The sequence below is a fragment of the Streptomyces sp. NPDC048361 genome (assembly GCF_040651795.1).
Classification (GTDB): Bacteria; Actinomycetota; Actinomycetes; order Streptomycetales; family Streptomycetaceae; genus Streptomyces.
Genome location: NZ_JBEZKW010000047.1, coordinates 1 through 56,716, shown reverse-complemented (window position 1 = coordinate 56,716; position 56,716 = coordinate 1). Strand labels below are relative to the sequence as shown.

48 protein-coding genes are annotated in these 56,716 nt (G+C 71.2%); 27 read left to right on the top strand and 21 right to left on the bottom strand.

The window, feature by feature from the left end:
• The first annotated feature begins 177 nt into the window (after positions 1-177).
• Both AB0D31_RS24965 and AB0D31_RS24960 read left to right on the top strand, forming a co-directional pair.
• Positions 178-756, top strand: coding sequence for a TetR/AcrR family transcriptional regulator (locus tag AB0D31_RS24965; protein WP_362727134.1), 579 nt, complete (start codon positions 178-180; stop codon positions 754-756).
• 131 nt (positions 757-887) lie between these two features.
• A complete protein-coding gene (locus AB0D31_RS24960) occupies positions 888-3,110 on the top strand; it encodes an MMPL family transporter (protein WP_362727126.1) in 2,223 nt (740 codons plus the stop codon).
• A 149-nt stretch (positions 3,111-3,259) separates the two neighbouring features.
• Here AB0D31_RS24960 and AB0D31_RS24955 read toward each other — a convergent pair whose 3' ends face one another.
• Positions 3,260-3,652 carry an SsgA family sporulation/cell division regulator gene (locus AB0D31_RS24955; protein WP_362727124.1) on the bottom strand — a complete coding sequence of 131 codons (393 nt, stop codon included), beginning with the start codon at positions 3,650-3,652 and terminating at the stop codon, positions 3,260-3,262.
• Positions 3,653-3,870: 218 nt separating this feature from the next.
• Between AB0D31_RS24955 and AB0D31_RS24950 the strand changes: the two genes are divergently transcribed.
• From AB0D31_RS24950 to AB0D31_RS24930, 5 genes are all read left to right on the top strand, one after another.
• Positions 3,871-4,953: an energy-coupling factor ABC transporter permease gene (locus tag AB0D31_RS24950; RefSeq protein WP_362727123.1), complete on the top strand. Its 1,083-nt coding sequence runs from the start codon at positions 3,871-3,873 to the stop codon at positions 4,951-4,953.
• 1 nt (position 4,954) lies between these two features.
• A complete protein-coding gene (gene cbiQ / locus AB0D31_RS24945; protein WP_362727120.1) occupies positions 4,955-5,716 on the top strand; it encodes a cobalt ECF transporter T component CbiQ in 762 nt (253 codons plus the stop codon).
• A gap of 33 nt (positions 5,717-5,749) precedes the next feature.
• Entirely contained in the window at positions 5,750-6,529 is a 780-nt protein-coding gene (locus tag AB0D31_RS24940) for an ABC transporter ATP-binding protein (RefSeq protein ID WP_362727117.1), read from the top strand.
• A gap of 222 nt (positions 6,530-6,751) precedes the next feature.
• Positions 6,752-7,918 (top strand): serine hydrolase domain-containing protein, encoded by a 1,167-nt coding sequence (locus AB0D31_RS24935; RefSeq protein WP_362727132.1) that lies wholly within the window; start codon positions 6,752-6,754, stop codon positions 7,916-7,918.
• On the top strand, positions 7,915-8,727 hold the full coding sequence (locus AB0D31_RS24930) for an SDR family NAD(P)-dependent oxidoreductase (protein WP_362727114.1): 813 nt from the start codon (positions 7,915-7,917) through the stop codon (positions 8,725-8,727). Before AB0D31_RS24935 ends, AB0D31_RS24930 begins: the two co-directional genes overlap by 4 nt.
• Before the next feature lie 45 nt (positions 8,728-8,772).
• On the opposite strand, the gene AB0D31_RS24925 is transcribed toward AB0D31_RS24930, so the two are convergent.
• Both AB0D31_RS24925 and AB0D31_RS24920 read right to left on the bottom strand, forming a co-directional pair.
• Entirely contained in the window at positions 8,773-9,987 is a 1,215-nt protein-coding gene (locus tag AB0D31_RS24925; RefSeq protein WP_362727111.1) for an FAD-dependent monooxygenase, read from the bottom strand.
• 242 nt (positions 9,988-10,229) lie between these two features.
• The gene (locus tag AB0D31_RS24920) at positions 10,230-11,873 is read right to left on the bottom strand and encodes a penicillin-binding transpeptidase domain-containing protein (RefSeq protein WP_362727108.1); all 1,644 of its coding nucleotides are present in this window, start codon (positions 11,871-11,873) and stop codon (positions 10,230-10,232) included.
• A 297-nt stretch (positions 11,874-12,170) separates the two neighbouring features.
• Between AB0D31_RS24920 and AB0D31_RS24915 the strand changes: the two genes are divergently transcribed.
• Entirely contained in the window at positions 12,171-12,461 is a 291-nt protein-coding gene (locus AB0D31_RS24915; RefSeq protein ID WP_362727106.1) for a hypothetical protein, read from the top strand.
• Positions 12,462-12,616: 155 nt separating this feature from the next.
• Here AB0D31_RS24915 and AB0D31_RS24910 read toward each other — a convergent pair whose 3' ends face one another.
• Positions 12,617-14,440, bottom strand: coding sequence for a phospholipid carrier-dependent glycosyltransferase (locus tag AB0D31_RS24910; protein WP_362727103.1), 1,824 nt, complete (start codon positions 14,438-14,440; stop codon positions 12,617-12,619).
• Positions 14,441-14,516: 76 nt separating this feature from the next.
• On the opposite strand from AB0D31_RS24910, the gene rsmI reads away from it, so the two are divergent.
• The 6 genes from rsmI (at position 14,517) to AB0D31_RS24880 (ending at position 21,874) form a co-directional block, all read left to right on the top strand.
• Positions 14,517-15,404, top strand: a complete 888-nt coding sequence (rsmI, locus tag AB0D31_RS24905; RefSeq protein WP_362727101.1) for a 16S rRNA (cytidine(1402)-2'-O)-methyltransferase — start codon at positions 14,517-14,519, stop codon at positions 15,402-15,404.
• A 192-nt stretch (positions 15,405-15,596) separates the two neighbouring features.
• On the top strand, positions 15,597-16,022 hold the full coding sequence (locus AB0D31_RS24900; RefSeq protein ID WP_362727098.1) for a hypothetical protein: 426 nt from the start codon (positions 15,597-15,599) through the stop codon (positions 16,020-16,022).
• 95 nt (positions 16,023-16,117) lie between these two features.
• Positions 16,118-16,990: a TatD family hydrolase gene (locus tag AB0D31_RS24895; protein WP_362727097.1), complete on the top strand. Its 873-nt coding sequence runs from the start codon at positions 16,118-16,120 to the stop codon at positions 16,988-16,990.
• Positions 16,991-17,136: 146 nt separating this feature from the next.
• The gene (locus AB0D31_RS24890; RefSeq protein WP_362727094.1) at positions 17,137-18,516 is read left to right on the top strand and encodes a ubiquitin-like domain-containing protein; all 1,380 of its coding nucleotides are present in this window, start codon (positions 17,137-17,139) and stop codon (positions 18,514-18,516) included.
• On the top strand, positions 18,513-19,376 hold the full coding sequence (rsmA, locus tag AB0D31_RS24885) for a 16S rRNA (adenine(1518)-N(6)/adenine(1519)-N(6))-dimethyltransferase RsmA (protein WP_362727091.1): 864 nt from the start codon (positions 18,513-18,515) through the stop codon (positions 19,374-19,376). The genes AB0D31_RS24890 and rsmA overlap by 4 nt, the downstream gene beginning before the upstream one ends.
• A gap of 200 nt (positions 19,377-19,576) precedes the next feature.
• A complete protein-coding gene (locus AB0D31_RS24880; protein ID WP_362727088.1) occupies positions 19,577-21,874 on the top strand; it encodes a DUF4157 domain-containing protein in 2,298 nt (765 codons plus the stop codon).
• Between the two features lie 197 nt (positions 21,875-22,071).
• Here AB0D31_RS24880 and AB0D31_RS24875 read toward each other — a convergent pair whose 3' ends face one another.
• Positions 22,072-22,440, bottom strand: a complete 369-nt coding sequence (locus AB0D31_RS24875) for a hypothetical protein (protein ID WP_362727085.1) — start codon at positions 22,438-22,440, stop codon at positions 22,072-22,074.
• Between the two features lie 355 nt (positions 22,441-22,795).
• Between AB0D31_RS24875 and AB0D31_RS24870 the strand changes: the two genes are divergently transcribed.
• Positions 22,796-23,704, top strand: a complete 909-nt coding sequence (locus tag AB0D31_RS24870; protein WP_362727083.1) for a 4-(cytidine 5'-diphospho)-2-C-methyl-D-erythritol kinase — start codon at positions 22,796-22,798, stop codon at positions 23,702-23,704.
• A gap of 2 nt (positions 23,705-23,706) precedes the next feature.
• On the opposite strand, the gene AB0D31_RS24865 is transcribed toward AB0D31_RS24870, so the two are convergent.
• The 6 genes from AB0D31_RS24865 to AB0D31_RS24840 all read right to left on the bottom strand — a co-directional run bounded on the left by AB0D31_RS24865 (position 23,707) and on the right by AB0D31_RS24840 (position 30,273).
• Complete coding sequence (locus AB0D31_RS24865) at positions 23,707-24,312, bottom strand: Uma2 family endonuclease (protein WP_362727081.1); 606 nt, start codon at positions 24,310-24,312, stop codon at positions 23,707-23,709.
• Positions 24,313-24,442: 130 nt separating this feature from the next.
• Positions 24,443-26,785: a protein kinase gene (locus AB0D31_RS24860; protein ID WP_362727078.1), complete on the bottom strand. Its 2,343-nt coding sequence runs from the start codon at positions 26,783-26,785 to the stop codon at positions 24,443-24,445.
• A 2-nt stretch (positions 26,786-26,787) separates the two neighbouring features.
• Entirely contained in the window at positions 26,788-27,810 is a 1,023-nt protein-coding gene (locus AB0D31_RS24855; protein WP_362727075.1) for a PQQ-binding-like beta-propeller repeat protein, read from the bottom strand.
• Positions 27,753-29,051 carry a serine/threonine-protein kinase gene (locus AB0D31_RS24850; RefSeq protein ID WP_362727073.1) on the bottom strand — a complete coding sequence of 433 codons (1,299 nt, stop codon included), beginning with the start codon at positions 29,049-29,051 and terminating at the stop codon, positions 27,753-27,755. The genes AB0D31_RS24855 and AB0D31_RS24850 overlap by 58 nt, the downstream gene beginning before the upstream one ends.
• Positions 29,052-29,113: 62 nt before the next feature.
• Positions 29,114-29,413: a DUF397 domain-containing protein gene (locus AB0D31_RS24845; protein WP_362727071.1), complete on the bottom strand. Its 300-nt coding sequence runs from the start codon at positions 29,411-29,413 to the stop codon at positions 29,114-29,116.
• Entirely contained in the window at positions 29,410-30,273 is an 864-nt protein-coding gene (locus tag AB0D31_RS24840) for a helix-turn-helix transcriptional regulator (protein ID WP_362727068.1), read from the bottom strand. The genes AB0D31_RS24845 and AB0D31_RS24840 overlap by 4 nt, the downstream gene beginning before the upstream one ends.
• 322 nt (positions 30,274-30,595) lie before the next feature.
• Between AB0D31_RS24840 and AB0D31_RS24835 the strand changes: the two genes are divergently transcribed.
• On the top strand, positions 30,596-31,846 hold the full coding sequence (locus AB0D31_RS24835) for a DUF4157 domain-containing protein (RefSeq protein ID WP_362727130.1): 1,251 nt from the start codon (positions 30,596-30,598) through the stop codon (positions 31,844-31,846).
• A 128-nt stretch (positions 31,847-31,974) separates the two neighbouring features.
• Here the strand turns inward: AB0D31_RS24835 and AB0D31_RS24830 are convergent, their stop codons facing one another.
• The gene (locus AB0D31_RS24830) at positions 31,975-32,337 is read right to left on the bottom strand and encodes a hypothetical protein (RefSeq protein WP_362727066.1); all 363 of its coding nucleotides are present in this window, start codon (positions 32,335-32,337) and stop codon (positions 31,975-31,977) included.
• A gap of 190 nt (positions 32,338-32,527) precedes the next feature.
• On the opposite strand from AB0D31_RS24830, the gene AB0D31_RS24825 reads away from it, so the two are divergent.
• The 4 genes from AB0D31_RS24825 (at position 32,528) to AB0D31_RS24810 (ending at position 39,274) form a co-directional block, all read left to right on the top strand.
• On the top strand, positions 32,528-34,333 hold the full coding sequence (locus tag AB0D31_RS24825) for an ABC-F family ATP-binding cassette domain-containing protein (protein ID WP_362727063.1): 1,806 nt from the start codon (positions 32,528-32,530) through the stop codon (positions 34,331-34,333).
• A gap of 346 nt (positions 34,334-34,679) precedes the next feature.
• Positions 34,680-36,443 carry a PQQ-binding-like beta-propeller repeat protein gene (locus AB0D31_RS24820; RefSeq protein ID WP_362727060.1) on the top strand — a complete coding sequence of 588 codons (1,764 nt, stop codon included), beginning with the start codon at positions 34,680-34,682 and terminating at the stop codon, positions 36,441-36,443.
• 52 nt (positions 36,444-36,495) lie between these two features.
• A complete protein-coding gene (locus AB0D31_RS24815) occupies positions 36,496-38,406 on the top strand; it encodes a PQQ-binding-like beta-propeller repeat protein (RefSeq protein WP_362727057.1) in 1,911 nt (636 codons plus the stop codon).
• A 202-nt stretch (positions 38,407-38,608) separates the two neighbouring features.
• Positions 38,609-39,274 (top strand): response regulator transcription factor, encoded by a 666-nt coding sequence (locus tag AB0D31_RS24810; protein ID WP_362727054.1) that lies wholly within the window; start codon positions 38,609-38,611, stop codon positions 39,272-39,274.
• 67 nt (positions 39,275-39,341) lie between these two features.
• Here AB0D31_RS24810 and AB0D31_RS24805 read toward each other — a convergent pair whose 3' ends face one another.
• Together AB0D31_RS24805 and AB0D31_RS24800 are read right to left on the bottom strand one after the other, a co-directional pair.
• Positions 39,342-39,617 carry a hypothetical protein gene (locus AB0D31_RS24805; protein ID WP_362727052.1) on the bottom strand — a complete coding sequence of 92 codons (276 nt, stop codon included), beginning with the start codon at positions 39,615-39,617 and terminating at the stop codon, positions 39,342-39,344.
• Between the two features lie 37 nt (positions 39,618-39,654).
• Positions 39,655-41,325 carry a sodium:solute symporter family protein gene (locus AB0D31_RS24800; protein WP_362727049.1) on the bottom strand — a complete coding sequence of 557 codons (1,671 nt, stop codon included), beginning with the start codon at positions 41,323-41,325 and terminating at the stop codon, positions 39,655-39,657.
• Between the two features lie 233 nt (positions 41,326-41,558).
• Here AB0D31_RS24800 and galT point away from each other — a divergent pair, with 233 nt between their 5' ends.
• From galT to galK, 3 genes are read left to right on the top strand one after another with little or no spacing between them, the layout of a single operon-like run.
• A complete protein-coding gene (gene galT / locus AB0D31_RS24795; protein WP_362727047.1) occupies positions 41,559-42,611 on the top strand; it encodes a galactose-1-phosphate uridylyltransferase in 1,053 nt (350 codons plus the stop codon).
• Positions 42,608-43,579 carry a UDP-glucose 4-epimerase GalE gene (gene galE / locus AB0D31_RS24790; protein WP_362727044.1) on the top strand — a complete coding sequence of 324 codons (972 nt, stop codon included), beginning with the start codon at positions 42,608-42,610 and terminating at the stop codon, positions 43,577-43,579. The genes galT and galE overlap by 4 nt, the downstream gene beginning before the upstream one ends.
• Entirely contained in the window at positions 43,572-44,717 is a 1,146-nt protein-coding gene (gene galK, locus AB0D31_RS24785; protein ID WP_362727042.1) for a galactokinase, read from the top strand. Before galE ends, galK begins: the two co-directional genes overlap by 8 nt.
• 242 nt (positions 44,718-44,959) lie before the next feature.
• On the opposite strand, the gene AB0D31_RS24780 is transcribed toward galK, so the two are convergent.
• Positions 44,960-45,403 carry a GNAT family N-acetyltransferase gene (locus AB0D31_RS24780; RefSeq protein WP_362727039.1) on the bottom strand — a complete coding sequence of 148 codons (444 nt, stop codon included), beginning with the start codon at positions 45,401-45,403 and terminating at the stop codon, positions 44,960-44,962.
• A 263-nt stretch (positions 45,404-45,666) separates the two neighbouring features.
• On the opposite strand from AB0D31_RS24780, the gene AB0D31_RS24775 reads away from it, so the two are divergent.
• Positions 45,667-46,434, top strand: a complete 768-nt coding sequence (locus AB0D31_RS24775; protein WP_362727036.1) for a response regulator transcription factor — start codon at positions 45,667-45,669, stop codon at positions 46,432-46,434.
• Here the strand turns inward: AB0D31_RS24775 and tamR are convergent.
• Positions 46,393-46,890 (bottom strand): MarR family transcriptional regulator TamR, encoded by a 498-nt coding sequence (gene tamR / locus AB0D31_RS24770; RefSeq protein ID WP_267052793.1) that lies wholly within the window; start codon positions 46,888-46,890, stop codon positions 46,393-46,395. The genes AB0D31_RS24775 and tamR overlap by 42 nt on opposite strands.
• A 131-nt stretch (positions 46,891-47,021) precedes the next feature.
• On the opposite strand from tamR, the gene AB0D31_RS24765 reads away from it, so the two are divergent.
• Positions 47,022-47,870 (top strand): trans-aconitate 2-methyltransferase, encoded by an 849-nt coding sequence (locus AB0D31_RS24765; protein ID WP_362727033.1) that lies wholly within the window; start codon positions 47,022-47,024, stop codon positions 47,868-47,870.
• 26 nt (positions 47,871-47,896) lie between these two features.
• Entirely contained in the window at positions 47,897-48,283 is a 387-nt protein-coding gene (locus AB0D31_RS24760) for a VOC family protein (RefSeq protein WP_362727031.1), read from the top strand.
• Between the two features lie 62 nt (positions 48,284-48,345).
• On the opposite strand, the gene AB0D31_RS24755 is transcribed toward AB0D31_RS24760, so the two are convergent.
• The 3 genes from AB0D31_RS24755 to AB0D31_RS24745 form a co-directional block, all read right to left on the bottom strand.
• On the bottom strand, positions 48,346-50,094 hold the full coding sequence (locus AB0D31_RS24755) for an FG-GAP-like repeat-containing protein (RefSeq protein WP_362727028.1): 1,749 nt from the start codon (positions 50,092-50,094) through the stop codon (positions 48,346-48,348).
• A gap of 294 nt (positions 50,095-50,388) precedes the next feature.
• Positions 50,389-50,991, bottom strand: coding sequence for a TetR/AcrR family transcriptional regulator (locus tag AB0D31_RS24750; protein WP_328315172.1), 603 nt, complete (start codon positions 50,989-50,991; stop codon positions 50,389-50,391).
• 143 nt (positions 50,992-51,134) lie between these two features.
• The gene (locus tag AB0D31_RS24745; protein WP_362727025.1) at positions 51,135-52,130 is read right to left on the bottom strand and encodes a fatty acid desaturase; all 996 of its coding nucleotides are present in this window, start codon (positions 52,128-52,130) and stop codon (positions 51,135-51,137) included.
• Between the two features lie 219 nt (positions 52,131-52,349).
• Between AB0D31_RS24745 and ppc the strand changes: the two genes are divergently transcribed.
• Positions 52,350-55,079: a phosphoenolpyruvate carboxylase gene (gene ppc, locus AB0D31_RS24740; RefSeq protein ID WP_362727022.1), complete on the top strand. Its 2,730-nt coding sequence runs from the start codon at positions 52,350-52,352 to the stop codon at positions 55,077-55,079.
• Positions 55,080-55,343: 264 nt separating this feature from the next.
• Here ppc and AB0D31_RS24735 read toward each other — a convergent pair whose 3' ends face one another.
• On the bottom strand, positions 55,344-55,811 hold the full coding sequence (locus AB0D31_RS24735; RefSeq protein WP_362727019.1) for a hypothetical protein: 468 nt from the start codon (positions 55,809-55,811) through the stop codon (positions 55,344-55,346).
• 75 nt (positions 55,812-55,886) lie between these two features.
• Positions 55,887-56,486 (bottom strand): aminoacyl-tRNA hydrolase, encoded by a 600-nt coding sequence (gene pth / locus AB0D31_RS24730; RefSeq protein ID WP_362727016.1) that lies wholly within the window; start codon positions 56,484-56,486, stop codon positions 55,887-55,889.
• Positions 56,487-56,716: the final 230 nt, after the last annotated feature.

Sequence of the window (56,716 nt, the reverse complement as noted above, 5' to 3'; positions counted from 1 at the left end):
GGGCTCCGACCTGCTCCCGCTCGGGCTCGACCCGCTTCGGCTCCCGCTCCCGCTCCCGCTTATCCCGTTCCGACTTATCCCGTTCCGACACCTGTGGTCGAGAACACAAGCGAAACGATTCCGTTTCGCTTCGGGCCGAGGTTACCTTCGTACGGTACGCAAAAGGAGAGGAGGTCGATCATGGCGGGCAGGCTCACCCCGGAACGCGAGGCGGAGCTCTACGCGGCTGTGCTCGACCTGCTGCGCGAGGTCGGCTACGACGCCCTGACCATGGACGCCGTCGCCACCCGCACCCGTTCCAGCAAGGCCACCCTCTACCGCCAGTGGGGGAACAAGCCGGAGCTGGTCGCACGGGCGCTGCGCCACAACAAGCCGGTCAGTCTCGCCGAGATCGACACCGGTTCGCTGCGCGGCGACTTCCAGGCGATGGTCGCCCGTGAGGACGACTGTCAGATGGAGAAGGACTCCGCGCTGATGCGGGGTCTGATGCGGGCCGTCCATGACAACCCCGAGCTCCACAAGGCGCTGTGCGAGGTACTGATCGAGCCGGAGATCACCGGGCTCGACACGGTGCTGCGGCGCGCGGTGGAGCGTGGCGAGGTCAGCGCGGACAACCGTGCGCTCCCCTACGTCGTACACATGATGGTCGGCGCCTTCGCGGCCCGGCAGTTCATCGAGGACCGGCCGGTCGACCAGGCCTTCCTCGCCGACTACTTCGACGCCGTGGTCCTCCCCGCCCTCGGCGACCCGCGCTAGGCACCCCCCGCAAGCACCCCCGCCCGGCGCTCCCCACGCAGTACCCGCCCCACCTGACGTACGCCGCTCTCGTCGTCGGGCTGGTTCCCCATGCCCTGCTGTTCCCACGACTCGACCGGGAGTACGCCCTCGTGGCCACGTTCCTCTACCGCCTCGGCAGGTTCGCCTTCCGGCGCCGCCGCTATGTCGCCCTGGTGTGGGTGGCGCTGCTCGCCCTCGCGGGCTTCGGCGCGGCGTCCGCCACCACCGCCACCTCCTCCTCGTTCTCGATCCCGGGCACCGAGGCGCAGCGCGCCTTCGACCTGCTCAAGGAGCGGTTCCCGAACGCCACGGCCGACGGTGCCACCGCCCGTATCGTCTTCAAGGCGCCCGACGGCCAGAAGATGGCCGACAAGGCCAACAAGGCCGCGGTCGAGAAGACCGTCGCCGGCCTGAAGGCGGGCTCGGACCAGGTCGCCTCGGTCACCGACCCCTACACGGCGGGCGGCGTCTCCAAGAACGGCCAGGGCCCGGTCGCGTACGTCCAGGTGTCGTACAAGGCCAACGCGATGCAGCTGACCGACGACACGCGCGACGCGCTCAAGAAGAGCGGCGACGAGGCGAAGAAGTCGGGGCTCACCGTGGAGATCGGCGGTGACGCGCTCCAGGCCATGCCGGAGACCGGCTCCGGCGAGATCGTCGGTGTGGTCATCGCCGGCCTCGTCCTGGTGATCACCTTCGGCTCGCTGGTGGCGGCGGGGCTTCCGCTGCTGACCGCGATCATCGGCGTCGGCATCGGCGTCTCCACCATCACCGCGCTGGCCAATGTGCTCGACCTCGGCTCGACCACGTCCACGCTGGCGATGATGATCGGGCTCGCGGTCGGTATCGACTACGCCCTGTTCATCGTCTCGCGCTACCGGGCCGAACTCGCCGAGGGCAGGGAACGCGAAGAAGCCGCGGGGCGGGCCGTGGGGACGGCCGGATCCGCGGTGGTCTTCGCCGGTCTGACCGTGGTCATCGCGCTCGTCGGCCTCGCCGTCGTCAACATCCCGATGCTCACCAAGATGGGCGCGGCCGCGGCCGGCACGGTCGTCATCGCCGTCCTCATCGCGCTCACCCTCATACCCGCACTGCTCGGCTTCGCCGGCCGGCGCGTGCTCGGCCGCAAGGCCCGCAAGGCGTACGACAAGGGCGAGACGGCGACCGAGTCCAAGCCCAACATGGGCACCCGCTGGGCGAGCTTCGTGCTGCGCAAGCCGGTGTGGGTGCTGCTCGTCGGCGTCATCGGCCTCGGTGCGATCGCGCTGCCGGCGAGCTCGCTCCAGATGGGGCTGCCGGACGACGGCTCGCAGCCGACCTCCACCACCCAGCGCCGCGCCTACGACACCCTCTCCGAGGGCTTCGGCCCCGGCTTCAACGGGCCGCTCATGGTCGTCGTCGACGGCAAGGGCAGCAAGGACCCGCAGGCCGCGGCCGACCGTACGGTCGACGCGATCAAGAAGCTGCCGGACGCCGGTCCGGTGATGCCCCCGATGTTCAACAAGAAGACCGGCAACGACACGGCGACCATCACGGTCATCCCGAAGTCCAAGCCGTCCTCCACCGAGACCGAGGACCTCGTCCACTCGATCCGGGACACCAGCGCCACGCTGAAGGCCGACACCGGCGCGAAGCTCCTGGTCACCGGCTCGACCGCGATGAACATCGACTTCTCGCAGAAGATGAACGACGCGCTGCTGCCCTACCTGGCGCTCGTGGTCGGTCTCGCCTTCCTGCTCCTGATGGTGGTCTTCCGCTCGGTCCTGGTGCCGCTGAAGGCGGCCCTCGGCTTCCTGCTCTCGGTGGTCGCGGCCCTCGGCGCGGTCGTCGCGGTCTTCCAGTGGGGCTGGCTCGGCTCGCTCTTCGGCGTCCAGCAGACCGGCCCGATCATGTCGATGATGCCGATCTTCATGGTGGGCGTGGTCTTCGGTCTCGCGATGGACTACGAGGTCTTCCTCGTCACGCGGATGCGTGAGGCGTACGTCCACGGTGAGCGGCCCGGTCAGGCGATCGTCACCGGGTTCAAGCACGGCGCCCGGGTGGTCACAGCCGCCGCCGTCATCATGATCGCGGTCTTCTCCGGCTTCATCGGCTCCAGCGAGCAGATGATCAAGATGATCGGCTTCGGTCTCGCGATCGCCGTCTTCTTCGACGCGTTCGTCGTCCGCATGGCGATCGTGCCCGCGGTGCTCGCCCTGCTCGGCGCGAAGGCGTGGTGGCTGCCGCGCTGGCTGGACCGGATCCTGCCCAACGTCGACGTCGAGGGCGAGGGCCTGCGCAAGCACCAGGAGGCCGGCTCCGCCGACGGCGACCGCGAACTGGCGCGGGTCTGACCCCGCCCCCCTGAACGCCGGGGCCCCTCGAACCGAGCGGCCGAGGGTCCCGGCCGACGCCAACGGCCTGTGGGGACGGGACCGCTGGCGCCCTTGGCCCCCCGTGCGCACCGCGCGCGGGGGGCCTTCGCGTCGTGATGGGGGCAGCCTCAGCGGCGGGGCCCCGCAGTGGATGGTGCGGCCCGGGCGTCGGTGGCGTACGTGTGCCGCAGGAAGCGGACCAGCGGTGAGCTGTCGAACTGGACGACGGCCACTCCGTCCGGCGAGTGAAATTCGAGAACGGTCTGGGCCCGGCCGCATGGCCAGACGCTCACATCGCCCCGGCTGGCCGGCGCCCGCAGCCCCGATTCGAGCAGCGAGCGCGGGAAGATCCACTCGTTGCCGCCGGGAAAGGCGAAGCAGACCGCACCCGAGGTGTCGGCGGGGTCGTAGCGCATGGCGACCGGGACGGGGTTGGAGAGCGGGGCGTCCGTGACGACACGGGCCCGCGCGTGATCCTCCACGGAGCGGCCGGCGGTGTGGTCCTCGGCTGCGGGGGACATCGATCGCTCCTCACCCTGGGGCTGTCGGATACCGGAATACCGTTCGCGCTATTTGTTCTCCAATGTCCCATATTTCCTGGGCAAACCCCCAGTGAGTCGGCTTGGCATCTGACGCTCGCACGCTTTTGCAACTGGTTCGCAACAGGGCACTATCATCAAACGGTTCTGCGCACGCCCGCGCAGGGAAGAGGGCGCCCACGGGAAATCGGAGTCCACCCATGCACGTACCCGATGGATTCATCAACGCACCTGTATCGGCGGTCACAGGGGTGGTCGCCGCCACGGCCATCGCCGTCAGCCTGCGCGGCGCGCGCCGCGAACTCGGGGGCACCTCCCACGCATTGAGCAGTGGGGGAGAGAAGACGGCGCCGCTGGCCGGGCTCGTAGCGGCCTTCATCTTCGCCGTGCAGATGCTGAACTTCCCCGTCGCGGCCGGCACCAGCGGCCACCTCCTGGGCGGCGCGCTCGCCGCGATACTCGTCGGCCCCTATACGGGTGTGCTCTGCGTCTCCGTGGTCCTGCTCATGCAGGGCATCCTCTTCGCCGACGGCGGCCTCACCGCGCTCGGCGTCAACATCACCGACATGGCGATCACGACCACCGTCGTCGCGTACGTCGTGTTCCGCGCCCTGGTCAAGGTGCTGCCCCGCACCCGCCGCTCGGTGACCGTCGCCTCCTTCGTGGCCGCGCTGCTCTCCGTGCCGGCCGCGGCGCTCGTCTTCACCGCGATCTACGCGCTCGGCGGCACCACCGACGTACCGATCACCAAGGTGCTCAGCGCGATGGTCGGCGTGCACATCCTCATCGGCATCGGCGAAGCCGTCATCACCGCGCTCACCGTGGGCGCGGTCATCGCGGTCCGGCCCGACCTCGTGCACGGCGCCCGCGGTCTGACCGCGCCGCTCAAGCTGCGCGTCGGCGGCGAACTCGTGGACGCCCCGGCCGCCCCTGTCGCGGCCCGCACGACCGGATCCACGCGCAAGGTGTGGGGCATCGGCATCGTCACCGCGCTGCTGCTCGCCGGATTCGTGTCGTTCTATGCGTCGGCCAGCCCCGACGGCCTGGAGAAGGTCGCCCACGACAAGGGCATCGACGCCAAGACCACCCAGCACGCGTCGTCCGACTCGCCGCTCGCCGACTACTCCGTCAAGGACGTCGGCGACGCCCGCCTGGCCGGCGGCCTCGCCGGGGTGATCGGCGTCGGCGTCACCGTGGCGGTCGGCAGCGGCGTGTTCTGGGCGGTCCGCAGGCGCCGTACGGAGTCGCGGCCGGCCGACGACCGCACCCCGGAAACGGTCTGACATGGGAGCGGGCCACTCCCACCGCCTGTACCGGCACGGCCACTCGCCGGTCCACGACCTGCCCCCGCACTGCAAGCTCGCGGCGGTGTTCCTGTTCGTGGTCGTCGTGGTGTCCACGCCGCGCGAGGCGATGTGGGCCTTCGCGCTGTACGCCGTGCTGCTCGCCCTCGTGGCGGGCGCGGCCCGCATCCCGGCCGGCTACCTCCTCAAGCGGCTGCTCATCGAGATCCCTTTCGTGGCGTTCGCGGTGCTCATGCCGTTCGTCGTGCCCGGCGAGCAGGTGCACGTCCTCGGCCTCTCCCTCAGCGAGAGCGGCCTGTGGGGCGCCTGGAACGTACTGGCCAAGGGCACGCTCGGCGTCGCCGCGTCCGTGATCCTGGCCTCCACCACCGAACTGCGCGCGCTGCTGCTCGGCCTACAGCGCCTGCGGCTGCCACCGCTGCTCGTCCAGATCGCCTCCTTCATGATCCGGTACGGGGACGTCATCACGGACGAGATGCGCCGGATGTCCATCGCCCGCCGCTCACGGGGCTTCGAGGCGCGGGGCGTACGCTCCTGGGGCGTCCTCGCGAAGTCGGCGGGCGCGCTGTTCATCCGCTCCTACGAGCGGGGCGAACGCGTCCATCTCGCGATGGTCAGCCGCGGCTACGCCGGGACGATGCCGGTGATCGACGAGGTGACGGCGACCGGTGCGCAGTGGACGAGGGCGGTCGCCCTGCCGGGGGCGGCGCTGGTGGTGTGTCTGCTCGGCTGGACACTGTGACCCCCCGGCATCCCCTCCTGCCGTCCCTTCCCCATGTCCCTCCCTACGACCGCTGAGGCCCCCGTGAACGTCGTCCCGTCCCTCGAAGTGTCCGGGCTGGCCTTCGCCTACCCCGACGGCCACCAGGCGCTGTTCGGCGTCGACCTGACCGTGGGGCGCGGCGAACGGGTCGCACTGCTCGGCCCCAACGGAGCGGGCAAGACCACGCTCGTGCTCCACCTCAACGGCATCCTCGAAGGCGGCGCGGGCTCGGTGACGGTGGCGGGTCTCCCCGTCGCCAAGAAGAACCTCGCGGAGATCCGGCGCCGGGTCGGCATCGTCTTCCAGGACCCCGACGACCAGCTCTTCATGCCGACGGTCCGCGAGGACGTCGCCTTCGGCCCGGCGGCGTCCGGGATGCGTGGGGCGGAGCTGGAGGAGCGGGTGATGAGCGCGCTGGTTCAGGTGGGGATGGCGGAGTACGCCGACCGGCCGCCGCACCACCTTTCCTTCGGGCAGCGGCGCCGGGTCGCCGTCGCGACGGTGCTCGCGATGTCTCCGGAGATCCTCGTCCTGGACGAGCCCTCGTCCAACCTGGACCCGGCGTCCCGTCGTGAACTCGCGGACATTCTGCGGGGGTTGGACGTGACGGTGCTCATGGTCACGCATGACCTGCCGTATGCGCTGGAGCTGTGCGGGCGTTCGGTGATCCTGAGTGAGGGGGTCATCGCGGCGGACGGGGCGACGGTGGATGTCCTGTTCGACGCCGCCCTGATGCGGGCGAATCGCCTGGAACTCCCCTTCGGCTTCGACCCGACCCGAGCCGCGCGCTGACCCGGCGACCCTGGGTGGGTTGCCCTTGGCAGGGCGGCCAGTCTCGGCATCTTCAGCCCGTCCGGCGTTTTTTGAGGACGAGCGCCTTTCGGGCGCGAACGCAGCCCCGCGCCCCTGGTAGGGCACCCGGAATCGAGCCCGCGGCTCGTGCCCCCCGGTAGGCACCCGGCATCGGGCACCATGGTGGGGGTGCCGGACGGCGCCGCGCAGGCGAGGGAGCGGATCGTGGTCGACGTACAGGGCGCCGTAGCACCGGGCTACGAACCGATCCGGGACGCCTTCGTGCGCAACTTCACGCAGCGAGGAGAGCGCGGCGCAGCGGTGGCCGTGTACCGCGACGGCCGGAAGGTCGTCGACCTCTGGGCCGGCACGAAGGACGTGGACGGCACCACCCCCTGGGCCCTCGACACCGTCCAGATCGTCCGCTCCGCCACCAAGGGCGTGGCCGCCGCAGTCCCCCTCCTCCTCCACCAGCGCGGCCGCCTCGACCTGGACGCCCCGGTCTCGACGTACTGGCCCGAGTTCAAGACCGCCGGCAAGGAACGCACCCTCGTACGCCACCTCCTGGCCCACCGCGCCGGCGTACCCGCCCTCGACCGCCCGCTGACCCCCGCCGAGGCCGCCGACGGCGAGTCGGGCCCGGCGGCCGTCGCGGCACAGGCCCCGTTCTGGGAGCCCGGTACCGCGCACGGCTACCACGCGCAGACGTACAGCTGGCTCCTGGCCGAGCTGGTGCGGCGCGTCACCGGCCGCACCATCGGGCGCTGGGCCGCCGAGGAGATAGCCGGCCCGCTCGGCCTGGACTTCTGGATGGGCGTACCCGCGACGGAGGCGCACCGGGTCGGCCGGGTCGGCCCGGTCGAGCCGCCCGAGGACGGCGCGGGCGCGCTGCGGCTGCGCCCCAAGCGCAATGTCGCCGAGGCGTACGCCGACCCGCACTCGCTGACCCGGCGCGCGTTCGGCGCGATCGACCCGCTGCCCGACGAGAACGATCCCGCCTACCGCGCCGCCCAGCCCCCCGCCTCCGCCGGCATCTCCACCGCCCGTGCGCTCGCCCGCTTCTACGCCGCCACCATCGGCGAAGTCGACGGCGGGGAGCGGCTGTTCGCGCCCGCCACGCTCACCCTGGCCCGTACCGGGGAGAGCGTGGGGCCGGACCGGGTCCTCGTCGTGAACACCCGGTTCGGCCTCGGCTACATGCTGCACGGCCCGGCCTCCCCGCTGCTCGCCCCCGGCTCGTTCGGACACCCCGGCCGCGGTGGCTCGCTGGGCTTCGCCGACCCCGAGTCGGGCACGGCGTTCGGCTATGTGACCAACGGGCTGCAGAAGGGCGTCACCGCCGATCCCCGAGCCCAGGCCCTGGTGAGGGCGCTACGTTCGACGCCATGACGCATCCTCAGACCGCGCCGGCTCCCGCCCCGGCTTCCGGCATCGCACGCTTCCAAGGACACACCGCGCTGGTCACCGGCGCGGCCCGCGGCATCGGCGCCGCCATCGCGCGCAGGCTCACCGACGAGGGAGCCCAAGTCCTCCTCGCCGACGTCGACTTGACGGGCGCCGAGGCCACCGCCGCCGGCCTCAAGGGCGCCGTCGCCCGGCGCTGCGACGTGTCCGACCGGGCCTCGGTGGAGGCCGCCGTCACCTTCGCGGTCGAGGAGTTCGGCCGGCTCGACGTCCTCGTCAACAACGCCTACTCCTGCACCCCGGACGCCGAGCGCTTCGAGGACGAGGACGACGAGGAGTGGGCCCGCGACCTCGACGTCACCCTCACCGGCGCCTTCCGCTGTTCCCGCGCCGCCCTGCCGCACCTGGCCGCGTCCGGCCGGGGCGCGATCGTGAACATCGGCTCGGTCAACGGCGAGCAGGACTTCGGCAACCACGCCTACAGCGCCGCCAAGGCGGGCCTCGCCTCCCTGACCCGTACGCTCGCCGGGGACGCCGCGCCGCGCGGGGTGCGGGTCAACCTCGTCCACCCCGGCACCATCCGCACCCCCGCCTGGGAGAGCCGCCAGGACCAACTGGACCGGCTGGCACACGCGTATCCACTGGGCCGGGTCGGCGAGCCGGAGGACATCGCGGCGGCCGTCGCCTTCCTCGCCTCGTCCGACGCGGCCTGGATCACCGGCACCACGTTGCGGGTCGACGGCGGTCTGCTCGCCGTCAACACCGGCTTCCAGCGGATCACGCACAACGCCTGAGGGCGCCACGGCCCAACCAGGCCCCCACACACGCCGGTTGGGGTCTCACTCGCCGACGTCGCGGAACACCGCCGCCCGCACCCAGCCGCTGTGCGCCGCCGTCCGCAGCACGCCACGGAACAGCGTCCGGGCCGGCCGGCTGTCGGAGGTCGCCGAGCGGGTGACGCGCAACGACCTGGCGACCGCCTCGAAGCCGTAGGCGCGCATCTCGCTCTCGTACGCCGCGATCGCCTGCACCGGATCGCGGCGCCGGGCGAGCAGACGGCTCAGGAGGCGGGCGTCGCGCAGGGCGGTGGTGGCGCCGGTGCCGCCGAGCGCGGGCATGGCGTGGATGGCGTCGCCGAGCAGCGTCACGAGCCCCGGCGGCCAGGCCTCGACCGGCTCCATGCCGAGCATCCGTACCGGCACGACGGTCTCCGGGTCGGCCTCGGCGACCAGGCGGACCAGGGCCGGATGCCAGTGGGCGATGAGCTCGGCGACCACGGCGCGCAGTGCCTTGCCGTCGAGGTGCTCCACGTCCCGGGGGTAGGCGGTGGCTTTGGCGACGTACGTCCATCGCACGCGGCCGCGGGGGAGCGCCGTGCAGAACATCGCGTCCGAACGCGGAGTGAGGACGGAGGTCGACGCCGCCGTCAGCGGCCCGGGCAGTTCGTCCGGCTCGGCGCCGGCCGGTTCGGTGCCGCCGGTCACGGCGAGTACCCGGGTGTCGGCGCGCACGGCATGCGGCAGGAGCTGGCCGCGCACCCGGGAGTCGGCGCCGTCCGCGCCGGCGAGCAGGTCGCCATGGGCGGTGGAGCCGTCGGTGAAGTGCGCGCGTACGCCGCCGACGACGCTGTCCTCGGTGAGTTCGTAGCGGAGGAACTCCCGGTCGAAATGGACGAGATGACCATCGAGGCCCGTCAGCAGGACCCGGCGCAGGGCGCCGGCGCTCGTCGAGTGCGTGGCGTGCTGCGGCGCCCGGCCCGCGGCCGGCTGCGGCAGAACGAGCAGCTCCCGCAGCCGCTCGGTGACGAACACGGAGCGCCCGCCGCCCTCCACGCACGCCGTGAACTCCTCCCACGCCTCGGGCGGCAGACATGCGTACAGCGCCCGCGCGCCCTGCGGGCCGATGCGGACGCGCTGGTCCTCACCGTCGTCGTCGGCGCGGGCCGGCCCGCGCTCGTACACCGCGAACCCCAGGCCGGCCTTGCGCAGCCCCTGCGCCAGACAGAGCCCCCCGATGCCGCCGCCGATGATCAGGACGTGCGGTGTGCCGGTCATGGCGCCCCCTTCGTCGAGGCGCAACCTAGCGATGGGCGGCCGGGTGTCAACCCGCCCGCAGCACCAGCCCGATGCCCACCACGAGCAGACTCGGCCGGAGGTTCAGCCCCGCCGGAGCCGGAGCCGGAGCCGGAGCCGGAGCCGGAGCCGGAGCCGGAGCCGGAGCCCAGTCCGTGCCGGTACCTCGCCCCGCCCGAGCCGGTGCCGGGCGCGCCGCCGGGGCCGGGGCTCGCCGGCCGGGGTCAGCCGGCCCTGAGTACCTGCGCGACGATGGGCCCCGCCGCGTCTCCGCCGTGCCCGCCGGACTGGACGAGGCCGGCGGCGGCCAGCCCGTTGCCGTAGCCCGTGAACCAGCTGTTGGCCTTGCCCTGCTGGTCCACCTCCGCCGATCCGGTCTTGGCACCCTTGGGCCCGGGGACCTGGGCCATCGCCTGCACGGCGGTGCCCTCGCCGACCGTCGCCGCGTGCATCATCTGCTGGAGCTGGGCGGCGATGGAGCCCGGGAGCGGCTTGGCGGTGGCGATCTGGCGGCCGTCCAGTTCCTGGGGCACGAGGATCGGCTGGTGGAAGCCGCCGTTGATCACGGTGGCGGCCACCGAGGCCATATCGAGCGGGCTCATCTGGACCTTGCCCTGTCCGATGTAGGAGGCGGCCGTCTCCACGCCGGACGACTCGGGCACGCTGCCGTCGAAGGACGTCACGCCGCCGATCTTCCAGTTGTTCTGCCCGAGCCCGAAGTAGTCGCGGGCCGTCTGACCCAGGGCGGTGTCGGCGATGCCCTTGTCGTCGAGGGGCTTGACCGGCTTGATGAACGCGGTGTTGCAGGACTTGGCGAAGGCCCGGGTGAGTGTGGAGTCCACGAGCGAGAAATCATCGAGATTGTGGAAGGTGTAGCCCTTCCACGACACGGTCGAGGGGCACTCCACCTTCTCGTTGGCCCCGCCCAGGCCGTTGTTCATGATCATCGTGGCAGTGATGACCTTCATCGTGGAGCCGGGCGCGATCGCGGCCTGGAGCGACGCGGGGAACTTGTCGTTCCGGTTGTCGGCGACCGCGCGTATCTCCCCGGTACTCGGCTTCACCGCCACCACCGACGACTCACCGAACCGCTTCACCGCCGACTCCGCCGCGGCCTGCACATCCGCGTCCAGCGTCGTCTTCAGCTTGCCGGGCGAGCCCTTCTGCAACGTGATCAGGGTGCGCGCCGGGGTGTTGTCGCCCTGGATCTGGAGCTCGATGCCGGCCGTGCCGTTCACCTTGGCGCCGTACTTCTCGCGCAGCCCGTCCAGGATCGCGGCCAGCGAAGGGTACTTCTCCTTGGTCAGCGGGCGGCCCTTGTAGTCGACGGCCTCGATCTCGGGGTTCTGCGCCCCGCCCGTCACCAGACGCTCGCCCGTCTTCAGCTGCGGGTGGAGCACCGTCGGCTGCCAGTCCACCAGCGGCTTGAACGTGGACTGGCCGCGTACGACGGTCAGTTGGGAGGCGTAGGACAGCGGAGCCGTCTTGCCCCCGAGAGAGACCTCGGCCTTCACCGTGTACGGCACGACCGCGCCGTTGGGCGCGCCCGGCGTGACGACGACGTTGGTGATGTGCGCGACGTCGCGGTACCCGGCCAGGGCGGGCGCGGCCACCGACTGGTTGTTGGTCAGGGCGGCGGCCGCGGTCGCGTCGCCCTTCGCCCAGGCCTGCAGGAAGTCGGTGGACGTCTGCTTGATCTCGTCCGCGGTCAGCGGCCCGGTGCGGGCCGGCGCGCCCTGCGTACGGCTCTGGCCGCCCCCGGAACCGCTCCCGTCATCGCTGACCAGCGCGTACCCCCCGTACGCCACGCCGCCGGCGACCACCACGAACACTCCGCCTGCGATGGCGACCTTCGCTCCACTGCGCATCCCGCAGTTCCCCTCCCCAGGAGTCCCCCGAACCCTTGAACATGTTCAAGGGGTTACTTGCGGGTGACTCTACGGGACGCCGGGGACAACGGGACCCGCAGTTGTCCCAACGGTTACCGGAACGCGACCGGCATCACACCCGACCGTCCAGCCCCATCCGGCCGCGCCAGGCGCCGACGGGAACCGCCGTACCGGTGCAGACCGGCCGGAAGCGCCGAAAGTCAGTTGCCCCGGGGAGCCGCCGTTGCTCTACTGCGATGCCGGACCGGGGGAGGACCTGTGCCTGAAGTGCCTGAAGTGCCTGAAGTACCTGAGCTGCCTGAGCTGCCGGACAGCGACATTCTCGCGGGCCGCACCATCCTCGCGGTGAAGGCGATCCGTGACGCACGAGGATGTTCGCTCCACGAAGCGGTTGATCTCTTCGCCCAGCGCCACGCCGAGCTTCATCCAAATCCGGAGCCGAATCCGAAGCAGGAGCCGGGCCGGGAAGCTCCCCGGCCCCGTGTGCTGCGGTTCGAGAGGGACGGCTCCTTGGTCGTGGAGGAGGACGAGGGCCCGCACGGCCGACGCCACCCCGAGAACCGGTAACCCCACCCGAAGGGCGATCCGCTCAGCGGGACCGCCACCACCCCACCTCCGTCCCGCCCCGCCACCGACAGCGCCCGGCCCCCGTCTCCGCCCCGGCCCCCCGTCTCCGCCCCGGCCCCCCGTCTCCGCCCCCGCTTCCTTCGCCCAGTCCGCGGCTAGACCCAGCTGTCCAGCCACATCCGGCTGCGCCAGGCGTCGATGGGGATGGGCGTGCCGGTGTAGATCGGCCAGAAGTAGATGAAGTTCCACACGATCAGGAGCACAAGGACCCCCGCCCCGATCGCCCCGATCGCACGCCGCCGCTCCCCGGGGGCGAGCCCCGGCTCCACCGGAGCGGCTGCGCCGTCACCCCCCTGCGATGGCCCGATGATCGCGCCGATCATCATCGCCACCGCCAGACACAGGAACGGCACGAACACGACCGCGTAGAAGAAGAAGATCGTCCGCTCCTGGTACATGAGCCAGGGCAGGAAACCGGCGCCGATGCCGCAGGCGATCGCACCGGCCCGCCAGTCGCGCCGGAAGAACCAGCGCCACAGGACGTACAGGATTGCGAAGCAGCCGGCCCACCACAGCAGCGGGGTGCCGAGCGCGAGGACCTCGGACGCGCACTTGCCGCCCGCGTCCAAAGGACAGCCGTTGGTGCCGGGGCTCGGGCTCTCGTAGTAGTACGAGACCGGCCGGCCGTCCACCAGCCAGCTCCACGGGTTCGACTGGTAGGTATGGCCCTCGGTGAGGCCGACGTGGAAGCTGTAGACCTCGGTCTCGTAATGCCAGAAGCTGCGCAGCGACGCCGGCACCCAGCTCATGTCGAACTGCGGCAGGTGGTTGATGGTGCCGATGACCGGGAGCTTGATGTGGTCGGGGGAGAGGCCCGCGCGGCCGTCCGCCCAGTGCCGCCCGTACCCCTTGTCGGTGACGAACCAGCCCGTCCACGACACCATGTACGTGACGATCGCGACCGGCACGGTGGAGCAGAAGGCCCAGAACGCGTCCCGGCGCAGCACCGCGCGGTACGGGCTGACCGCGCCCGCCGTGCGCCGTGCGCCCACGTCCCACAGGACGGCCATCACACAGAAGAAGACCAGGATGTAGATGCCGTTCCACTTGGTGGCGCAGGCCAGGCCCAGCATCAGCCCCGCCGCGATCCGCCAGGGCCGCCACCCGAAGCGCAGGCTCGCCGCGATCTCCGCGTCCGGGCGCAGCTGCCCGTCCTCACCCTCGGGCAGCGCGGCCGCGAGTCTGGCTCTCGTACGGTCGCGGTCGACCAGGAGACAGCCGAAGGCGGCCACGACGAAGAACATCAGGACGGTGTCGAGCAGCGCGGTGCGGCTCATCACGAAGTGCAGCCCGTCGACCGTGAGCAGGGTTCCCGCGAGGCAGCCGAGGAACGTCGAACGGAACAGGCGGCGTCCGATCCGGCAGATGAGCAGCACCGACAGGGTGCCGAGCACGGCCACCATGAAGCGCCAGCCGAACGGCGTGAAGCCGAAGTGGAAGAACTTCTCGCCGATGCCGATCACATACTTGCCGACCGGCGGGTGCACCACATAGCCCGGCGCGGTCGGCACCGGGACCTGGTCGGGGTGGCGCAGGATCAGCCGGTCGACGTCCTTCGGCCAGTCGCCCTCGTAGCCGTGATTGATGAGCGCCCAGGCGTCCTTGGCGTAGTACGTCTCGTCGAATATCACCGCGTGCGGGGAGCCCAGATTCCAGAACCGCATGAGCCCGGCGACCAGCGTCACCAGAAGCGGCCCGGCCCACGCCGACCAGCGCACGATCCGCGCCCCCCACTGCGGGGGGATGCCGAGCACCGTCCACAGCTGGCCCGGTGGCCGGGTGAACGGCGGGACCAGACGCTCCCGCAGTCCGGTTCTCGGCCGCACGACATGGCCGAACCGGCGCATGCGGTGCTGCCAGGCGGGCGGTTCTTCCCCGGCGTCGTGGCCCGGCAGGGTCGGTGGCGCAGTACTGGTCACCGCGCCATCGTAGGGAACTCACCTATGGGAGTCCCGTGGCCGGGCCCGGCGGCCTCGGCCCCGGCGGGCTGCGAGGATGGTCGGTGTGACAGGAACACTCGTACTCGCAGGCACCCCCATCGGCGACACCGCGGACGCCCCGCCGCGGCTCGCCGCCGAGCTGGAGCGGGCCGATGTCGTCGCCGCCGAGGACACCCGGCGCCTTCGCCGGCTCACCCAGGCGCTCGGGGTGCACACCACGGGCAGGGTCGTGTCCTACTTCGAGGGCAACGAATCGGCGCGCACGCCGGAGCTCGTCGAGGCGCTCGAAGGGGGCGCCCGGGTGCTGCTCGTCACCGACGCCGGCATGCCCTCGGTCTCCGACCCCGGATACCGCCTGGTCGCGGCCTGTGTCGAGAAGGACATCAAGGTCACGGCGGTGCCGGGCCCCTCGGCGGTGCTGACCGCGCTCGCCCTGTCCGGGCTTCCCGTGGACCGCTTCTGCTTCGAGGGGTTCCTGCCGCGCAAGGCGGGCGAGCGCCTGGGCCGGCTGCGCGAGGTCGCCGGCGAGCGGCGCACCCTGGTCTACTTCGAGGCCCCGCACCGCCTCGACGACACGCTCGCCGCGATGGCCGAGGTGTTCGGCGCCGAGCGGCGCGCGGCGGTGTGCCGGGAACTGACCAAGACGTACGAGGAGGTCAAGCGCGGGCCCCTCAAGGACCTCGCGGCGTGGGCCGCCGAGGGCGTGCGCGGCGAGATCACCGTGGTGGTCGAGGGCGCCCCCGAAACCGGGCCCGCCGACCTCGACGCGGCCGAGCTGGTGCGGCGGGTGCAGGTGCGCGAGGAGGCGGGGGAGCGGCGCAAGGAAGCCATCGCGGCGGTCGCCGCCGAGACCGGTCTACCCAAGCGCGAGGTCTTCGACGCGGTGGTCGCGGCAAAGAACGCGGCACGTCAGAGCCCCGCGGACGGTAAAGGACTATCGTAAAAAGTAAAACGCAGGCCGGGCGCAAGGGCGGACAAAAGGACGCAGCTCTAGGAAAGGCCAAGTCCACGCCAACTCTCGACAGCACCTGATGCGTTTCGGCTGCGAAAGGCGTCTCCTGGATCGGGGGACCTTTCGCCCCCGCTCGCAAGAGCGCTCGCAAGAGCTTGTCCAGCGGACAAGAGGAGCCGGCACATGAGTGAGATCGCTGAGACCACGGCACACGAGGCGTATGCCTTCGCGTGCATGAGGTGTGGATACGGCTGGGAGCAGGCGTACGAGATAGAGCACCACGTAGACGCCACGGGCCAGGCATTCGTCATATACAAGGCCAATGGCGACCGGGTGCCCTCCCCGCTGTCCTCCCCCACCTGCCTCAACTGCGGCGGACACGTGGTGCGCATCATGCGCTCCGGACGGGTGTCGTCCGCGCAGCAGGGGATGATCCAGCACCGCGCGCCGGCCCCGTCACAGCCCGCACCCGCTCCCCGCGACGGGGCCGCGCCCCAGGGCGGGGCCACGCGTCAGGAGGCCGCACCCCAGGGTGGGGCGGACGCGACCGTGAAGCCGGAGCACCACTGGCACCTGTCGGACCTCCTCCACCCCTTCCACCGCAAGTGAGGCGGAGCGGCTCGCGCTGCGGGTGAGCGGGGGCGCGCGCCGGGGGGCCGGTCACGAGTGACCGCAGGGCGCGCGCCTTTCGTAGGATCGGCCGTATGAGTGCCGCCAAAGATGCCCCGCCCCCGCTGCCCGAGCCCCTCGGCGTGACGGTGGCCGATTCGCACACCCACCTGGACATGCAGGACGGCACGGTCGAACAGGCCCTGGAGAAGGCCGCGGCCGTCGGCGTCACCACCGTGATCCAGGTGGGCTGCGACGTGAAGGGCTCCCAGTGGGCCGCGGAGACCGCCGAGGCGTACGCGCCCGTCCACGCCGCCGTCGCCCTGCACCCCAACGAGGCGCCCCGCATCGTCCACGGTGACCCTGACGGCTGGTCGCGGCAGGGCGCGCGCGTCCCCGGCGGCGACGGCGCACTCGACGAGGCGCTCGCCGAGATCGAGCGGCTCGCGGCGCTGCCCTGGGTCAAGGGCGTCGGCGAGACCGGCCTCGACTACTTCCGTACCGGGCCCGAGGGCAAGGACGCCCAGGAGCGCTCCTTCCGGGCCCACATCGAGATCGCCAAGCGCCGGAACAAGGCGCTCGTCATCCACGATCGCGACGCGCACGCCGATGTGCTGCGCATTCTGCGTGAGGAAGGCGCCCCCGAACGGACCGTCTTCCACTGTTATTCCGGCGACGCGGAAATGGCTCAACTCTGCGCGGAATCCGGGTACTTCATGTCCTTCGCGGGAAACATGACCTTCAAGAACGCCCAGCCGCTGCGCGACGCGCTCGCGGTCGCCCCGCTGGAACTCGTTCTGGTGGAAACGGATGCGCCGTTCCTCACGCCGGCGCCGTACCGCGGACGGCCCAATGCGCCGTATCTCATTCCGGTCACAGTGCGCGCCATGGCGGCCGTGCGGGGCATCGGCGAAGACGTGCTGGCCGCGGCGATCGCGGACAACACCGCGCGCGCGTTTGATTACTGAGAGATAACGAATTCCGGCCCTCGGAGGGCGGCCGGAGGTGGCGCGCAGGGTAGTGGCACGACACTGCGTAGTCGAGTTGCTTTGGAGAGTGACCGCCGCTCCGCTAGTGTCCCGGCCCGCACCATCGGACCGGACCCTGGAGCGTCGTGAGCAATTCGCAGGGCAGTCACCGTGCCGCACGCGGCGGCCACCGCACCGAGACCGCCCCGCCCGCACCGGGCGGCGGCCCCTTCGGCCCTGTCGGCCCCTTCGGCCCTGTCGGCGACGACGGTTACGCGCGCGCGTACGCCGACCTCGACACCCGGATCGCCCCGCTTCCCGTACCGGAGCCGCGCTCACCCGACTCGACCGCCGAGGTGCCGCGCGAGGACACGGACGGCGGTGGGCGGGCCGGGGCGCGGCGTGCCGCACGGCGCCGCAGATCGTCGGGGGGCCCGGACCGGCTGCGCCGCCTCATCCCGCAGGCGCTGGTCGTGGCGTTCCTCGCGGGCGGCACCTCCGCGTTCCTGGTCAGCGACAAGGCGGTGAAGCTCACCGTCGACGGTGTACCGCGCACCATGCACACCTTCGCCGACAGCGTCGAGGAACTCCTCGCCGACGAGCATGTGCCGGTCGGCGCGCACGACATCGTGGCGCCGGGCCCGGACGCCGAACTCGCCGGAGGCGACGAGGTGGTGGTGCGTTACGGCCGCCCCGTCCAGCTCACCCTCGACGGGCAGCGCCGCCAGGTGTGGACGACCGCCCGCACCGTCGAGGGCGCCCTGCGCCAGCTCGGGGTGCGCGCCGAGGGCGCCTATCTGTCGGCGTCCCGCTCCTCGGAGATCGGCCGCGCCGGCCTCGCCCTGGACGTACGCACCGAACGCTCGATGACCTTCCTCGCGGACGGCCGCGCACACACCCTGCGCACCAACGCGGCGACCGTCGCCGAGGCGCTGGACGAGGCCGGCATCGCGCTCCAGGGCCAGGACACCACCTCCGTCGCGCCCTCGTCCTTCCCGCGCGACGGGCAGACAGTGACCGTGATGCGGATCAGCGGCACCAAGGAGGTGCGCGAGGAGCCCATCCCGTACAAGGTCGAGCGGACGAAGGACGCCACGCTCTTCGCGGGCACGCAGGTCGTGGCCCGGCAGGGACAACCCGGGGTGCGCCGGGTCACGTACGCGCTGCGGACCGTCAACGGCGTCCGGCAGAGGCCGAGGAAGATCGCCGAAGAGATCGTGCGGCGGCCCGTCACCCAGCAGATCAAGATCGGCACCAAGGCGCTGCCGTCCTCGGTGGGCGGCGCCGACCACCTCAACTGGAGCGGCCTGGCCCACTGCGAGTCCGGCGGCCGCCCCAGCGCGCTCGACCCGTCGGGTACGTACGGCGGGCTCTACCAGTTCGACCCGGGCACCTGGCACGCGCTCGGCGGCAGCGGGCGGGCCGAGCAGGCGCCGGCCGGGGAGCAGACGTACCGGGCGAAGAGGCTCTTCGTGAAGCGGGGGGCGAGTCCGTGGCCGCACTGCGGCCGTAGGCTGTATCGGTGAGCACCACTGAGCCCGACGCACTCCTTACCCCCGCCGACGTCCGTGAACTGGCCGCAGCGCTTGGCGTACGCCCCACCAAGCAGCGCGGTCAGAACTTCGTCATCGACGCCAACACGGTCCGCCGGATCGTCCGGACCGCCGAGGTCCGCCCCGACGACGTGGCGGTGGAGGTGGGGCCGGGTCTCGGCTCGCTGACCCTGGCGCTCCTGGAGGCGGCGGACCGGGTCGTGGCGGTCGAGATCGACGACGTACTGGCGGCGGCGCTCCCCGCGACGATCGAGGCGCGCATGCCGTCCCGCGCGGACCGCTTCTCCCTCGTCCACTCCGACGCGATGCTGGTCGAGGAGCTCCCGGGCCCGCCGCCCACCGCCCTGGTGGCGAACCTCCCGTACAACGTGGCGGTGCCGGTCCTGCTGCACATGCTGAGCCGCTTCCCGAGCATCGAGCGCACCCTGGTCATGGTCCAGGCGGAGGTCGCCGACCGGCTCGCGGCGAAGCCCGGCAACAAGGTGTACGGGGTGCCGTCGGTCAAGGCGAACTGGTACGCCGACGTGAAGCGGGCGGGGTCGATCGGCCGCAACGTGTTCTGGCCCGCGCCGAACGTCGACTCGGGCCTGGTCTCGCTGGTACGCCGCGAGGCCCCCGTGGCGACGACGGCCTCACGGACCGAGGTCTTCGCGGTGGTCGACGCGGCGTTCGCCCAGCGCCGCAAGACCCTGCGGGCCGCGCTGTCCGGCTGGGCGGGCTCGCCCGCGGCGGCGGAGGCGGCGCTGGTGGCGGCGGGAGTCTCTCCGCAGGCCCGGGGCGAGGCACTGACGGTCGAGGAATTCGCCGCGATCGCCGAGCACCGCCCGGCCTGACCGGGCCTCGTACGCGCGCGGTGCCGGTGCGTGCCGGTGCGACCGGCTCTGCGCTAACGCGCCGGGCTCGAAGGGGTTAGGAGATCGTTGGCGGCGCCTGAAATGCTCATGCGCTCCCTCCTGGAGTCCCCGCCAACGCCTTTGCCGACGGTCGTGCTTCACCGGCCGGGCACCGGGGCCGCAGCCCACGAGAGGTTCCGATGCGCGCCGACGAGAACGCCCAGTCCACCGAGAGCAGGAGTGCTGCCCGCTCCACCGTCGCGGGGCCCCCACGGAGCGCCGACCTCGGCGGCGGTCTCCTCGCCCTGCACAGCAGCGCGGGCAACGCCGCCGTCGTCCAGCTGCTCCGGGCCGCCGGCCACCCCTGGGCGCAGGAACGGCACCAGCACGGAGCGGGTTGCGGCCACCAACAGGCAGGCGCACGGCCTCCGGTGCAGCGCTCGGCCGTACACGACGTCCTGAGCACCAGCGGGCGCCCGCTGGACGACGCGACCCGTACCGGCATGGAGAGCCGATTCGGCGAGGACTTCTCCGGCGTCCGCATCCACAACGATGCCGCGGCGAAGGCGTCCGCCGCCGAAGTCGGTGCCCGCGCCTACACCAGCGGCCATCACGTCGTGATCGGCGAGGACGGAGGGGACCAGCACACGCTGGCACACGAGTTGACCCACGTCATCCAGCAGCGCCGGGGGCCCGTCGCCGGCACCGATGACGGCGCCGGGCACAAGGTCTCCGATCCCTCCGACCGGTTCGAGCGCGAGGCCGAGGCCCATGCCCACCGGGTCATGTCGGGGCCCGTTCCGCACCAGCAGGAGCAGCGGCCGGTGCACAGCGGGCCCCGGGCCGCGGTGGAGGCCGGCACGGTGCAGCGTGCGCTCACGATCAACGGCGAGAGCGTGTCCGGGAACTTCGCGACCGACACGGCGAACCAGAACGCCGCGGACAAGAAGCAATGGGTGGACCGGACAGTCGTCCGGGTCCAGGACGAGATCGTGCGGAATCACTCCGCCTTCGCCCCGGCGGAAGTGCAGGAGATCAACGCCCATTGGCCCGCCCTGGAGGAGCAGTTGCGCAAGCTGATCGTCTCCCCCGTGGGAGAGAAGGGGCTCAACCATGTGCTCGGCCGCATAGTCGGCAGGAACGAGCAGTTCGGTGCGAAGAACCGTGACGTCCAGGTGAACGACGTCGTCGAGCTGGCGCGCGGGCTGATGGGCTGGGTCCTGGCCAAGGGCAATCGGCACGAGGAGAAGGAACAGGCGAAGTTCGTCCAAGGACAGGACCCGGCGGCCCCGGGTTCGGGGATCGACATCCATCTCAACTCCCTGCTCACCAAGATGAGCACGAAGATCGACGCGTACAAGTCGACGATTCCGCCCGCCGATGCGGCGGTGATGGAGCAGGAACTGACCACGGGGCTGGCTCACTTGGACTCACAGCCGATCGTCGTCAACCCGCAGACCGGCCAACCGGAGCGCGATCCGAAGAAGGCGGGTAAGCCGGTCGGCGCCTATCTGCACTACTTCAAGTCCCGTGGCAGCGGCGGCCATCTGCAAGCGGGCTCTCTGCTCGCCACCACGGTGATGGAGCGCGGCGGCATGCAGTCTGTGCTGCGCAACCCGGCGCAGTTCACGTTCCGGGACAAGATGATGGCCCTCCACGACCTGATGGAGTACTTCGGCGAGGCCCGGCACTTCCCCCAGACCATGGGGACCCAGAAGTTCCCGGAGTTCAATCTGCAGGCCCAGGACACCCTCAGCACCTCCGGCTTCGATGCGCAGGGCGGCCGGGTGACGACGACGAGCCGTGGACAGAACCCGGTGCGCAAGCCGGACGGGACGACGAAGGAGCATCCCTCCACCCGCAACGAGAACGACCCGACGACCCGACTCGCCCGCAGCCACCAGCGTCCGGTCTGGGCCGGTCAGTCCTTCACGGCCGCCAGGATGTTCCGCACGGCTGCCGGGAGCGGCGCGTCCCACCAGGAACTCGCCGCCGTGGCCTGGGGCATCTTCTCCTTCTGGCGCCTCGACTTCGACCACACCACGGCATTCGCCTACCACACGCTGCACGAAGTCATGGACATCGCGCAGAACTTCGGGGTCCCCTACGACATCCAGGATCCCTACGCCGGCCTCGGCACGCTCGGTGACCGCGACCTGAACGGATCGCTCCTCACCCTGGCGGCCCGACTGACGGAGGCCCAGGCCAACGTGGACCAGGGTGTGGCCGCCTTCGAGCAGCTGCGTCAGGACCCGGCCCGCACGACGATGCAGACGGACCAGGAAGACGCGGCGCTCGATGCGATGGTCGTCATCAAGACCGGGATCGACACGCTCATGAACGAGGTGAACCAGCTGTCCGCGGCCGTCGGCCAGTGGAGCACCCTCGACGCACAGGGGCAGCGGCAGCTGACCCAGCGGGCGGAGACCACGCTGCGCACCGTCTCCGCCGGCATGGCCGGGCTGCTCGGCACCTATGTGCCCCCGCCCACCACGTAAGGCCCGAAAGACACGGCGGGGTTGGCGGTGTGCGGAGCGGATGCTCGGGCTCCACAACCCGTGGTGCCCCACGGGATTCGGCCGCCCACCGCCGGGAACCCGCACCGCTGCAACGCCGCTGATCCAAGGCGCCTTTCAGGGAGCTCTGCATCATGACGTACAGCTCAGCGATAGCAAGCTCCTACAAGGGAGTGCCGTCAGGAGGACCGAGCCTTGTGCTGGTGGTAGTGATCGTCGGCGTTCTCGCTGTCGCAGCCGCGATAGCGCACGTCAGGCGCAAGTAGCGCCATCGTTGGTTTTCTCGCCGCTCTGGCCGTCATCGTCATCGTTTCGGTGCGGAACAGAAGATGGCCGACCATCATGGAGTCGGCGGGAGATGTTGGAGACGCGCTCTCCTCTACGCCCTGACGGGTGCCGCCCCCGGGGCGCTCTTCGGTCTGGCCTTCGGCTACATAGGAGCCCCCTGGCAAGGAGCGCTTGTGCTGGGTGTCATCGGCGGCTTGGTCGGGGGTGTGGCTCAGCCGCCGCTCGCCCGCGCAGTGACGAAAGCCGTATACGAAAAGCACAAGCCTCGGTCCGGGAAGCGTGGGGATACATGAATGACGTGGTCTGCATCCTGATGGTGGGGGCTGCCATGCTGATCGGGAGCTTTGTGATCGGAAAGCGGCGGGACAAAGGCAAGTAACCAGGGGCGCGGGGAACCGCGCGCAACGCGAGCACGGTCCGCATATCAAACGGGCTGCGCGCACAACGGACTCGTACGTCATCACGTGGGCGGTCCTCCTGGCGGCCAACCGGTTCTCCCGGTGCGAACAGGCGAAGGCCCGGCCGGGCGGACGTTCCCGAGTCCGAGCGGCCCCCACGGGCTCTGTGCACCCCCGGAGGGTCTCGGGGAGGGGCGGGGTGGGGGAAAATGGCCCCGTGAGCACCCCCCGCACCGTCACCGTCCGCGTCCCCGCCAAGGTCAACGCCCAGCTCGGCGTGGGCCCCGCCCGGGCCGACGGGTTTCACGACCTCGCCAACGTCTTCCTCGCCGTCGGCCTCTACGACACCGTCACCGTGACCCCCGCCGACACCCTCCGCGTCACCTGTTCAGGGCCGGACGCCGGCCAGGTCCCGCTCGACCGGACCAACCTCGCCGCCCGCGCCGCCGAGCTCCTCGCCGCGCGCCACGGCATCGAGCCCGACGTCCACATCCACATCGACAAGGACATCCCCGTCGCGGGCGGCATGGCCGGCGGCAGCGCGGACGGCGCCGGCGCGCTCCTTGCCTGCGACGCGCTCTGGGGTACGAACGCCTCCCGCACCGAACTCCTGGACATCTGCGCCGAGTTGGGCAGCGACGTCCCCTTCAGCCTCGTCGGCGGCGCAGCCCTCGGCACCGGACGCGGCGAGAAGCTGGCCACCCTCGATGTCGGCGGCGCCTTCCACTGGGTCTTCGCCGTCGCCGACGGCGGGCTCTCCACCCCGGCCGTCTACCGCGAGTTCGACCGCCTCACCCCGGACGCCCCCGACCCCGTCGCCTCACCCGCACTGCTCGACGCCCTGCGTACCGGCGACACCAAGGCCCTCGCGGGCGCCCTCACCAACGACCTCCAGGCTGCCGCGCTCTCCCTGCGCCCCACCCTCGCGGACACCCTCGCGGCGGGTACGGCAGCGGGCGCCCTGGCCGCCTTGGTCTCCGGCTCCGGCCCCACCACGGCGTTCCTGTGCGCCGACGCGGAGGGCGCCGAGACCGTCGCCGCCGCCCTCACGACGTCCGGCACGTGCCGCACGGCGCGGACCGCCTCGTCACCGGCGGACGGGGCGACGGTCGTGGCGTCGGCCTGAGTTCAGAGCTCGCGGACGGCGCCGAGGTCGATCTCGATGGCATAGGGCTTGCCGACCTTGAGCTGGTCGCGCTGCATGCCCATGTGTACGTACGACTTCGTGAGCGGGTCGAGTTCGTACACATGGACCAGAGGCTCGCCGCCGTCGCCGCCCCGTTCGACGCGCCAGAAGTTCGGGATCCCCGCCGCCGCGTACTTCTGAGGCTTGGTGGTGCGGTCCCGGGACTCCGAGTCAGGAGACACGACCTCGACGGCCAGCAGCACGTCGTGGGCGCGATAGCGTGTCTGATCCGGTCCTACGACCGACTCTGCCGTGACGACGATGATGTCGGGCTCCGGCGCGTTGCGGTTGTCGAGGACGACAGTCATCTCCCGCTTGATCTTGAGTGCGGCAGGCAGATCGCGACGCAGGCCGCTCACCAACACATCCAGCACATCGGTGTGAAAATTGCGCTGCGGACTCACGAAGATCAGGCTCCCGTCGATCAACTCGGTGTGAGACGGGAGATCGGGCAGCGTGGACAGGTCGTCCACGGTGTAGCCGTCCTCGGGCGGCACAGGCCACTGGTGGCGGTGCTCGATGGACTCGGCGGTCATGGTTCCTCCCATGGGCGGGATTCTTCGGCCTGCCCGACCACGGTAGCCGCCGGTTTCCGATCGCGTCACTACGAAGGGTGACGTGGCCGTGTCCCGTTCGACGGGCGTTCCTGTCCGCCCGCCCCACGCCCTCGCCCGCCCCCTACTTCCCACTCGCGCTCAGCGCCACCAGCCCCTTCGTCGTCGTGCCGTACACCCGGCCGCCCCCGGCCCAGACCGGCGTCAGGGTGCCGATCACGCTGCCGCCGAGCTCGTACCTCCAGCGCGGCCTGCCGTCCTTGGCGTCAAGTGCCCACAGCATGGGGCCCGTTGTCACGTACACCGTGTCGTCGGCGTACTCGATGCCCACGTTCACGCCCGCCGTCATGGGCAGCGACCCCGCCCACCGCACCGACCCGCTGCCCGCGTCGAAGGCGTACACGAACGCATGGAGCTTGTAGTCGGGGGCGGCGCCGTAGACCGTGCGGCCGTCCGGTGAGGTCACCACGGACTGGAAGGGGACCGCGGGGGACTTCCACGCGATCTGGCCGGTGTCCGGGTCCAGGACGTACAGCCGGTCCGACAGGTAGAGGAACCGGCCCGCCGCCGAGCTGTGCCGGCCGTCGCGCCACGGGGCGAGGCTGCCTTCGGTCATGACCGAGGCCTTGGCGTCCCCGTCGCCGGGTGAGGGCTGGTCCCACACCGCTTTTCCCCGCGCGGTGGTGTCGAGGCCCGCCATGGTGCGCGCGCTGCCGTCCGTGTTGCTGCTCGCCCACAGCAGCCGTTTGCCGGACGAGGGGACGTACAGCTTGCCCTGGCCGTACGAGGTGTCCGTGATGAGGGTGCGCCAGCGGATCGACCGGGTCGCGGGGTCCACGGCCCACAGGGCCAATCCCGACTTGATGGTGAGGGGCGACTTGGGGTCGTCCGGCGTCGCGACCGTCGCCGACGTCTGGCCGGTGACGTACAGCAGGCCGTCGAGGACGCCGACCAGCGCCATCGAGAACATCAGCTTGTCCGGCGACGGGACGGTCCACGCGATCTTGCCGGTGGCGAGGGACACGGCCCGCAGCTCGTAGCGGAGCGCGCCCTCGCCGGTCGCGGCGGCCGTGAACAGCAGCCCGTCCGCGATCGCGGCGGGGGCGCCCGTCAGGTTGGGGCCCGGCTGGGCCGACGCGTTGTCCAGCGGTCCCCACGCGCGGCGGCCTGCCCCGTCGAAGGCCGACAGGTGTTTGCCGCCGATCGCGACGACCGTCCCGCCCGCCCCGGCACCCCCGCCCGCACCTGCGGCCCCGCCGGCGCCGACGATTTGGGTGAGCGGTTCGGTGACGGGGGCCGACCACAGCTCCTTCGCCAGGACGGCCGTGTCCAGCGGGCGCAAGGGGTCGGTCACCGACGGCGAGGCGGACCCGGAGGACTTCGCGCCGCCCGACGCCTTCGACGAGCCGCCGCCCAGCCACAGGCCGAGGCCCACCCCGCCACCCGCGAGCGCCACCGCGCCACCGGTCAGGCCGAGCACCAGGGCGCGGCGGCCGGGGCCGGAGGCGGGCGTCGTCGCGGGCGGTCCGACCGCAGGGGGCTGCGCAGGAGGCGCGGGCAGCGGCGGCGTCCCCGGCGCCGCGTACGGGGTGAGGACCGCCGCCGCTTCCTCGATCGCGGCGGTCACCGCGGGCGGCAGCCACGCCCCGGCCATCGGCGGCGGCCCGCCGCGCTCCACGAACGCCACGAGCTGGCGCGGTGTCGGCCGGTCGGCGGGGTCCTTCGCCAGGCACGCCGCCACCATCAGCCGCAGATCGTCCGGCACCGCCGACAGGTCCGGTTCGTCGCGCACCACCCGCCGCAGTACCTCCGACACATCGCCGCCCCCGCCGAAGGGCCCTGAGCCGCGTGCGGCGAACGCGAGGGTCGCGCCCAGCGAGAACACGTCGCTCGCCGGGCTCAGCGGGCGCGCCATGGCCTGCTCGGGCGACATGTACTCCGGCGTGCCGAGCACCATGCCCGTCGCGGTCAGCGCCGTGCCGTCGGCGGCCCGCGCGATGCCGAAGTCGATGACGTACGGCCCGTCGAGGGCGAGCAGGACGTTGCCCGGCTTGAGATCGCGGTGCGTGAGACCGGCGGCGTGGATCGCGGCCAGCGACTCGGCGACCCCCGCCGTCAGGGCACGCAGCGTGCCCGGCGGCAGCGGGCCACCGGCCGCCACGGCCTCGCCCAACGAGGCACCCGGCACGAACGCCGTTGCCAGCCAGGGAACTTGAGCGTCGGGGTCCGCGTCGACGACCGGTGCCGTGAAGGCGCCCGACACCGCCCTGGCCGCCGCCACCTCCACCCGGAAGCGGTCCCGGAACCCGGTGTCACCGGCCAGTTCGGGGCGGATGACCTTCACCGCGACCGTGCGTCCGCCCGCCGACCGCCCCAGGTACACCGCGCCCATGCCGCCCGCGCCGAGCCGTCCGAGCAGGGTGTACGGGCCGATCCGCGGCGGGTCGGAAGGCTCCAACTGCTCCATGGTCAGGCTCCGTTCGCGTGCAGCGCGGCGACCGTCGTGCCGGCCGTGTCGGATACGCACAGACGGCCGTCGCCGGCGGCCCAGGCGAGGTTCACGGGGTCGGTGCCCTCCATGCCGGTGTACTTCCAGCGGGGTGTGCCGTCGGCCGGGTCGAAGGCCCACAGCACCGCACCGGAGTCCATCCGGTACACGGTCTTGTCGGCGTACAGGAGCCGGGCGCGGACGACGGTGGACTTCGCGTCCTCGGGCGGCAGCAGCGCCGTCCACCGCTTCATGCCGCTCGCGCTGTCCAGGGCCGCCAGCGAGTGCCGGCCGTCACCGTCGCGCAGCAGGGCGTACAGGACGCTGCCGTCCGGGTCGGCCGCGACGGCACCGCCCCGCAGGGCCGCGCCCTCCACTCCCGGCAGGCTCCACACCTTGTTGCCCGTCGCCGGGTCGAGGACCGTCAGTGTGCCGGAGGTGTCGACGACCACGGCGTACCGGCCCACCGCGCCGACCGCGAGGCTCTGCACGCTCTGTTTCCACGCCTCGGCGCCCTTGGCGTCGAGCCCGGTGAGGTGTCCGGTGTCGCCGATCAGTAGCCCGTCGCCGCCCGGCGGCAGCGCGAAGTTCTCCAGGAGCGGCTCACCGCCGTGAAACCAGGCGGTCTTGCGTGAGGCGAGGTCCAGCGCCCAGATGCCGTAGCCGGTGGGCCGCGTCGCCTCGCCCTGCATGACCGCCACATAGGCCCTGCCGTCGCGGATGCCGGGCAGGAACATGGCGCCCCCGTTCGGCGGGGTGTCGAGGGTCGCCACCGACGCATCCTTGCCGTCGGCCAGCCCCGCCCCGAGCACGGTGCTGTGGAGGTTCAGGTTCGCGGTCGTCGGCATCGCTTGACCGGCGACGTACAGGCGGGGCCCGTCCACTGCCGCGATGGTCTTGGGCGTGGGCCCCTGCACGGAGAACACCACACCGTGATCGGCGCCCTTCACCGTCCACGCCGTCCTGCCCCGGTCGTCGAGCCCCCAGATCTGCTCCAGGGACACGCAGGCCACCACCCCGCCCGCCGAGACCACCTGCGGACAGGTCGCGGGCTGCTCTGCCAGGCGAGCCTGGCCTCCGTGACATCGTCGCCCGACGGGCGGACGCGGGCACCGGCCGGACGGCCCGACGCCCCCGCGCCCGACGCCCCCGCGCCCGACGCCCCCGCGCCCGACGCCCCCGCGCCCGACGCCCCGCCACCATCCCCGTGCAGCGCGACCGCCGTACCGATCCCGGCCGCCGCGACCGCCCCGGCCGCGAGGCCGAGTATCAGGTTCCGCCGGCCGGGCCCCCGCACGGGCGGACCGCCGCCGAGCACCTCCGTCGCCGGGTCGAGGAGCTTCGTGGGCGCGGGCTGCGGAAGCGCGGTCAGGACGGCCCGTAGGGCGAGGACGTCCGCCGCGACCGGTCCGGGAAGCCAGTGGTCGCGCGGTGCGGCCCGGTCCTCCTGTTCGATGTACGCGACGACCTCGCGCGCGGTGGGCCGTTCGGCCGGGTCCTTGGCCAGGCAGCGCGCGATCAACGGGCGTAATTCCGGCGGGAGTCCGGTGAGGTCCGGCTCGGTGTGCACGACCCGGAACAGCACCCCGGCCGCCGCGCCCCCGTCGCCGAACGGGCTGCGGCCGCCCGCCGCGAACGCGACCGTCGACCCCAGCGAGAACAGATCGCTCGCCGGGGTGAGCGACTGCCCCGTCGCCTGCTCCGGCGACATGTACGGCGCCGAACCGATGACCGCGCCGGTCGACGTCAGCGCCGTGCCGTCGGTGGCCCGCGCGATGCCGAAGTCGATGACGCGCGGCCCGTCCAGGGCGAGCAGCACGTTGCCCGGCTTCAGGTCGCGGTGGATCAGCCGGGCGCCGTGCACCGCACCGAGCGCCTCGGCGAGCCCCGCCGTCAGCATGCGCAGGGCGTCCTTCGGCAGCGGCCCGTGCGCGGCGACCGCCTCGTGCAGCGAGACCCCGACGACGAACGCGGTCGCCATCCAGGGCACGGCGGCGTCCGTGTCGGCGTCCAGGACGGGCGCGGTGAACGCGCCCGACACCCTCCGCGCCGCCGCGACCTCGCGCCGGAACCGGTCCCGGAACCCGGCATCGCTCGCGAGCTCGGGCCGCACCACCTTCACCGCGACGGTACGACCCCCGGCCGAGCGCCCCAGGTACACCGCACCCATCCCGCCGGCACCCAGCCGCCCCGCCAGCACGTACGGCCCGATCCTGCGCGGGTCCGCGTCGCCCAGAAGCTGCATCGGTCACACCCTCCCCCTGGATCAACTCAGGTTAGGGGAAGGGAGATTGAGGAACGAGTGCTTCAGCCCCGATGCTCGGCGACGAACGCGGACCACGCTTCGCTGGAGAGGGCGAGGTGGGGCCGGGCGGTGTCCTTCGAGTCGCGCACGTGCACGGTGGTCGGGCAGACGGCCACCTCGATGCAGCTATCGCCTTCGGTGCCGCTGTAGCTGGATTTGCTCCAGCCGAGGGCTACTTCGACGCAGTTGTCGCCTTGGCCACTGCTGTAGCTCGACTTGTGCCAGGCGAGGGCGACTTCGATGCAGTTGTCGCCCTCGGTTCCGCTGTAACTGGACTTGAACCAGGCGAGTTCGGTGCTCATACAGCTCCTCGGATTCGCTCCAACAGGGCCCGTGACTTAGCTGGGTTGAGGGCCTGCGAGCGCAGTGTGTCATACCGCTGCTGAAGGGGGGCCACCTCTTTCAGGTCGCTGATCAGGCGCCCGATCTTTTGCCCCTCGGAGTAGGCATACCGCTTCCCGTCCGGGCCCTCCAGCAGCGCGACCGGCCCATCCAGGCAAGCGTGGAACTCACATCCCAGCGGCATGATTTGGAGGCTCATGTTGCGCGGCTCGGTGCTCGCCAGCACGTGGTCCAGCATGTTTCGCGTCACGTCCACTCCGCCTAGGCGTTCACGGAACACGGCTTCGGCCACGATGAAGCTAAATGGCACGGTCGGGCGCTCCCGCAGGAGCTGCTGGCGCTCCATCCGGGCGTTGAGCTGATCCGTCACCTGCTTGTCGGTGCGAGGCGGTACCGCGTTCTCGAACAAGGTGCGCGCATACGCCTCCGACTGGAGCAGCCCCGGCACCATCCGGCACTCGTACGTGCACAGGCTTACCGCCGTACGCTCACGCCGCGCCCACTCCCGAAACCACGCCGCCAACCCCGGCTGCCGCGTCAGATGCCCGTACGCCCGCCGGAGCGCCCCCGTATTGCCAAGGGCAACCTCCGCCCGCTCCACGAACTCCTCGTCCGGCATGCGGCGGCCCAACTCCACGGATTCCACCGTGTGTTTGGAGAAGCGGACCAGGGTCGCGAACGCGTCGCGCGTGAGGCCGGCGTGTTCGCGCAGGCCCTGGACGAACGCCCCGAACGTCTTGAGGCTGTCGGACGGCACGGGCTCGCCCGCACCCGCACCCTCACCCGCGCCGCCCCCGCCTCGTTCGCCGTCGTCGGTCATGTGCCGCCACCTTCCGGTGAGTTGATCTCCCCGCTCAACTCACCCAGGGTGACGGCTCGCGACCGTACCGTCCACCCTCCGTGTCCGTACGCTCGCGCAGCGTACGGACGGGTGGCTCCCGCTAACGCCGCCGATTGCGGAGGGTTAGGGAAGCGTTGGCGCCGCCCGGGACGCTCGTGGGATGCACGCCAACGACCCGGCCCAGAACTTCGACGGCAAGAAGCCCGCGCGCTCCGCAGCGAAGGCCCCCACCCGTGGCGGAGGGCTTCCCGCCCAGCTGCTCGCGCTCCAGGGCAGTGCGGGCAACGCCGCCGTCGTCCAGATGCTCCGCTCGGCCGGGCACCCCTGGGTCCAGGAGCGGCATCAGCACGGAGCCGGGTGCGGCCACCAGCAGACCGAGCGGGCGGCGGCGCAACCTGCTGCTGTGCAGCGTTCCGCCGTGCACGACGTCCTGGGTACCGGTGGGCGTCCGCTGGACGACGCGACCCGTACGGACATGGAGGGCCGGCTCGGCGCGGACTTCTCCGACGTGCGCATCCACAACGACAGCGCCGCCAAGGCATCGGCCGCCGAGGTCGGCGCCCGGGCCTACACCTCGGGCAACCACGTCGTCATCGGCGACGGCGGCTCCGACAAGCACACGCTCGCGCACGAGCTCACCCACGTCATCCAGCAGCGCCAGGGGCCGGTCGCGGGTACCGACAACGGGTCGGGGCTCAAGGTCAGCGATCCGTCCGACCGGTTCGAGCGCGAGGCGGAGACCAACGCCACCCGGGTCATGTCAGGGCCGGGCGGGGAGACCGTACAGCGGGCGCGGACGGAAGGGTCCGCTCATGACGCGGGAACGGTGCAGCGCGCACCCAACAAGAAGAAGGACAACGGGGAGGGCTCCTCGGGCGGCGGCGGGGGCGGAAAGCGCCAGGGAGACCACGTCTTCAACTCGCTCGACTCGACGGCCGACACCATCGCCGCCGGACTCGAAGGCGCGTGGGCCGGCTTTCGCGCCGGCATCGACACGGACACCCAGCGGGCCGTGCAGCGGTCCCCCGAGTTGTTGGCGCGGTGGAACGTCCTCAATGCGGCCCGCAAGGACGCCATCAGCGCCCTGGGGACGGCCGCGCGTGCGGCCGGCGCGCTCGGTCACCCGGGCAAGGCATCGCCGTTCTCCTCCTACAGCGCGACCCTTCCCGAGCACTCGACCTCGGGGAGCGACGCCAATTCGACTGAATACGGTGCCTTCTGCACAGCCCTGGAGGCTTTGGCCACCAACTCCGCCGCAGAAGACTGGACGATTCCCCAGGCCATGAGTGACGCGGCCACCGCGACCGAGTGGCCGGCCTACCTCGGCCAGCGCATATACGACGCCGATGCCGCACGGAAGGTGAAGGACCTGCGCCTCGGGTCCCGCGCCGACAGGACGGGCTTCGATACCTGGCTGGTGGCGGCCAAGACCGCGTACCTGGCCCTGTTCGCCGCCATCATCGCCGCCATGCGGGCCACCCGCGCGGCCGTCGAATGGCTGCGCCAGCAGAATCAGGCCGCGCAGGGCGGGCCCACAGTGGACGCCGCCTAGCCAGGGCATGTCCGGCGGACCACGCCGCGCGGACGGGGACTCTCCGGCTGCGGACCACGCCGCGCGGACGGGACTCTCCGGCTGCGGACGGGACTCTCCGGCCGGGGAAGGCCGGTGGGGCAGAGGCGTCAGCGCAGGCGGTCCGGTGCGGGGAAGCGCGTGATCTGTTGGTCCAGCCAGGTGTAGGTCTCCAGACGGGACAGGTAACCGGCATGGGCGAAGACCAGCAACCCGCCGATGGGCTGCCCGTCGGCATCGACGACTTCGGCCTCGGCGACGACGGGACCACCGGCGACGGGGGCGGCGGGTGTGAGGGCCTCGTCCAGGCCGAGGTCGATGCTGGCGCAGGAGCACGTGCAGTGCCCGGTCACCCGCAGGTGCGGGATCTGTGCCCGCAGGCCGCGGTGAACAGGGTCGTCGCCCGTGAGGAGTGCCTCAAGGAGCTCGATCGCTTCCGCGGATACTCGATCACCGGTCGTGCTGCCTTCCATGGCGTGACCTGATCATCCGGCCAGTTCGAACGTCAAACCGGTTGTCCGGCACGACCCGGCGCCCTGGGGCACGGGCTCCGCCGGACACAACCCGGCCGCAGGCCCGGGCCTTGATCATCCACCGTGCGCCGTCCGGCCGCGCAGCGGCGACTACTCTGGATGACGATCCATCCCCGCGCTCAGGAGTGAAATGGCCGTCAACCTGGTCAATGTCGAGGCAGTCAGCAAGGTGTACGGGACCCGTGCCCTGCTCGACGGCGTTTCCCTCGGCGTCTCCGAAGGGGACCGGATCGGGGTCGTCGGGCGCAACGGCGACGGCAAGACCACCCTGATCCGGATGCTCGCGCAGCTGGAGGAGCCGGACACCGGCCGGGTCACGCACGTGGGCGGGCTGCGGCTCGGCGTGCTCACCCAGCACGATTCGCTCGACCCCACCGCCACCGTCCGGCACGAGGTCATCGGTGACCTCGCCGACCACGAGTGGGCGGGCAACGCCAAGATCCGCGACGTACTGACCGGCCTGTTCGGCGGGCTCGACCTGCCCGGATTCGCGCAGGGCCTCGACACCGTCATCGCGCCGCTGTCCGGCGGCGAGCGCCGCCGCATCGCGCTCGCCAAGCTGCTCATCGGCGAGCCCGACCTGATCGTGCTCGACGAGCCCACCAACCACCTCGACGTCGAGGGCATCAGCTGGCTGGCCCGCCACCTCCAGGCCCGGCGCTCGGCCCTGGTCTGCGTCACCCACGACCGCTGGTTCCTCGACCAGGTCTGCACCCGCATGTGGGACGTGCAGCGCGGCTCGGTCTTCGAGTACGAGGGCGGCTACTCCGACTACGTCTTCGCCCGCGCCGAGCGCGACCGCATCGCCGCCACCGAAGAGGTCAAGCGGCAGAACCTGATGCGCAAGGAGCTGGCCTGGCTGCGCCGCGGCGCCCCGGCCCGCACCTCCAAGCCGCGCTACCGCATCGAGGCGGCCAACGAGCTGATCGCCGATGTGCCGCCGCCGCGCGACACCAGCGAGCTGATGAAGTTCGCCAACGCCCGGCTCGGCAAGACCGTCTTCGAGCTGGAGGACGTGACCGTACAGGCCGGTGAGAAGCTGCTGCTCAAGCACCTCACCTGGCAGCTCGGCCCCGGCGACCGCATCGGCTTGGTCGGGGTGAACGGCGCGGGCAAGACGTCGCTGCTCCGCGCGCTCACCGAGGCCTGGCGCACCCAGGGCGAGGCGCAGCCCGTCGCGGGCAAGGTCGTCGTCGGCAAGACCGTGCGGCTCGCCTACCTCTCCCAGGACGTCGCCGAACTCCCGCCCACGCTGCGGGTGTTGGAGGCCGTTCAGCAGATCCGCGACCGGGTCGACCTCGGCAAGGGCCGTGAGATGACGGCCGGGCAGCTCTGTGAGCAGTTCGGTTTCTCCAAGGAGAAGCAGTGGACGCCGGTCGGTGACCTGTCGGGTGGTGAGCGGCGGCGGCTCCAGCTCCTTCGCCTCCTCATGGACGAGCCCAACGTGCTCTTCCTCGACGAGCCCACCAACGACCTCGACATCGAGACGCTGACCCAGCTCGAAGACCTCCTCGACGGCTGGCCCGGCTCCATGGTCGTCATCTCCCACGACCGGTTCTTCATCGAGCGCACCACCGACCATGTGTGGGCGCTGCTCGGCGACGCCACGCTGCGGATGCTGCCGCGCGGTATCGACGAGTACCTGGAGCGCAGGCAGCGGATGATCGAGTCCGCGCCGGCCCCGGCCGCGGCCCCCGCCACCAAGGCGGCGCCCGCCGTCTCCGCGCAGGACGCACGGGCCGCGAAGAAGGAGCTCCAGAAGGTGGAGCGGCAGCTCAACAAGATCTCCGACCGCGAGACCAGTCTGCATGCGCAAATCGCCGATAACGCCACGGACTTCGGGAAGGTGGCGAAGCTCGACGCCGAGCTGCGCGAACTGATCGTCGAGCGCGACGAGTTGGAGATGCGCTGGCTGGAACTGGCCGAAGAGGCCTGAGGCACACGCGTACGGATGCCCTGCGGCCGAAGAGGCCTGAGGCACACCGGTACGGACGTCCTGCGGGGCTTGCGTAGAGACGGCGTACAGAGTCCATAACGGCGGTATCACGGGCCGGTTCTCCCTTGGGAACAGGGGTGGACCGGCCCGTGGTCCGTGCGACTTCGGGTGATAGAAAGTAGCTCCGTTCGACTGACGTAAAGACGCAAAGACGCAAATTCGGGGGTATCTCGCTGTGACCCAGCCGCCCAATTACCAGCCACCGCAGGGGGGCTTCGGGGCACCGCAGGACAAGCCTCAGGGGCCCCCTGCCCAGCCTCAGGGACCGCCGCCCCAGCCGCCGCGGATGCCGGCCGCGCCGCCCGCGCAGCCGCCGCACATGCCGCCGGCCCCGCCGACCGCGCCGGGGCCCGGCTACGGCTCCGCGCAGACGCCTCCGGCGCAGCCCGGTTACGGCTACCCGCAGGCGGCCCCGGGCCAGCCCGGTTACGGCTATCCGCAGGCGGCCCCGGGCCAGCCGGGCTACGGCTACCCGCAGACGGCACCGGGCGCGCAGGGAAACCCCTATGCCCAGCCCCAGCAGGGCGGTTACGGCTACCCGGGCCAGCCGCAGTACCCGGGCGCGCCGATGCCGCCGCAGGGCGGTGGCAAGAACCCGTTCAAGGGCAAACCGGCGATGATCGTGGCCGCGGCGGTCGCGGGACTCCTCGTCATCGGCGGCGGCGTGTACCTCGCGACGAGCGGCGGCGGTGACGACAAGAAGCCCCTCGCCGACACGAGCCACAGCGCGGCGCCGAGCGGCTCGCCCTCGGTCGACCAGGGCAACGGCAAGGGTGACGGGCGCAGCGGCGGCAGCGACGACGTCAACTCCGCGGCCAAGGCCGGTGACGCGCGGGTCTGGATGCACGAGAACGAGACGCCGCTGACCCAGTACGGTGCCACTCAGTACGGCCCCTGGGTCGTGGGCGACACCGTCGTCAAGGCCATGTACAAGGAGGTCGTCGCGTACGCGGTGGCCGACGGCAAGCAGAAGTGGTCGGTGCCCCTGGACACCCCGCTGTGCGGAGCGCCGCCGAAACCGTCCGCGGACGGGAAGATGGTCCTCGGTGTCATGGAGAACAACACCGAGAACGCCAAGTGCAACCAGCTCCAGATGGTCGACCTCGCCGCCGGGAAGCTCGGCTGGAAGACGCAGATACCGCAGGAGAACCTCTTCGACTCCGCGTCCACCCTCGTCATGGCGATCACCGGTAACAGCGTCGCCGTGGCGCGTGACTTCGGCACCGGCGCGAGCGGCTTCTCCCTGACCGACGGCAAGAAGCTCTACGGCACACCGAAGTCGGGCACCTGCCGTGCCGCCTCCTTCGCCGGCGGCCCCAAGCTGATCGCCGTCAGCACGTGCAGGGACCCGAACAACGACGACCTGGACGCGCCCGAGTCGCAGATGCTCCAGGAACTCGACCCGGCCACGGGCAAGCCCAAGTGGGGCTTCCAGTACGACAAGGGCTGGACGATCAACCGGGTCTACTCGGTGGACCCGTTGGTCGTGTACGCGACCAACAAGGACAAGAAGGTCTGGAACATCTCGACCTACACCGCCGACGGCAAGCTCCGCTCCGCGGTCAAGTCCAAGGCGCAGTTCACCGCGAACTGCCCCGGTTTGGGGCTCGGAAGCGCGCTCCAGAACTGCTGGGGCACGGCCGCCGACGCCAACACCCTCTACCTGCCCACCAAGGGCACGGACAGCCCCGACCTCGGGGTCGGCGACACCAACGAGATCATCGCCATCGACCTCAACACCGGTGACGAGAAGTGGCACGCCTCCGCGCCCAAGGGCCGCATCATGGAGCCGCTCGCCGTCGAGAACGGCAAGGTCATCGCCTATGTGGAGCCCGGTGTCGAGGAGGCGGGCGCGGTCGCGTCGCTGCCGCCGACCGGCGGCACCCCGCAGATCATTCTGCAAAGCCCGTCGTCGGCCGCCATGGTGGAACACACCCTCTTCGACCCGGTGGCCGCGTGGGCGAATGGACGGTTCTTCCTCATGAACAACCGGGTGAGCACTCCCAAGGGGGCCCAGAAGGACCGCTCGATCCTGTCCTTCGGCAAGTGACGCCCCAACTCCCCCTCCCTGCACGCTTCTTGAAGTCAGAGGTCTCCCCGGCATGAGCCAGCCACCCCAGCCCCCGCAGCCACCCGAGCCGCCGCGGCAGCCCCAGGACGCCCCCCAGGGCTTCGGCGCCCCCCAGGAACCCCCGGCATCCGGCTTCGGCGCACCCCAGCAGCCGCCGGCCGGCGGGTACGGTACGCCCACCCCGCCGCCGCCCGCCGGACCGCCGAGCACCCCGCCGCCCGCGGGACCGCCGGCCTACGGCTACCCGCAGACGCCCCCGCAGCAGGCCGGGTACGGCTACCCGAACACCCCGCCTGGACAGCCGGGTTACGGCTACCCCAACACCCCGCCCCAGCAGCCGGGTTACGGCTACCCGGGGCAGCCGGGCCAGCCGATGCAGCCCGGTCAGCCGATGCAGGCCGGGTACGGCTACCCGGGCCGGCCGCCGGCCCAGCCGATGCAGCCGCAGTACGGAATGCCGGGCGCGCCCGGCCCCGGCGGTCAGGGCGGCGGCGGCAAGAAGCCCAACACTCAGCTCATGATCATCATCGCGGCGGTCGTCGCGGTGGCCCTCATCGTCGGCGGCGGCATCTGGTACGCCACCGGCAAGGACGACGGCAAGAGCGACGCCAAGACGGGCGACACCGGCGGCGCCAAGGGCGACGGCGGCAGCGCGACCGGGGGCGGCGGCAAGGAGAAGGCACCCGCCAACACCGCGGCCAAGGTGCTCTTCCAGACCCCCCAGCCCAAGGTCACCGACCTCACCTCGGTGCACGGCTCCTGGCTCACCGACAAGGTGTACGCCAAGGCCGGCCCCAAGCAGATCGTCGGCTACGACCCCGCCAAGGGCACCGTGCTCTGGACGCTCCCGCTGACCGGCAACGTCTGCGAGGCCAGCACGCACACCTCGGCCGACGGCAAGACCGCGTTCGCCTTCGAGACCACGGAGAGCGGCTCCAAGTACGCCTCCTGCACCGAGGCCGCGGGCCTGGACCTGAACACCGGCAAACTGCTGTGGCAGGCCGACGTCAAGGGCGCCAACGGCGACCGCAAGACCCGCTTCGACGAGATCACCGTCGGCGCCGGCACCGTCGCCGCGGGCGGGCTCGACGGCGGCGCGGCCTGGGACCTGAACACCGGCAAGGAGCTGTGGAAGCCCACCACCACGGCCGACCAGTGCAAGGACGTCGGCTACGGCGGCGGCGACGCACTCGTGGCGGTCCGCAAGTGCGGCGACTACGAGAAGCCCACCATCAACGTGCAGACGCTCGACCCCAAGACCGGGCAGCCCACCTCCACGTACAAGATGATGCCCGGCATCCAGTACGCCCACATCGTCTCCACCAAGCCCCTGGTGCTCGCCGCCGACGTCGGCGAGAGCGCGGGTGACGGCAGCGGCATCTCCGACTTCTTCTCCGTCGACGACAAGACCGGCAAGCTGCTCGCCCGCATCCCGGCGCCCGGAGACAAGTACTCGGCCGACTGCGACAGCACCTCCGTCGAGAAGTGCACGATGGTCGTCGCCGGCGGCGGCAAGCTGTACGTGCCGACCGAGCAGCACGACAACGCGGGCGCCACCGACTCCCTGCGCCGCACCAACGAGATCGTCGCCTTCGACCTGACCACGGGCCAGCCCGTGCCCGGCAAGGCCGACGCCGGCGACGGCTACACGGTGTACCCGCTGCGCATGGACGGCACCAACGTCATCGCATACAAGGAAGCCCCGTACGACAAGGGCAGCCAGGTCGTCAGCATCGACGGGGGCACCCTCAAGCCGACGCTGCTCCTGGAGAACCCGAACGACCGCTCGGTGCGCGACGCGCTGTCGTCGTTCTCGGGGAAGTACTCCGACATCCTCTACGGCAACGGGCGCCTGTACCTGGGCGCGCAGCTCCTGAGCAAGCCGTACTCGGGCAGCGACTCCGAGAAGAAGTTCCTGTTCATGGCGACCGGCACGAGCTGAGCCGCCGGGGGGCGCGCCCTCCACTACGCGAGGCGGGAAGGGGGCGCGTGCCCCCTTCCCGCCTCGCGTACTTCCTCAACCGGTCCCGCATGCCGGAGAATTCGGTCTTCCGGGGGGTTCTCGCCGGTAAGCGGAGCGTGACGTCGAACAAGCGTGTAGCTTGCCGGGGCAAGAGGGGCGGGCCGGGGATGGGGGTAGCTCGATGGGCGTGCGGCTCATGGTGGTCGACGACCACCGGCTGCTCGCCGAGGCACTCGCCTCGGCGCTGAAACTACGAGGCCACCGGGTGCTCGCCGCGACGGCTCCGGTCGCCGGCGCGGCCGAGCTGGTGGTGAGCCGGGCACCCGAGGTCTGCCTCCTCGGCACGGCCTCGCCCGCCGAGCCGGGGGTGTTCGACCCGATCGTGCGGATCAAGCGGGAGCGGCCGCAGGTCGCCGTGGTGGTCCTTGGGCCGGTGCCGAGTCCGCGGGGGATCGCGGCGGCGTTCGCGGCGGGGGCCTCCGGGTACGTGCGGCACGACGAGCGGATCGAGGGGGTCGAGCGGGCGATTGCCAAGGCCCGGGCGGGGGAGGCGGCGGTCGCGCCGCAGCTCCTGCAGGGCGCGTTCGCGGAACTCCTCAACCCCGCGGCCCAGCCGGACGACGAGGGGCAGAGGCTGCTCCAGCTGCTCACGCCGCGTGAGGTGGAGGTGTTGGTGCGGGTCGCCGACGGCGAGGACACGCGGCTGATCGCGGCGGGGATGGGGATCGCGCCGTCCACTGCCCGCACGCATGTGCAGCGAGTCCTGATGAAGCTGGGCGTCGGCTCCCGCCTGGAGGCGGCCGCGCTGGCCGCCCGAACGGGCCTCCTGGACCGGGCGACCCTCTAACCCCGCCCCGGGCCCACCCCCCGGGGCTCCGCCCCAGACCCCGGGGGGTCGGCCCGGGGCGGGGTGGTCAGAGGTCTTGCGGGGGCGACGGAGCCATGGGGCGCAGCTTCAGCCAGGTCAGGAAGAAGAGGCCGAGGGCCAGCATCCCAAGCCCCGTCCACAGGTTGATGTTGATGCCCTGTGCCTTCTTCAGGTCCGCGTCGGAGGCCAGAATCCCGGCCACCGTCACGATCACCCCGTACAGGGTGAACAACCCCCCGATGATCCGACGGATGTCGAACAGCCGCGCCGCAGACGCCGACTTCCGCTCCAACTCCGATACCTCACGCTGTAGTTCAGACATTGCGATGCCTCCAGTAGGGAGAATTCGTCGGAAGTCGTCAGAACGAGTACGGGACATAACACAGCGCGGCCAGCGCAATCGCGCCCCAGCCGAGCAGCGCCGGCCGCCGGTACCACGCGCTGTCGCCCTCGGCGGGCGGCTCCTCGACGCCGGGGGACTTCGTCCCGTACACCAGACCCGCCAGCTCCGCCGCCGGCTTGGGCGCGGTGAAGAGCGTGACCGCCACCATCACCGCCGCGCCGGCCACGAACCCGACGATCGCGGAGACGAAGTTGGCGCCCTGGTCGGTCGGGATGGAGATCACGCCCTGCTTGTAGATCCAGAAGTAGTTGATCATCGCGGCCGAGGTGCCCGCGAACAGTCCCCACACACCCGACTTCACCGACGCCCGCTTCCAGAACATGCCGATCACGAAGACCACGAACATCGGCACGTTGAAGAAGGAGAACAGCGTCTGGAGGTAGCCCATGATGTTGGAGAAGGACGAGGCGATGAACGCCGTGCCGATCGAGGCCAGGACGCCTATCGCCGTGATCAGGCGGCCGAACCGCAGGTAGTAGGCATCCGGCTTGTCCGTCTTCACGTACTTGGCCCAGATGTCGTACGTGAACACCGTGTTGAACGACGACACGTTCGCCGCCATGCCCGCCATGAACGCCGCGAGCAGACCGGTCACCGCGATGCCGAGCACACCGTTGGGCAGCAGGTCCTGCATGAGGAGCGGGATCGCGTCGTTGTACGTGAGGGACGAGCCCGGGGTGCCGATCTTCGGCACGAGGACGGCCGCGACCAGGCCCGGGATCATCACCAGGAACACGATGAACATCTTCGGGAACGCGGCGATCAGCGGGGTCCGCCGGGCCGCGCTCAGGTTCTTCGCGGAGAGCGCGCGCTGCACCTCGGCGAAGTTGGTGGTCCAGTAGCCGAAGGAGAGCACGAAGCCGAGGCCGAGCACGATGGTCAGCCAGTTCGCACCGAGCGGGTTGGGCTCGCCGATGCCGGTGCCGCCCCACGCGGAGAGGAAGTTGTGGCCGTGGCTGGCCTTGAGCGAGCCGGTCAGGCCGTCCCAGCCGCCGACGCGCTTCAGGCCGAGGATGGTCAGGGGGATCAGTGCGGCCAGGATCACGAAGAACTGGAGCACCTCGTTGTAGATGGCCGAGGAGAGCCCGCCGATGGTGATGTAGGCGAGGACGAAGAGACCGGCGACGACGATCGCGACCCACTGCGGCCAGCCGAGCAGCGCCTCCACGACGATCGACAGGGCGTACAGGTTGACGCCCGCGATCAGCACCGCGGCGAACGCGAAGAGCGCCGACGCCAGCAGGTGCGCCGACTTGTCGAAGCGCTGGAGCAGGAACTCCGGCACCGAGCGCACCTTCGAGCCGTAGTAGAACGGCATCATCACCAGGCCGAGGAAGACCATCGCCGGGATCGCGCCGATCCAGTACCAGTGCACGACCGCCACGCCGTACTGGGCGCTGGTCGCGGACATGCCCAGGATCTCGGTGGCGCCGAGGTTGGCGGCCACGAAGGCGAGCCCGGTGACCCAGGCCGGCAGGGAGCGGCCCGAGAGGAAGAAGTCGAGGCTTGTCTTCACGCTGGCGCGGGCGGCGAAGCCGATGCCCAGGACGACGATGAAGTAGATCGCCAAAATCGTGTAGTCGAGCCCGTTGGTGGGGAGCCGGAGCCCCGCGGCCAGAGATTGCATGCGTACCCGCCTCGTCGCGCTTACCGATCCGGACGCTGATCCGGACGTACCGATCCGGGACGGGAACCTACGCCTCCGTGTTCAGAAACTGAACACTTTTGATGAGATTGTTTGTTTGATTGTGATCGAGCGGGCGCCGCCCCCGTTCCGGGCGCGGGTCGACCGGGGTCATTGACGGTGCCTGTTGGCTTGTGGTTTGTTGTGTGCGATTCTGTTGGATGGTGGAGGTTTAGGTGAAGAAGACGTCGACCCGGCTCGCCGACGGTCGTGAGCTGCTCTACTACGACGCGCGGGACGACCTCGTACGGGACGAGACGGACCGCCGCCCGCTCGACCCGGTGTCCACCGCGTCCGAACTGCGCCGCGACCCGCTGCTCGGCGACACCGTGGTCGTCGCCTCGCACCGCCAGGGCCGCACCTATCTGCCGCCCGCCGACGCCTGCCCGCTCTGCCCCTCGCGCGCGGGCCGCGACAGCGAGATCCCGGCCGCCGACTACGACGTCGTCGTCTTCGAGAACCGCTTCCCCTCCCTCGCCGGCGACTCCGGCCGCTGCGAGGTCGTCTGCTTCACCCCCGACCACAACGCCTCCTTCGCCGACCTCACCGAAGAACAGGCCGCCCTCGTCCTTGAGGCCTGGACCGACCGCACCGCCGACCTCGCCGAACTCCCGCAGGTGGAGCAGGTGTTCTGCTTCGAGAACCGCGGCGCCGAGATCGGCGTCACCCTCGGCCACCCGCACGGCCAGATCTACGGCTACCCCTTCACCACCCCCCGCACCGCCCTCATGCTCCGCTCGCTCGCCGAACACCGCGAGCGCACCGGCGGCAACCTCTTCGACGACGTGGTCCGGCGCGAGCTCGCCGACGGCGAACGGGTGGTTCTGGAGGGCGAACACTGGGTGGCGTTCGTGCCGTACGCCGCGCACTGGCCCTACGAGGTCCATCTCCACCCCAAGCGGCGCGTCCCCGATCTGCGCGCCCTCGACGACGGCGCGCGCACAGAGTTCCCACAGATCTACCTGGAACTCTTGAGGCGCTTCGACCGGATCTTCGGCCCCGACGAGCCGCCCACCCCCTACATCTCCGCCTGGCACCAGGCGCCGTTCCACGGCGAGGGGGCCGCCGACCGCGAGGAGTTCGGGCTCCATCTGGAGCTTTTCACCATCCGACGTACTTCCGGCAAGCTGAAGTACCTCGCCGGTTCCGAATCCGGCATGAACGTGTTCATCAACGATGTGCCGCCGGAGACCGCGGCCGAGCGACTGCGAGAGGTGGCAAGCACGTGAGCAAGTACCTGGTGACGGGCGGCGCGGGGTATGTGGGCAGCGTGGTGGCGGCCCACCTCGTCGAGGCCGGCCACGACGTGACCGTCCTCGACGACCTCTCCACCGGCTTCCGCACAGCCGTCCCGGCCGGCGCCTCCTTCATCGAGGGCCGCATCCAGGACGCGGCCCAGTGGCTCGACGCCTCCTTCGACGCGGTGCTGCACTTCGCGGCGTTCTCGCAGGTCGGCGAGTCGGTCGCGGTCCCCGAGAAGTACTGGGCCAACAACGTCGGCGGCACGATGGCGCTGCTCGCGGCGATGCGGGACGCGGACGTGCGCCGCCTCGTCTTCTCCTCCACGGCGGCCACCTACGGCGAACCCGCCTCCGTCCCCATCACCGAGACCGCGCCGACCGCCCCGACCAGTCCGTACGGCGCCTCCAAGCTCGCCGTCGACCACATGATCGCCGGGGAGTGCGCCGCGCACGGCCTCGCGGCGGTGTCGCTGCGCTACTTCAACGTGGCCGGCGCGTACGGCACGTGCGGCGAACGCCACGCGCCGGAATCCCACCTCATCCCGCTCGTCCTCCAAGTGGCCCTGGCCGAGCGCGAGTTCATCTCCCTCTACGGCGACGACTACCCCACCCCCGACGGCACCTGTGTCCGCGACTACATCCACGTGGCGGACCTCGCCGAGGCGCACCTGCTCGCCCTCGACGCGGCGACACCCGGTGAGCATCTGGTCTGCAACCTGGGCAACGGCAACGGGTTCTCCGTCCGCGAGGTCATCGAAACCGTCCGCAAGGTCACCGGCCACGAGATCCCCGAGGTCGTCGCCGGCCGGCGCGGCGGCGACCCGGCGGTCCTGGTCGCCTCCGCACTGCGCGCCCACGACCGCCTCGGCTGGCGGCCCACCCGCGCCGATCTCGCGGGGATCGTCGAAGACGCCTGGGTGTTCGCACGCGGCGTTCAGGGAGCCCGCGATGAGTGAAGTGGCCGCCGCCTTCCGCGAGTTGTACGGATATGAGCCGGACGGGGTGTGGGCGGCGCCCGGCCGGGTCAACCTCATCGGCGAGTACACCGACTTCAACGAGGGCTTCGTCATGCCGCTCGCGCTGCCGCACACGGCGGTCGCGGCGGTCGCCCTGCGCACCGACGGTGTGCTCCGGCTCCACTCGGCGGACATCGAAGGCCCCGTCGTGGAGCTGCGCACCGACGAACTTCAGCCGCGGTCGGGGGCGGGCTGGGCGGCGTACCCGGCGGGCGTGGTGTGGGCGCTGCGCGAGGCGGGCCACGACGTGAAGGGGGCGGACGTCCACCTCACCTCCACCGTGCCGACGGGCGCGGGCCTGTCGTCGTCGGCCGCCCTTGAGGTCGTGACGGCGCTCGCACTGCGCGACCTGCTCGAACCCCCCCTCTCCATGGCGGAGTTGGCGTCCGTGGCGCAGCGGGCGGAGAACGCCTTCGTGGGGGTGCCCTGCGGGATCATGGACCAGACGGCGTCGGCGTGCTGCACGGCGGGGCACGTCCTGCACCTGGACGCCCGCGACCTGACCCGGCGTCACATCCCCTTCGATCTGCCCGCGCACGGGCTGCGGCTCCTCGTCGTCGACACCCGGGTGCAGCACGCGCTGGGCGACGGCGCGTACGCCGAGCGGCGCGCCGGCTGTGAGCGGGGCGCGCGGGAGCTGGGTGTACGGACCCTGCGCGAACTCCCCTACGCGCGACTGCCCGACGCGCTGCCCGCGCTGTCCTCGCCGGCGGTGCGGGGCTATGTACGGCATGTGGTGAGCGACAACGAACGGGTCGCGCGGGTCGCGGAGCTGCTCGCGGCGGGCTCCGTCCGGGAGGTGGGCCCGGTCCTCACCGAGGGCCACGTCTCCCTCCGGGATGATCTGCGGGTGTCCTGCGCGGAGCTGGATCTGGTGGTGGAGACGGCGGTGTCGGCGGGGGCGTTGGGGGCGCGGATGACGGGTGGGGGGTTCGGGGGCTCGGCGATCGTCCTCGTGGAGGAGGCGGGGGTCGAGGGGGTTTCGGCCGCGCTGAACTCCGCGTTCGCCTCGGCGTCCCTGACCCCACCCCGCCTCTTCGAAGCGACCCCGTCCCTGGGGGCACACCGCTTGCTCTGAGGGCGCGGCCCCTCGATCCCGGGCCTTGTGGGGGCGCGGCCCCCGACCCCGTTTTCGTCTGCGGACCGTGCTCGCGTCTCGGGCAGTTCCCCGCGCCCCTAGGTTGGCTGACCTTGGCGGGGTGCCGATCTCAAGCATCCTCAGCCCGTCATGGGGGCCCTCCCTGGCCCTTGAGGCCTTGGGGGAGATTGAGGACGAGCGCCTCAAGGCGCGAACGGGGGTCCGGGGCGGAGCCCCAGGGGTCAGGGGAGGGGCTTGGTCAGGGTGTATTCGGTTACGCCCGGGGGGTAGTCGGGGATCGCCGCCACGACCTCGTACCCCCGTTTGCGGTAGAACTCCGGCGCCTGAAAGTCCCACGTCTCCACCCGGGAGAACACACAACCCCGCTCGGAGCGCGCCAACTCCTCCGCAGAAGAGAGGAGTTGGCTGCCCAGCCCCGCCGCCCGCAACCCCGCGTCGACCCACAGCAGGTCCACATGGAGCCACCCCGCCCAGGTGCGCCCCACCAGCCCCCCGGCCACCAGCCCCGTCTCGGTCAACCCCCAGATCTGAAGCGGCACTTCCTTCTCCGCAGGAGTCCCCCGCATCGCCCGCAGCACCGGGGAGCGCTCGGAGTTGGTGTCGCGCAACCGCCGGTGGAGCTCCCGCTGACGGCCCTTGTCCACTTCTGTCTCGATACGAAACATGGAACCCACCTTAAACATCTGTGTACGCCACGTAGCCGTCCGGGTTCAAACAGTTCTGCAAAGTGCCTTCCCCTCACCGGCGACGGCCCTACGCTGATGCACAACACCGGTGGGGGCCGGTGTTGATCAGGGGGCGAGACAGTCGGGTACGTCGCCCGGGGTGGGGTAGTACTCAGTGCATGGCGGCGGCCGTGCGTCTGTGGTGATCCCGGCTCCGGGCGCCGTACCCGTACCGGTCCGTCCTCCGACCCTGGGGGTGTCACTTGGTACGGATCCGAGTTCTCGTGGTGGACGACCATCGCATCTTCGCCGAGTCGCTCGCCGCGGCCCTGGCGGCGGAGCCCGACGTGGACGTGGCCGCGGCCGGCAGCGGCCCTGCCGCGCTGCGCTGCCTGGAGCGGGGCGCCGCCGAGGGCCGCAGGTTCGACGTGATGCTCGTCGACGCGGACCTGGGTGCGTCGGCGACGGTGCCGGTGGCCCGCGTGGTCCCCGAGGGCGGCGGCGCGGACGGCCTGGTGGACGGCATCTCGCTGGTCGCGGGCGTGCGCTCCGGCCAGCCCGCGGTGCGTACCGTCGTACTCGCCGAGAAGGACGACCCGCGCCGCGCCGCCCTCGCCCTTCAGGCCGGGGCATGCGGCTGGGTCGCCAAGGACTGCTCGCTGCAACGGCTGCTCGCCGTGATCCGGGGCGTCCTGCGCGACGAGACGCATCTGCCGCCCGCGCTGCTCACGGGCGTGCTGCGGGAGCTGACGGCCGCGCGCAAGCACCGTACCGAGTCGGAAAGGCTCGTCGAGTCGCTCACCCCGCGCGAGCGCGAGGTGCTGCGCTGCATGGTGGCGGGGCTCGGCCGCAAGGCGGTCGCGGAGCGACTGTTCCTGTCGCCGCACACCGTACGGACCCATATGCAGAACGTGCTCGGCAAGCTCGGGGTGCACTCCACCCTCGCCGCCGTCGCCCTGGCCCGCCGGGCGGGCGTCGGCCCCGTCGACCTAACCGGGGATGTTGTCGAACGGGGCGGTCAACTGGCGTAGCAGCGCTGCCAGTTCGCCCCGCTGCTGACGGCTGAGCTCGCCGAGGATGGCCCGCTCCTGTTCGAGGAGGCCCGCGAGCGCCTGGTCGGCGCGGTCGCGGCCCTCGGGCGTGAGGCGTACGAGCACGCCGCGGCGGTCGCTCGGGTCGGGCAGCCGCTCGACCAGACCCTTCTTGGCGAGCCGGTCGATCCGGTTGGTCATGGTGCCCGAGGTGACCAGGGTCTGGGTCAGGAGCTGGCCCGGCGAGAGCTGGTAGGGGGCGCCCGCGCGCCGCAGCGACGTCAGGACGTCGAACTCCCAGGGCTCCAGGCTGTGCTCGGAGAACGCGAGCCTGCGGGCCCGGTCGAGATGGCGGGCCAGCCTGCTGACCCGGCTGAGGACCTCAAGCGGTTCCACGTCGAGGTCCGGGCGCTCTCGGCGCCATGCTGCGACCAGTCGGTCGACCTCGTCCTCCATGTCGATCAGTGTAAAGGGTCCCTCGACGTGAAGTCTCTTGACGTCAAGATATATATCGAGCCACCCTTGGGCATGGAGGGGCCGGGAAGCCGTTCCGCTTCGCTCAGCCGTACCTGCAAGGGGGCTCGAACATGTATTCCGATTCATCGTCGACCACACCGCCCGCGCCGCCGGTCTGGGACCCGCAGCAGTATCTGCGCCACGCCGGCCACCGCACCCGCCCGTTCCTCGACCTGCTCGCCCGCATACCCGACCTGCCCTCGGCCGGGGGCCTGACGCCCCGGATAGCCGACCTCGGCTGCGGCCCCGGCAATGTCACCATCCGCCTCGCCGACCGCTGGCCCGACGCCCGCATCACCGGATTCGACCTCTCCCCGCAGATGCTCGCCCAGGCCGACAAGGACTACGCCGGCACCACCCCGGGCGGCGGGTGGCTCGACTTCCAGGTCGCCGACGCCGCGCACTGGGTGCCCGGCGAACCGTACGACCTGATCGTCTCCAACGCGGCCCTGCAATGGGTGCCCAACCACCCCGATTCCTTCCCCGCCTGGATCGACGGCCTCGCCCCCGGCGGCACCTTCGCCTTCCAGGTCCCGGGAAACTTCACCTCGCCCAGCCACGCCATCCTCGCCGAGCTCTGCGACTCCCCGCGCTGGCGCAGCCGCCTCGACGACCACGGCCGGCGCTACGTCCATATCCTCGAACCCGCCGACTACCTCACCAAGCTCGCCGATCTCGGCTGCGAGACCGACGCCTGGGAAACCGTCTACTGCCAGCTGCTCACCGGCCAGGACCCCGTCCTCGACTGGGTGAAGGGCACCGCCCTGCGCCCCGTGCTCACCGCCCTCGACGGGGACCAGCAGGCCATTGACGCCCTGCTCACCGAATACCGCGACCGGCTCCGCGAGGCCTACCCGCCGGGCCCGCACGGCACGGTCTTCCCCTTCCGCCGCATCTTCGCCGTGGCCCGGAAGAAGTAGGCCGGGCAGAAGAGGAGGCCCCGGCGATGCTCGCCGCTGTCGACCACGTCCAACTCGCCGCCCCGCCGGGCAGCGAGCCACTGCTGAGGGCGTACTACGAGGACGTCCTCGGGATGACCGAGATTCCCAAGCCGCCGCCGCTCGCGGCCCGCGGCGGCTGCTGGTTCCAGTACGGGAGCGTCCAGCTCCACCTCGGCGTCGAGGACGACTTCAGGCCCGCGAAGAAGGCCCACCCCGGTCTTCGCGTCACCTCGATCGAGGCGTACGCCCGCCGGCTGGAAGAGCGCGGCGCCCCGGTCGTGTGGGACGGGAACCTGCCGGGCCACCGGCGGTTCTACTCCGAGGACCCGGTCGGCAACCGCCTGGAATTCCTGGCGCCGCTGCCCCGGCCGCTGCCGTCGGCGCAGGCCTGAAACGGGGAGCGCCCTGCCCCCTCACGAGGAGGGGGCAGGGCGCCGGTACCGCTGGGGCCGGCCTAGTAGATGCCGTTCTTGTAGGTGTTCCAGCCGTAGCCGATCTTCACCCGGCTGTTGAAGCCGCCGGTGCCGTTGGCGTCGTAGCGCCACAGGTTGCCCGAACCGTCCACCGCGACGAGGTCGGAACGGCCGTCGCCGGTCAGGTCGCCGGGGGCGGCGATCATCTTCGCGCTGTACGCGTTCCAGCCCGTGCCGATCTTGACCCGGCCCTGGAAGGGGGCCTTGGCGTTGCCGGTGCCCGCGTACAGGTAGAGGGTGCCGTCGGGCGTACGGGCCAGCAGGTCCGCCAGGCCGTCGCCGTTGATGTCACCGGCGCCGAAGAGCTTGTCGTACGCGTTCCAGCCGGCGCCGACGTCGACGCGCGAGTAGACGCCGGTGGCCTGGCCGTTGCCCGGGTACAGGTACAGGTGGCCGTTGCTGCCCTGGCGGGCGAGCAGGTCGCCGTTGCCCTCACCGGTGAGGTCGCCCACACCGATCACGGTGTTGTAGATGTTCCAGCCGCCGCCGAGCTGGTTGCCGTTGACGTAGAGCTGTCCGTCGGAGCCGACTTCCAGGAGGCCGGCCCAGCGGTCGGCGGCATTGAGCGAGGACGGGGCGGCGATGTAGTGCGCACCGTTCCAGCCGCCGGCCTCACCGGGGACGACCTTCGACAGGTAGCCGTCGCCCTGGCCCCAGTAGTAGTTGAGAGTGCCGGAGCCGTCGAGGCCGAACAGATCCTGCTTGCCGTAGGCGGGGTTGCCGCCGGACGGGAAGAACTGGACGGTGGACCAGCCGTTGCCGAGCTGGACGCGGGGCTTGAGGGTGCCGTCGGCGTTGGCGGAGTAGAACCAGATGCTGCCCGACAGGTCGCGGCCGACCAGATCGCCGCGGCCGTCGCCGTCCTGGTCGTCGACGGCGATGATCTGGTTGTAGCCGTTCCAGCCGAAGCCGGCCTTCACCCCGCCCTTCAGCGGATCCGCGGCGTTGCCGGTGCCCGCGTAGAAGTACAGGTCGCCGTTGGGCGTGCGGCCGTAGACATCGCCGATGCCGTCGCCGTTCACGTCGTTGGCGCCGACGATCTGGTCGAACATGTTCCAGCTGCTGCCGACCTTCCTGCCCGCGGCGAACGGCGCGCTCAGGTTGCCCGTGCCGGCGTACAGGTAGAGGTCGCCACTGGGCGTGCGGGCCATCAGGTCGTTGTGGCCGTCACCGGTGACGTCGCCGACCGAGACGACCTTGTTGAACATGTTCCAGCCGGTGCCGGACCAGACGGGGCTCGTGTAGATGCCGCCGGTGTCGACGTCCGGGTGCAGGGACAGGACACCGTTCGGAGACAGTTCGAGCGCCTCGGGTGCCGCGCCGCCGCCCAGGTCGCCCGGCAGGATCAGGTCCTTGTAGGCGCCGAGGTAGTTGGTGAACTCGGCGTTGGGCCGGCCGTCCCAGGTCTCCAGGTACAGCTTGTTGTTGACGTCCCGCTGCAGCGTGTCGGTGAACCCGTCACCGTTGACGTCGAAGCGCGGCTTCGCCACGCCGGTCGCCGCGGCCGCACCGGCCGCGAGGGAGCGCTGCTTCGCCTTGTTCGGCGCCTTGAGCGGGGCCTTGGTGTGCGGCAGGCTGGCCGTCGGGTTGGCCGCAACCCTCGGCGCCTTCGACGGGGCCGTGCGGGCGCCCGGGTTGGTGTCGGCCGAGGCCGGGCCGGCGAGCAGCATGCCCGCCGACAGAACGATGGCAGTGCAGGCCGCGAGGCGGCTCGCGCGCTTGGTGCGCACAGAGGACAAAATTCCCCCCATGGGAATAAGCAGGTAGACCCGGGGAGAATCAAGTCGCTGCGTTTGCGTCGTCGCGTGGGCGCGCTGCAAGGAGCGCGGCACATGCACCCCGACGGTGTGTACGGCGTTCCGTACGCAGTCATGGGTGAGGGCGCGCGAGGAATGGCGAGAATCCCCCCCGGGATTGTGAGTGAAGACTACAGCCGATTCTTGTGCAGCTGAAGTGAAAATTGATGCCGGCGTTGAACGGTCTCGTCCGGAGAGGGATCGAAGAGGAAACGGCGAGGTAACGAATCAGCTTTTGCGATGGCCTATGAGACGCGGTTTCGGTTCAAGACCGTCCAAACCGTGCCACGCCAGATTGACCAGGTGAGCGGCGACTTCCGCTTTCTTGGGCTTGCGCACATCCAGCCACCACTGACCGGTCAGCGCGACCATGCCGACCAGCGCCTGCGCGTACAGTGGCGCCAGTTTCGCGTCGAATCCACGGGCCTTGAACTCCAGACCCAAAATGTCCTCGACCTGGGTGGCGATGTCGGAGATCAGCGAAGCGAAGGTCCCGGTCGACTGGGCCACGGGGGAGTCGCGCACCAGAATGCGGAAACCGTCCGTATACGTCTCGATGTAGTCGAGCAGCGCGAATGCCGCCTGCTCAAGCAGCTCCCGCGGATGGCCGGCGGTCAGCGCGCCCGTCACGCCGTCGAGCAGCGACCGCATCTCCCGGTCCACGACGACCGCGTACAAACCCTCCTTGCCGCCGAAGTGCTCGTACACCACCGGCTTGGAGACCCCGGCCTTCGCCGCGATCTCCTCGACCGAAGTGCCCTCGAAGCCCTTCTCGGCGAAGAGCGTGCGACCGATGTCCAGCAATTGCTCGCGGCGCTCGGCCCCGGTCATCCGGGTCCTGCGGGTGCGCCGTGGCTCCTCGGCGGAGCCGGCGGCCCCGGCCGAGCCGCGCCTGGCGGCCCTTGCCGAGCCGCCGGTGGAACCAGTGGTGCTGGTGGTACGGGTGGTGCTGGAGTCGGTCGCCACGTCGTCCATCATGCCGCCTCGGCGGCCTTCTCCTTGCGCCGGGACCGGCCGCCCTCATTCCGCTTGGAGTCGATCCGGGCCGCGCTCGGCCAGCGCACGTCGTACGCCAGACCCAGCTGCTCGCACCAGCGGATGATCCGGGCACTGGAGTCGAGCTGCCCGCGCATCACCCCGTGCCGGGCCGATGTCGGGTCCGCGTGGTGCAGGTTGTGCCACGACTCACCGCAGGACAGGACCGCGAGCCACCACACGTTGCCGCTGCGGTCCCGCGACTTGAAGGGACGCCTGCCCACCGCGTGACAGATCGAGTTGATCGACCACGTCACATGGTGCAGCAGCGCGACCCGCACCAGGGAGCCCCAGAAGAACGCCGTGAACGCGCCCCACCACGACATCGTCACCAAACCTCCCACCAGCGGCGGGATCGCGAGCGACAGGATCGTCCAGTACACGAAATCGCGCGAGATACGGCGGATCGCCGGGTCGGCGAGGAGATCCGGCGCGTACTTCTCCTGCGACGTCTGCTCCTCGTCGAACATCCACGCGATGTGCGCCCACCACAAGCCCTTCATCAGGGCCGGCAGCGTCTCGCCGAAACGCCACGGTGAATGCGGATCACCCTCGGCGTCCGAGAACTTGTGGTGCCTGCGGTGGTCGGCGACCCAGCGCACCAGCGGCCCCTCGACGGCCATGGAGCCCGCGATCGCGATCGCGATCCGCAGCGGCCGCTTCGCCTTGAACGAACCGTGCGTGAAATAGCGGTGGAAGCCGATCGTGATGCCGTGACAGCCCAGGTAGTACATGAAGACGAGGAGGCCGACATCGAGCCAGCTGACGCCCCAGCCCCAGGCCAGCGGCACCGCCGCGACCAGGGCCACGAAGGGCACCGTGATGAAGAGCAGCAGGGCGATCTGTTCGACGGAGCGTTTGTTCTCGCCGCCCAGCGTGGCCGACGGAGGGGGAGATCCGTCCGGCGACTTGAGCAGATCGGGAGTGGTGGTCATTGGGGAGTACCCCCGGCAGGGTGAGGAAAACGAGCGGATTCGCCTGGCTACGGGTGCGTAACCTACGGCAACGTAAGTATGGCAGTGCCGTCGCCCGGGACAAGAGCCCCGTGGACGGCGGGGCGTGACGGGCACCTATCCTGAAGGGCGTCGGACAGCGCGGTCCGCAGCCTCCAGTACCCCTCCAGACGTGCTCAAACACTGCAAGGAGCCGCACCTGTGAGCAGTGCCGACCAGACCCCCGCCGCCAGCAACGAGCTGCGCGCCGACATCCGCCGACTGGGTGACCTCCTGGGCGAGACCCTCGTCCGACAGGAGGGCCCCGAGCTCCTGGAGCTCGTCGAGCGGGTCCGCGCGCTGACCCGGAGCGACGGCGAGGCCGCCGCCGACCTCCTCGGCGGCACCGAAGTGGAGACCGCCGCCAAGCTGGTGCGCGCCTTCTCCACCTACTTCCACCTCGCCAACGTGGCCGAACAGGTCCACCGCGGCCGCGAACTGCGCGCCCACCGCGCCGCCGAGGGCAGCCTCCTCGCCCGCACCGCGGACATGCTGAAGGACGGCGACCCCGAGCACGTCCGCCAGAGCGTCAAGAACCTCAACGTGCGGCCGGTCTTCACCGCCCACCCCACCGAGGCCGCCCGCCGCTCCGTCCTCAACAAGCTGCGCCGCATCGCCGAGCTCCTCGAAACCCCCGTCGCCGAGTCCGACCGGCGCCGCCACGATCTGCGCCTGGCCGAGAACATCGACCTGGTCTGGCAGACCGACGAGCTGCGCGTCGTACGCCCCGAACCCGCCGACGAGGCCCGCAACGCCATCTACTACCTCGACGAGCTGCACGCCGGCGCCGTCGGGGACGTACTGGAGGACCTCGCCGCCGAACTGGAACGCGTCGGCGTCGAGCTGCCGCCCGGCACCCGCCCGCTCACCTTCGGCACCTGGATCGGCGGCGACCGCGACGGCAATCCCAACGTGACCCCCAAGGTCACCTGGGACGTCCTGATCCTCCAGCACGAGCACGGCATCAACGACGCGCTCGAAATGATCGACTTCCTGCGCGGACTGCTCTCCAATTCCATCCGCTACGCCGGCGCCACCGAGGAACTCCTCACCTCCCTCCAGGCCGACCTCGAAGCGCTCCCCGAGATCAGCCCCCGCTACAAGCGCCTCAACGCCGAAGAGCCCTACCGGCTCAAGGCCACCGCCATCCGGCAGAAGCTCGTCCACACCAAGGACCGGCTCGCCAAGGGCACCCCGCACCAGCCCGGCCGCGACTACCTCGGCACCGCCGAACTGCTCGCCGACCTCACTCTCATCCAGACCTCCCTGCGCGACCACCGCGGAGCCCTGTTCGCCGACGGCCGCATGGACCGCACCATCCGCACCCTCGCGGCGTTCGGCCTCCAGCTCGCCACCATGGACGTACGCGAACACGCCGACGCCCACCACCACGCGCTCGGCCAGCTCTTCGACCGGCTCGGCGAGGAATCCTGGCGCTACGCCGACATGCCGCGCGACTACCGGCAGAAGCTCCTCGCCAAGGAACTCCGCTCACGCCGGCCGCTCGCCCCCACCCCCGCGCCCCTGGACGCGGCCGGCGAGAAGACCCTCGGCGTCTTCGGCACCATCAAGGAAGCCTTCGAGCGGTTCGGCCCCGAGGTCATCGAGTCGTACATCATCTCGATGTGCCAGGGCGCCGACGACGTGTTCGCCGCCGCCGTCCTCGCCCGCGAAGCCGGCCTCATCGACCTGCACGGCGGCTGGGCCAAGATCGGCATCGTGCCGCTCCTGGAGACCACCGACGAGCTGCGCGCCGCCGACGTCATCCTCGACGAGATGCTCGCCGACCCCTCCTACCGGCGGCTCGTCTCGCTGCGCGGCGACGTCCAGGAGGTCATGCTCGGCTACTCCGACTCCTCCAAGTTCGGAGGCATCACCACCTCCCAGTGGGAGATCCACCGCGCCCAGCGCCGGCTCCGCGACGTCGCCCACCGCTACGGCGTACGGCTGCGGCTCTTCCACGGCCGCGGCGGCACCGTCGGCCGCGGCGGCGGCCCCTCGCACGACGCGATCCTCGCCCAGCCCTGGGGCACCCTCGAAGGCGAGATCAAGGTCACCGAACAGGGCGAGGTCATCTCCGACAAGTACCTCATCCCGTCCCTGGCCAGGGAGAACCTGGAGCTGACCGTCGCGGCCACGCTCCAGGCCTCCGCCCTGCACACCGCGCCCCGCCAGTCCGACGAGGCGCTCGCGCGCTGGGACGCGGCGATGGACACGGTCTCCGACGCGGCGCACTCCGCCTACCGGCGCCTGGTGGAGGACCCGGACCTCCCGGCGTACTTCTTCGCCTCCACCCCCGTCGACCAGCTCGCCGAGCTGCACCTCGGCTCACGACCCTCGCGCCGGCCCGACTCCGGCGCCGGCCTCGACGGGCTGCGCGCCATCCCGTGGGTGTTCGGCTGGACCCAGTCCCGGCAGATCGTGCCCGGCTGGTTCGGCGTCGGCTCCGGGCTCAAGGCGCTGCGCGAGGCCGGCCTCGACGAGGTGCTCGGCGAGATGAGCGAGCGCTGGCACTTCTTCCGCAACTTCCTCTCCAACGTGGAGATGACGCTCGCGAAGACGGACCTGCGGATCGCCCGGCACTACGTCGACACGCTCGTGCCGGACGAGCTGAAGCACGTCTTCACGACGATCGAGGCGGAGCATGAGCTGACGGTGCGGGAGGTGCTGCGGATCACCGGCGGTACGGAGCTGCTCGGGACGCACCCCGTGCTCCAGCAGACCTTCGCGATCCGGGACGCGTACCTGGACCCGATCTCCTACCTCCAGGTCGCGCTGCTCGCGCGCCAGCGCTCCGCGGCGGACCGGGGCGAAGCCCCTGACCCGTTGCTGTCGCGTGCGCTGCTCCTCACGGTGAACGGGGTGGCGGCGGGCCTGCGCAACACCGGCTGACCCACCAGGGCGGAGCCCCCGGGGGCTCCGCCCCACACCCCGCCCGGCGCCGTGCCGGGTGCCCTACAGGGGCGCGGGGAACTGCGCAAGACGCGGGCACGGTCCGCAGACGAAGGCGGGGTTGCAGGGGCTCCGCCCCAGACCCCGTTCGCGCCCGAACGGCGCTCGTCCTCAATCTCCCCCAAGGCCTCAAGGGCCAAGGGGGGCCCTCATGACGGGCTGAGGATGCCCATGCCGGGCTCCCTGAATCGCAGAGGCGCGGGGCTACAGGGCGATGAAGGTCCAGGCCATGGTCGCCGCGCCCAGCAGGCCCACCGCCCACGCCGTCCGCGGCATCCGCAGACCCCCGGCCACCAGCAGGGAGGCCAGGAGGAGCGCCCCCGCCAGGGGGAGCCAGGCGTACAGGAAGCCAGCCAGGCCGGTGCGTACCGCCTGGGTCGTGCCGGGCTTCAGCACCACCGGCAGGTGATCGCCCCGCTCCGCCGCCACCGACTCGGGAATCGTCACCCGCGCGTGCGCCGCGGAATCGCCCACGGGCGAGAAGGGCCCCGTGCAGACATCGTGCGCACAGCTCGCCACCGTGAGCGTCCCGTGATCGCGGCCCTTCGCGAGGACCACGTGCTGGGCCGTGCCCCACGACGACCAGAACCCGGCGACCACGAGCACCGCGGCGACCAGGGCCGACGCTGCCCGCCGCACGAACATCAGGAAGGTACGGCTCCGCTTCGTCATGGGGCGCGATCCTGACGCCCATGACCGCGAACGGTCAAACCCGGGGCGGCGGTTCCCCCCGCAAAGCGAGCCTTGTCAGGAGTTGTACGTCGACTGGGCCCGCTCAAGCCCCTCGATCACCAGCGCCTCGGCCGCGTCCGCCGCCCGGTCCACGAAGTAACTCAACTCCTTGCGCTCCGTGGAGGAGAAGTCCTTCAGGACGAAGTCCGCCACCTGCATCCGCCCCGGCGGCCGCCCGATCCCGAACCGCACCCGGTGATAGTCCGCACCCAGCGACTTCGTGATCGACTTCAGACCGTTGTGACCGTTGTCCCCGCCACCCAGCTTCAGCCGCAGCACCCCGTAATCGATGTCCAACTCGTCATGAATCGCAACGATGTTGGCGACCGGCACCTTGTAGAAGTCACGCAGCGCCGTCACCGGCCCGCCCGACAGGTTCATGTACGACAGCGGCTTCGCCAGCACGACCCGGCGGTTCAGCGGCCCCGGCGGACCGATCCGCCCCTCCACGACCTGCGCCCGCGCCTTGTGTGCCTTGAACTTGCCGCCCATGCGCTCCGCGAGCAGGTCCACGGCCATGAACCCGACGTTGTGCCGGTTCGCCGCGTACTCGGGACCAGGATTGCCCAGGCCCACGATCAGCCAGGGCGCGTTCGCGGTGTCGGTCGTCGTCATGGGGGCTGCGTCTCCTCGGTCACGTACAGCGGGAACAACTCGTCAGCAGGAACAACACGTCGCAAGGGACAACACGTACAGCGGGAACAACTCGTACACAGAAAAACGGGGCGGGGGGGGCAGTGGGGCGCCCCGCCCCCGCGGAGAACCCGGCCCCCCCCCGAACGCAGGCACAGATAGGGAGATCGGCGGGGAGGGGAACAGTGGGGGGGGCGCAGTGGAGATATAGG

Excerpts from the sequence above, each read along its gene's own strand:
- AB0D31_RS24765 (WP_362727033.1), top strand. The coding sequence starts at position 47,022 with ATGTATTCCGATTCATCGTCGACCACACCGCCCGCGCCGCCGGTCTGG.
- AB0D31_RS24735 (WP_362727019.1), bottom strand. The coding sequence starts at position 55,811 with ATGACGAAGCGGAGCCGTACCTTCCTGATGTTCGTGCGGCGGGCAGCG.
- AB0D31_RS24780 (WP_362727039.1), bottom strand. The coding sequence starts at position 45,403 with ATGTTTCGTATCGAGACAGAAGTGGACAAGGGCCGTCAGCGGGAGCTC.
- AB0D31_RS24950 (WP_362727123.1), top strand. The coding sequence starts at position 3,871 with ATGCACGTACCCGATGGATTCATCAACGCACCTGTATCGGCGGTCACA.
- tamR (WP_267052793.1), bottom strand. The coding sequence starts at position 46,890 with ATGGAGGACGAGGTCGACCGACTGGTCGCAGCATGGCGCCGAGAGCGC.
- AB0D31_RS24955 (WP_362727124.1), bottom strand. The coding sequence starts at position 3,652 with ATGTCCCCCGCAGCCGAGGACCACACCGCCGGCCGCTCCGTGGAGGAT.
- AB0D31_RS24800 (WP_362727049.1), bottom strand. The coding sequence starts at position 41,325 with ATGCAATCTCTGGCCGCGGGGCTCCGGCTCCCCACCAACGGGCTCGAC.
- AB0D31_RS24835 (WP_362727130.1), top strand. The coding sequence starts at position 30,596 with ATGCTCCGCTCGGCCGGGCACCCCTGGGTCCAGGAGCGGCATCAGCAC.
- AB0D31_RS24865 (WP_362727081.1), bottom strand. The coding sequence starts at position 24,312 with ATGGGAGGAACCATGACCGCCGAGTCCATCGAGCACCGCCACCAGTGG.
- AB0D31_RS24895 (WP_362727097.1), top strand. The coding sequence starts at position 16,118 with ATGAGTGCCGCCAAAGATGCCCCGCCCCCGCTGCCCGAGCCCCTCGGC.
- AB0D31_RS24805 (WP_362727052.1), bottom strand. The coding sequence starts at position 39,617 with ATGTCTGAACTACAGCGTGAGGTATCGGAGTTGGAGCGGAAGTCGGCG.
- AB0D31_RS24820 (WP_362727060.1), top strand. The coding sequence starts at position 34,680 with ATGCCGGCCGCGCCGCCCGCGCAGCCGCCGCACATGCCGCCGGCCCCG.
- AB0D31_RS24860 (WP_362727078.1), bottom strand. The coding sequence starts at position 26,785 with ATGGAGCAGTTGGAGCCTTCCGACCCGCCGCGGATCGGCCCGTACACC.
- AB0D31_RS24760 (WP_362727031.1), top strand. The coding sequence starts at position 47,897 with ATGCTCGCCGCTGTCGACCACGTCCAACTCGCCGCCCCGCCGGGCAGC.
- AB0D31_RS24940 (WP_362727117.1), top strand. The coding sequence starts at position 5,750 with ATGTCCCTCCCTACGACCGCTGAGGCCCCCGTGAACGTCGTCCCGTCC.
- AB0D31_RS24810 (WP_362727054.1), top strand. The coding sequence starts at position 38,609 with ATGGGCGTGCGGCTCATGGTGGTCGACGACCACCGGCTGCTCGCCGAG.
- AB0D31_RS24880 (WP_362727088.1), top strand. The coding sequence starts at position 19,577 with ATGCGCGCCGACGAGAACGCCCAGTCCACCGAGAGCAGGAGTGCTGCC.
- AB0D31_RS24925 (WP_362727111.1), bottom strand. The coding sequence starts at position 9,987 with ATGACCGGCACACCGCACGTCCTGATCATCGGCGGCGGCATCGGGGGG.
- AB0D31_RS24845 (WP_362727071.1), bottom strand. The coding sequence starts at position 29,413 with ATGAGCACCGAACTCGCCTGGTTCAAGTCCAGTTACAGCGGAACCGAG.
- AB0D31_RS24900 (WP_362727098.1), top strand. The coding sequence starts at position 15,597 with ATGAGTGAGATCGCTGAGACCACGGCACACGAGGCGTATGCCTTCGCG.
- AB0D31_RS24815 (WP_362727057.1), top strand. The coding sequence starts at position 36,496 with ATGAGCCAGCCACCCCAGCCCCCGCAGCCACCCGAGCCGCCGCGGCAG.
- AB0D31_RS24745 (WP_362727025.1), bottom strand. The coding sequence starts at position 52,130 with ATGACCACCACTCCCGATCTGCTCAAGTCGCCGGACGGATCTCCCCCT.
- AB0D31_RS24850 (WP_362727073.1), bottom strand. The coding sequence starts at position 29,051 with ATGCAGCTTCTGGGCGACGCGGACCCGCGCAGGATCGGGCCGTACGTG.
- pth (WP_362727016.1), bottom strand. The coding sequence starts at position 56,486 with ATGACGACGACCGACACCGCGAACGCGCCCTGGCTGATCGTGGGCCTG.
- AB0D31_RS24825 (WP_362727063.1), top strand. The coding sequence starts at position 32,528 with ATGGCCGTCAACCTGGTCAATGTCGAGGCAGTCAGCAAGGTGTACGGG.
- AB0D31_RS24830 (WP_362727066.1), bottom strand. The coding sequence starts at position 32,337 with ATGGAAGGCAGCACGACCGGTGATCGAGTATCCGCGGAAGCGATCGAG.
- AB0D31_RS24920 (WP_362727108.1), bottom strand. The coding sequence starts at position 11,873 with ATGCGCAGTGGAGCGAAGGTCGCCATCGCAGGCGGAGTGTTCGTGGTG.
- AB0D31_RS24750 (WP_328315172.1), bottom strand. The coding sequence starts at position 50,991 with ATGACCGGGGCCGAGCGCCGCGAGCAATTGCTGGACATCGGTCGCACG.
- galK (WP_362727042.1), top strand. The coding sequence starts at position 43,572 with ATGAGTGAAGTGGCCGCCGCCTTCCGCGAGTTGTACGGATATGAGCCG.
- rsmI (WP_362727101.1), top strand. The coding sequence starts at position 14,517 with ATGGTCGGTGTGACAGGAACACTCGTACTCGCAGGCACCCCCATCGGC.
- cbiQ (WP_362727120.1), top strand. The coding sequence starts at position 4,955 with ATGGGAGCGGGCCACTCCCACCGCCTGTACCGGCACGGCCACTCGCCG.
- AB0D31_RS24840 (WP_362727068.1), bottom strand. The coding sequence starts at position 30,273 with ATGACCGACGACGGCGAACGAGGCGGGGGCGGCGCGGGTGAGGGTGCG.
- AB0D31_RS24930 (WP_362727114.1), top strand. The coding sequence starts at position 7,915 with ATGACGCATCCTCAGACCGCGCCGGCTCCCGCCCCGGCTTCCGGCATC.